General features: G+C 58.6%; 52 protein-coding genes and 1 tRNA gene (2 of these 53 cut by a window edge). 24 read left to right on the top strand and 29 right to left on the bottom strand.

All coding sequences use genetic code 11. The annotated features are described in order from the left end of the window. Both ACR0IV_RS16255 and ACR0IV_RS16250 read left to right on the top strand, forming a co-directional pair. Positions 1-891 carry the 3' portion of a gluzincin family metallopeptidase gene (locus ACR0IV_RS16255; protein WP_480660195.1) on the top strand. It extends 420 nt beyond the left edge of the window, so only the last 891 of its 1,311 coding nucleotides appear in the window; the start codon falls outside the window, past its left edge; its stop codon occupies positions 889-891. 137 nt (positions 892-1,028) lie between these two features. Continuing rightward, a complete protein-coding gene (locus ACR0IV_RS16250) occupies positions 1,029-1,946 on the top strand; it encodes a pentapeptide repeat-containing protein (RefSeq protein WP_480471422.1) in 918 nt (305 codons plus the stop codon). 52 nt (positions 1,947-1,998) lie between these two features. Here the strand turns inward: ACR0IV_RS16250 and ACR0IV_RS16245 are convergent, their stop codons facing one another. The 4 genes from ACR0IV_RS16245 to ACR0IV_RS16230 all read right to left on the bottom strand — a co-directional run bounded on the left by ACR0IV_RS16245 (position 1,999) and on the right by ACR0IV_RS16230 (position 5,689). Continuing rightward, positions 1,999-3,720, bottom strand: coding sequence for an adenylate/guanylate cyclase domain-containing protein (locus ACR0IV_RS16245; protein WP_480660194.1), 1,722 nt, complete (start codon positions 3,718-3,720; stop codon positions 1,999-2,001). A gap of 126 nt (positions 3,721-3,846) precedes the next feature. Continuing rightward, the gene (locus tag ACR0IV_RS16240) at positions 3,847-4,509 is read right to left on the bottom strand and encodes a GNAT family N-acetyltransferase (protein ID WP_480471420.1); all 663 of its coding nucleotides are present in this window, start codon (positions 4,507-4,509) and stop codon (positions 3,847-3,849) included. Between the two features lie 122 nt (positions 4,510-4,631). Beyond that, the gene (locus tag ACR0IV_RS16235; protein WP_480660193.1) at positions 4,632-4,931 is read right to left on the bottom strand and encodes a lipid-A-disaccharide synthase N-terminal domain-containing protein; all 300 of its coding nucleotides are present in this window, start codon (positions 4,929-4,931) and stop codon (positions 4,632-4,634) included. Continuing rightward, entirely contained in the window at positions 4,928-5,689 is a 762-nt protein-coding gene (locus ACR0IV_RS16230) for a glycosyltransferase family 2 protein (RefSeq protein ID WP_480660192.1), read from the bottom strand. Before ACR0IV_RS16230 ends, ACR0IV_RS16235 begins: the two co-directional genes overlap by 4 nt. A gap of 117 nt (positions 5,690-5,806) precedes the next feature. Here ACR0IV_RS16230 and ACR0IV_RS16225 point away from each other — a divergent pair, with 117 nt between their 5' ends. The 7 genes from ACR0IV_RS16225 to ACR0IV_RS16195 all read left to right on the top strand — a co-directional run bounded on the left by ACR0IV_RS16225 (position 5,807) and on the right by ACR0IV_RS16195 (position 14,767). Then, positions 5,807-7,294 carry an ArnT family glycosyltransferase gene (locus ACR0IV_RS16225; protein ID WP_480660191.1) on the top strand — a complete coding sequence of 496 codons (1,488 nt, stop codon included), beginning with the start codon at positions 5,807-5,809 and terminating at the stop codon, positions 7,292-7,294. Positions 7,295-7,520: 226 nt separating this feature from the next. Next, complete coding sequence (locus tag ACR0IV_RS16220) at positions 7,521-8,576, top strand: LacI family DNA-binding transcriptional regulator (protein WP_480660190.1); 1,056 nt, start codon at positions 7,521-7,523, stop codon at positions 8,574-8,576. A 29-nt stretch (positions 8,577-8,605) separates the two neighbouring features. Beyond that, positions 8,606-9,961, top strand: a complete 1,356-nt coding sequence (locus tag ACR0IV_RS16215; protein WP_480471415.1) for an ABC transporter substrate-binding protein — start codon at positions 8,606-8,608, stop codon at positions 9,959-9,961. A gap of 57 nt (positions 9,962-10,018) precedes the next feature. After that, the gene (locus ACR0IV_RS16210; RefSeq protein ID WP_480660189.1) at positions 10,019-11,251 is read left to right on the top strand and encodes a carbohydrate ABC transporter permease; all 1,233 of its coding nucleotides are present in this window, start codon (positions 10,019-10,021) and stop codon (positions 11,249-11,251) included. Further along, positions 11,251-12,459 (top strand): carbohydrate ABC transporter permease, encoded by a 1,209-nt coding sequence (locus tag ACR0IV_RS16205; RefSeq protein WP_480660188.1) that lies wholly within the window; start codon positions 11,251-11,253, stop codon positions 12,457-12,459. The genes ACR0IV_RS16210 and ACR0IV_RS16205 overlap by 1 nt, the downstream gene beginning before the upstream one ends. Before the next feature lie 5 nt (positions 12,460-12,464). Further along, positions 12,465-13,712 (top strand): MGH1-like glycoside hydrolase domain-containing protein, encoded by a 1,248-nt coding sequence (locus ACR0IV_RS16200; protein WP_480660187.1) that lies wholly within the window; start codon positions 12,465-12,467, stop codon positions 13,710-13,712. Further along, positions 13,712-14,767 carry an ABC transporter ATP-binding protein gene (locus ACR0IV_RS16195; RefSeq protein WP_480471411.1) on the top strand — a complete coding sequence of 352 codons (1,056 nt, stop codon included), beginning with the start codon at positions 13,712-13,714 and terminating at the stop codon, positions 14,765-14,767. The genes ACR0IV_RS16200 and ACR0IV_RS16195 overlap by 1 nt, the downstream gene beginning before the upstream one ends. Positions 14,768-15,185: 418 nt before the next feature. Here ACR0IV_RS16195 and ACR0IV_RS16190 read toward each other — a convergent pair whose 3' ends face one another. Continuing rightward, positions 15,186-16,688 carry an ArnT family glycosyltransferase gene (locus ACR0IV_RS16190; RefSeq protein ID WP_480660186.1) on the bottom strand — a complete coding sequence of 501 codons (1,503 nt, stop codon included), beginning with the start codon at positions 16,686-16,688 and terminating at the stop codon, positions 15,186-15,188. A 140-nt stretch (positions 16,689-16,828) separates the two neighbouring features. Beyond that, a tRNA-Arg gene (locus ACR0IV_RS16185) sits at positions 16,829-16,905 on the bottom strand. A 38-nt stretch (positions 16,906-16,943) separates the two neighbouring features. Between ACR0IV_RS16185 and ACR0IV_RS16180 the strand changes: the two genes are divergently transcribed. Beyond that, on the top strand, positions 16,944-18,044 hold the full coding sequence (locus ACR0IV_RS16180; RefSeq protein WP_480471410.1) for a LacI family DNA-binding transcriptional regulator: 1,101 nt from the start codon (positions 16,944-16,946) through the stop codon (positions 18,042-18,044). Between the two features lie 6 nt (positions 18,045-18,050). Next, a complete protein-coding gene (locus ACR0IV_RS16175) occupies positions 18,051-19,262 on the top strand; it encodes a winged helix-turn-helix domain-containing protein (protein ID WP_480660185.1) in 1,212 nt (403 codons plus the stop codon). Between the two features lie 7 nt (positions 19,263-19,269). Here the strand turns inward: ACR0IV_RS16175 and ACR0IV_RS16170 are convergent, their stop codons facing one another. Next, positions 19,270-20,160, bottom strand: coding sequence for a helix-turn-helix transcriptional regulator (locus ACR0IV_RS16170; protein WP_480660184.1), 891 nt, complete (start codon positions 20,158-20,160; stop codon positions 19,270-19,272). 163 nt (positions 20,161-20,323) lie between these two features. Then, positions 20,324-20,758 (bottom strand): homoprotocatechuate degradation operon regulator HpaR, encoded by a 435-nt coding sequence (gene hpaR, locus ACR0IV_RS16165; protein WP_480471407.1) that lies wholly within the window; start codon positions 20,756-20,758, stop codon positions 20,324-20,326. Positions 20,759-20,894: 136 nt separating this feature from the next. Between hpaR and ACR0IV_RS16160 the strand changes: the two genes are divergently transcribed. After that, positions 20,895-22,304 (top strand): pyridoxal phosphate-dependent decarboxylase family protein, encoded by a 1,410-nt coding sequence (locus ACR0IV_RS16160; protein ID WP_480660183.1) that lies wholly within the window; start codon positions 20,895-20,897, stop codon positions 22,302-22,304. On the opposite strand, the gene ACR0IV_RS16155 is transcribed toward ACR0IV_RS16160, so the two are convergent. Beyond that, on the bottom strand, positions 22,301-23,443 hold the full coding sequence (locus tag ACR0IV_RS16155; RefSeq protein ID WP_480660182.1) for a DUF3095 domain-containing protein: 1,143 nt from the start codon (positions 23,441-23,443) through the stop codon (positions 22,301-22,303). The two genes, ACR0IV_RS16160 and ACR0IV_RS16155, sit on opposite strands and share 4 nt — an antisense overlap. A 145-nt stretch (positions 23,444-23,588) precedes the next feature. Between ACR0IV_RS16155 and ACR0IV_RS16150 the strand changes: the two genes are divergently transcribed. The 4 genes from ACR0IV_RS16150 to ACR0IV_RS16135 all read left to right on the top strand — a co-directional run bounded on the left by ACR0IV_RS16150 (position 23,589) and on the right by ACR0IV_RS16135 (position 28,708). After that, the gene (locus ACR0IV_RS16150) at positions 23,589-24,761 is read left to right on the top strand and encodes an MFS transporter (RefSeq protein WP_480660203.1); all 1,173 of its coding nucleotides are present in this window, start codon (positions 23,589-23,591) and stop codon (positions 24,759-24,761) included. Between the two features lie 15 nt (positions 24,762-24,776). Beyond that, positions 24,777-25,811 (top strand): glycosyltransferase family 4 protein, encoded by a 1,035-nt coding sequence (locus ACR0IV_RS16145; RefSeq protein ID WP_480660181.1) that lies wholly within the window; start codon positions 24,777-24,779, stop codon positions 25,809-25,811. A gap of 113 nt (positions 25,812-25,924) precedes the next feature. After that, positions 25,925-26,947 carry an aspartate-semialdehyde dehydrogenase gene (locus ACR0IV_RS16140; protein ID WP_170399241.1) on the top strand — a complete coding sequence of 341 codons (1,023 nt, stop codon included), beginning with the start codon at positions 25,925-25,927 and terminating at the stop codon, positions 26,945-26,947. A gap of 132 nt (positions 26,948-27,079) precedes the next feature. Then, on the top strand, positions 27,080-28,708 hold the full coding sequence (locus tag ACR0IV_RS16135; RefSeq protein ID WP_480660180.1) for a DUF4139 domain-containing protein: 1,629 nt from the start codon (positions 27,080-27,082) through the stop codon (positions 28,706-28,708). Between the two features lie 62 nt (positions 28,709-28,770). On the opposite strand, the gene ACR0IV_RS16130 is transcribed toward ACR0IV_RS16135, so the two are convergent. The 3 genes from ACR0IV_RS16130 to ACR0IV_RS16120 form a co-directional block, all read right to left on the bottom strand. Beyond that, a complete protein-coding gene (locus tag ACR0IV_RS16130) occupies positions 28,771-29,889 on the bottom strand; it encodes a DUF1996 domain-containing protein (protein ID WP_480660179.1) in 1,119 nt (372 codons plus the stop codon). A gap of 213 nt (positions 29,890-30,102) precedes the next feature. Further along, complete coding sequence (locus tag ACR0IV_RS16125) at positions 30,103-30,639, bottom strand: SRPBCC family protein (RefSeq protein ID WP_480660178.1); 537 nt, start codon at positions 30,637-30,639, stop codon at positions 30,103-30,105. A 94-nt stretch (positions 30,640-30,733) separates the two neighbouring features. Then, positions 30,734-31,384, bottom strand: a complete 651-nt coding sequence (locus ACR0IV_RS16120; RefSeq protein WP_480660177.1) for a carbonic anhydrase — start codon at positions 31,382-31,384, stop codon at positions 30,734-30,736. Positions 31,385-31,526: 142 nt separating this feature from the next. On the opposite strand from ACR0IV_RS16120, the gene ACR0IV_RS16115 reads away from it, so the two are divergent. The 3 genes from ACR0IV_RS16115 (at position 31,527) to ACR0IV_RS16105 (ending at position 34,096) form a co-directional block, all read left to right on the top strand. Then, a complete protein-coding gene (locus tag ACR0IV_RS16115; protein ID WP_480660202.1) occupies positions 31,527-31,916 on the top strand; it encodes a hypothetical protein in 390 nt (129 codons plus the stop codon). Positions 31,917-31,979: 63 nt separating this feature from the next. Beyond that, positions 31,980-33,362 carry a leucyl aminopeptidase family protein gene (locus ACR0IV_RS16110; protein WP_480660176.1) on the top strand — a complete coding sequence of 461 codons (1,383 nt, stop codon included), beginning with the start codon at positions 31,980-31,982 and terminating at the stop codon, positions 33,360-33,362. Next, on the top strand, positions 33,359-34,096 hold the full coding sequence (locus tag ACR0IV_RS16105) for a C40 family peptidase (RefSeq protein WP_480660175.1): 738 nt from the start codon (positions 33,359-33,361) through the stop codon (positions 34,094-34,096). The genes ACR0IV_RS16110 and ACR0IV_RS16105 overlap by 4 nt, the downstream gene beginning before the upstream one ends. On the opposite strand, the gene ACR0IV_RS16100 is transcribed toward ACR0IV_RS16105, so the two are convergent. The 10 genes from ACR0IV_RS16100 to ACR0IV_RS16055 form a co-directional block, all read right to left on the bottom strand. Further along, positions 34,093-34,443 carry a DUF2794 domain-containing protein gene (locus ACR0IV_RS16100; RefSeq protein WP_480471394.1) on the bottom strand — a complete coding sequence of 117 codons (351 nt, stop codon included), beginning with the start codon at positions 34,441-34,443 and terminating at the stop codon, positions 34,093-34,095. The two genes, ACR0IV_RS16105 and ACR0IV_RS16100, sit on opposite strands and share 4 nt — an antisense overlap. Before the next feature lie 80 nt (positions 34,444-34,523). Further along, positions 34,524-36,188 (bottom strand): ABC transporter permease, encoded by a 1,665-nt coding sequence (locus tag ACR0IV_RS16095; RefSeq protein WP_480660174.1) that lies wholly within the window; start codon positions 36,186-36,188, stop codon positions 34,524-34,526. A 93-nt stretch (positions 36,189-36,281) separates the two neighbouring features. Next, positions 36,282-37,499, bottom strand: a complete 1,218-nt coding sequence (locus tag ACR0IV_RS16090; RefSeq protein ID WP_480471392.1) for a phenylacetate--CoA ligase family protein — start codon at positions 37,497-37,499, stop codon at positions 36,282-36,284. A gap of 19 nt (positions 37,500-37,518) precedes the next feature. Then, entirely contained in the window at positions 37,519-38,352 is an 834-nt protein-coding gene (locus ACR0IV_RS16085) for an ABC transporter ATP-binding protein (protein WP_480471391.1), read from the bottom strand. Positions 38,353-38,460: 108 nt separating this feature from the next. Next, complete coding sequence (locus ACR0IV_RS16080) at positions 38,461-39,744, bottom strand: ABC transporter substrate-binding protein (RefSeq protein ID WP_480471390.1); 1,284 nt, start codon at positions 39,742-39,744, stop codon at positions 38,461-38,463. Between the two features lie 74 nt (positions 39,745-39,818). Then, the gene (locus ACR0IV_RS16075) at positions 39,819-40,895 is read right to left on the bottom strand and encodes a branched-chain amino acid ABC transporter permease (protein WP_480471389.1); all 1,077 of its coding nucleotides are present in this window, start codon (positions 40,893-40,895) and stop codon (positions 39,819-39,821) included. A 3-nt stretch (positions 40,896-40,898) separates the two neighbouring features. Next, positions 40,899-41,156, bottom strand: a complete 258-nt coding sequence (locus tag ACR0IV_RS16070) for a hypothetical protein (protein WP_480471388.1) — start codon at positions 41,154-41,156, stop codon at positions 40,899-40,901. 2 nt (positions 41,157-41,158) lie between these two features. After that, on the bottom strand, positions 41,159-42,145 hold the full coding sequence (locus ACR0IV_RS16065) for a branched-chain amino acid ABC transporter permease (RefSeq protein WP_480660173.1): 987 nt from the start codon (positions 42,143-42,145) through the stop codon (positions 41,159-41,161). Positions 42,146-42,223: 78 nt separating this feature from the next. Beyond that, positions 42,224-43,042, bottom strand: coding sequence for an ABC transporter ATP-binding protein (locus tag ACR0IV_RS16060; RefSeq protein ID WP_170694891.1), 819 nt, complete (start codon positions 43,040-43,042; stop codon positions 42,224-42,226). 79 nt (positions 43,043-43,121) lie between these two features. Next, positions 43,122-45,065, bottom strand: a complete 1,944-nt coding sequence (locus ACR0IV_RS16055) for an AMP-binding protein (RefSeq protein WP_480660201.1) — start codon at positions 45,063-45,065, stop codon at positions 43,122-43,124. A gap of 443 nt (positions 45,066-45,508) precedes the next feature. On the opposite strand from ACR0IV_RS16055, the gene ACR0IV_RS16050 reads away from it, so the two are divergent. Beyond that, positions 45,509-46,177, top strand: coding sequence for a class I SAM-dependent methyltransferase (locus ACR0IV_RS16050; protein WP_480660172.1), 669 nt, complete (start codon positions 45,509-45,511; stop codon positions 46,175-46,177). Continuing rightward, positions 46,174-47,094 (top strand): hypothetical protein, encoded by a 921-nt coding sequence (locus tag ACR0IV_RS16045; RefSeq protein WP_480660171.1) that lies wholly within the window; start codon positions 46,174-46,176, stop codon positions 47,092-47,094. The genes ACR0IV_RS16050 and ACR0IV_RS16045 overlap by 4 nt, the downstream gene beginning before the upstream one ends. Positions 47,095-47,229: 135 nt before the next feature. Here the strand turns inward: ACR0IV_RS16045 and mutT are convergent, their stop codons facing one another. The 3 genes from mutT to ACR0IV_RS16030 are packed head-to-tail and all read right to left on the bottom strand — an operon-like array spanning position 47,230 to position 49,707. Next, a complete protein-coding gene (gene mutT, locus ACR0IV_RS16040) occupies positions 47,230-47,628 on the bottom strand; it encodes an 8-oxo-dGTP diphosphatase MutT (protein ID WP_170334201.1) in 399 nt (132 codons plus the stop codon). Beyond that, positions 47,625-48,851, bottom strand: coding sequence for a bifunctional glutamate N-acetyltransferase/amino-acid acetyltransferase ArgJ (gene argJ / locus ACR0IV_RS16035; protein ID WP_480660170.1), 1,227 nt, complete (start codon positions 48,849-48,851; stop codon positions 47,625-47,627). Before argJ ends, mutT begins: the two co-directional genes overlap by 4 nt. Positions 48,852-48,858: 7 nt before the next feature. Beyond that, the gene (locus tag ACR0IV_RS16030) at positions 48,859-49,707 is read right to left on the bottom strand and encodes a peptidylprolyl isomerase (RefSeq protein ID WP_480660169.1); all 849 of its coding nucleotides are present in this window, start codon (positions 49,705-49,707) and stop codon (positions 48,859-48,861) included. Positions 49,708-49,883: 176 nt separating this feature from the next. Here ACR0IV_RS16030 and secA point away from each other — a divergent pair, with 176 nt between their 5' ends. The 3 genes from secA (at position 49,884) to ACR0IV_RS16015 (ending at position 55,195) form a co-directional block, all read left to right on the top strand. Next, complete coding sequence (gene secA, locus ACR0IV_RS16025; RefSeq protein ID WP_480660168.1) at positions 49,884-52,601, top strand: preprotein translocase subunit SecA; 2,718 nt, start codon at positions 49,884-49,886, stop codon at positions 52,599-52,601. Between the two features lie 100 nt (positions 52,602-52,701). Further along, positions 52,702-53,622: a hypothetical protein gene (locus tag ACR0IV_RS16020; protein WP_480471381.1), complete on the top strand. Its 921-nt coding sequence runs from the start codon at positions 52,702-52,704 to the stop codon at positions 53,620-53,622. Positions 53,623-53,647: 25 nt separating this feature from the next. Further along, a complete protein-coding gene (locus ACR0IV_RS16015) occupies positions 53,648-55,195 on the top strand; it encodes a phosphate ABC transporter substrate-binding/OmpA family protein (protein ID WP_480660167.1) in 1,548 nt (515 codons plus the stop codon). 3 nt (positions 55,196-55,198) lie between these two features. On the opposite strand, the gene radC is transcribed toward ACR0IV_RS16015, so the two are convergent. The 4 genes in view from radC to tenA are tightly spaced (at most 35 nt apart) and all read right to left on the bottom strand, a layout consistent with a single transcriptional unit that may run on beyond the window. Then, positions 55,199-55,954 carry a RadC family protein gene (gene radC, locus ACR0IV_RS16010; RefSeq protein WP_480471379.1) on the bottom strand — a complete coding sequence of 252 codons (756 nt, stop codon included), beginning with the start codon at positions 55,952-55,954 and terminating at the stop codon, positions 55,199-55,201. Positions 55,955-55,989: 35 nt separating this feature from the next. After that, positions 55,990-56,724: an ABC transporter permease gene (locus ACR0IV_RS16005; RefSeq protein WP_480471378.1), complete on the bottom strand. Its 735-nt coding sequence runs from the start codon at positions 56,722-56,724 to the stop codon at positions 55,990-55,992. Continuing rightward, a complete protein-coding gene (locus ACR0IV_RS16000; RefSeq protein ID WP_480660166.1) occupies positions 56,721-57,449 on the bottom strand; it encodes an ABC transporter ATP-binding protein in 729 nt (242 codons plus the stop codon). The genes ACR0IV_RS16005 and ACR0IV_RS16000 overlap by 4 nt, the downstream gene beginning before the upstream one ends. Next, positions 57,446-57,671 carry the 3' portion of a thiaminase II gene (gene tenA / locus ACR0IV_RS15995; protein ID WP_480660165.1) on the bottom strand. It continues 449 nt past the right edge of the window, so the window shows 226 of its 675 coding nt (coding positions 450-675); its start codon lies beyond the right edge, outside the window; it ends in the stop codon at positions 57,446-57,448. The genes ACR0IV_RS16000 and tenA overlap by 4 nt, the downstream gene beginning before the upstream one ends.

Here is a 57,671-nt window from a genome sequence, read left to right as displayed (position 1 = left end):
GAGCGGCTGGAACTGTCGCTGCTGCCCAGCCTCGACAACGCGCATATCGGCTGGGGGTTTCTGGAAACCGGCGGCACCCGCGAACATGGGGACGAATACCGCCCCTACAGTCTGAACTTCGACGTGGTGGCGCATGAAATCGGCCATGCCATCATCTACAGCGTCATTGGCCTGCCCTCGGAAGACGACGCAACGGGCGAGTATTACGGGTTCCATGAATCGGCGGCGGATATGGTGGCGCTGCTGGCGTCGCTTCATTTCGGCTCGGTCGTGGATGAGGTGCTGAAGAACACGCGCGGCAATCTCTATACCTATAACCGGCTCAGCCGCTTTGCCGAGCTGTCGCAGAACGCGCAGATTCGCATCGCGGCCAATGACCGGACGCTGTCCGAGTTTTCGCATGGGTGGTCCAGTGAACACGCGCTGTCGGAGCCGCTGACCGGTGCGATGTTCGATATTCTGGTCGATATCTACCACGAACGGCTGGTCGCCCATGACGTGATCGATTCGGAAATGGAGGAGCTTTCGGACGAGCTGGAGGGCACCGATGAATACAACGCGATCATGCAGGACCTGTTCGACGAACATTACGCTGCCGATCCCGAAGGCTTCCGCGTCGCTCTGATCGAGGCGCGGGATTTGCTGGGGTCCTACCTTGCCGACGCCTGGGAAATGCTGGATGCCGATATGCTGAGCTATTTCGGGGTCGAGCGCGCGCTGGTCGTTGTCGATCAGGAGATTACCGGCGGCGCTTTCCGCCAGATTATCGAGGGCAATTTCCGCATGCGTGACATCGGGCTGACACGGCCCGGCCCACGTCTGACCAAGCCGGATGGGTCCAGCCACGCCGCGTCCGTTCGCACGTTGTCACCCGAGATTAAAGAACCTTAAAGTCTTTGTTTTTGCCCCGGTTTTATGGCAGGTTGTGCGCACGGGGTGATAATTTGACAATCGACGTGCAGTGAAATGCGCAAACTGGGACAGGCGCGGCCCGAGGCCCCGTCGACCCCCGATAGGGAGAAAGTGATATGTCTGAGTCGTTACTCAGTTTTTCCGAGGTATTACTGTTCGGACGAGAATTAAGTGATCTTAAACTGAGACAGAAGTCAGTCCGGCTCGCAATTGAGGTGGCGACGGGTTACGATTTTACACAGGAGATCACCAAAATTGATGGTGTGGCTGTGCGGGAAGATGACCGGATCCTTGTGCAGGCTGGAGACAGTGCAAACGACGAGTCAGGGATCTACAAGATCTACAAGGACAAGAACGACGGGAACAAACTGAAACTCGGTAAGCGCAAGAAAGTCCCGTTTGAATCATTTGTCTACATTCGCCGGGGTCGCGTTTTCAAACACACGTTCTGGCAGCAGACTGCTGACAGGCATAGCGAGCAGCTATTCATCGAACAAGATGATCGCAGAAGGGGTCGTGGCGTCAACAACTTCATCGGGGACCAGTTCGGAGGCGATGCCCGGCTGGCCCGGATCTATGGCTTCGCATATGATGGCACCTACTACGAGATGCCCGAACCGACGATCTTCCTGGTCCATGGCGAAGGCGACAGCGCCACCGGCGGCAACTTGCCTTACGGCTTCAAGCTTGAAGACCCCGGGAAAGACACGACGCGGCAGGCCGCACGTGCGCCGCTTGATCCATCCAAATCCGGCGTTGCAGCGGCGGATTACCAGATGGCGAATGATATCCGCGTCTGGAACTATGATCAGGCCGATTACACCATCCGTATGGATATCGCAGCCGGTCAGATCGAAGAGGTCCTGCTGGACGTCTATTTCGAATACGACGCCCCGATGATGGCCGGAGCCAAGGTGAGTGGCGCGAAGGTCAGCGGTGCCAAGGTCTCTGGCGCCAAAGTCAGTGGCGCCAAGGTGAGCGGTGCCAAAGTCAGCGGTGCCAAGGTCAGCGGCGCAAAGGCACGCGGCGAATAACAGCTGATCTATCCGTGAATGGGGCGCGTCGATCACGCGCCCTTTTTCTTGCTCAGAACCCGGCCTTCTTGAGGCCTTCGAGGAAGTGCTGCGTGTCGTCTTCCAGCAGGTCCGGCTGAACCTTGGCCCAGCGCGCCAGGGAAAAGTTGGGATGCGCCGCCCGGTGCTTGTCAGCAATCTGGCGCGCCATATCCATATCGCCCTTATGCGCATAACTCGCAGCCAGAACCCGTTGCCCTTCGGTCGGGTTGTTCATCTTGTTGACCGCAGAAATCACATCGTCATAGCGTTTGAGATTGTAGTAGGCCCCGCCCAGATGCCAGAGGTACTGATCCGGGAAATAGGGGTTCAGGCGCATCGCTTGCTGAAGATGTTCGATCGCTGTCTCATTATCCCCTGAATGTGCCAACGCATCGGCATAATCCGAATGCATGTCGGCATCATTGGGGTTCAGCGACAGCGCGCGTTTGTAGGATTCAAGCGCGGTCGCATGTTCCTTGCGATAAAGCTGCACATAGCCCAGTTCGCCAAAGCCTCGCGCATCGGTCGGGTCCAGTTCGACCGCACGCAAAGCCAGAGACAGGGCTTTGTCGAGCGCGCCGCCCGGATCTTCGGTCCAGGAATAGCGCCAGTCGATATTGAGCGTCCGCGACAGGGCGGCTGCCGCGCGGGCATACCCTCCGTCCCGTTCGAGTGCCGATTCATAACAATGCTGCGCCTTGCGGTTATCGTTGCGCGTGTATTTGAAGATGTGATGCTGGCCCTGCAGAACCGAGCCATAGGCCCGAAGGTCTGACGGAATGGCCTGCACCATGCGCTGCTTTTCATGCGATTCAATCATCACCGCCATGGCCGCGACGATGCATTCCGTGACGTCGTCCAGAATGTCGAAAATATCGTCGAGCTTGCGGTCGAACCGTTCGCCCCAGATGGTCCGTTCGGTATTGGCGTCCAGCAACTCGGCAGTGACGCGGATGCGGCTGGAGGAACGGCGGACGCTGCCGCGTGCCACATAGCGCACGTTCAACCGGCGCGCGGCCTCGTGCGGGGACATCGACTGCGTCTTGAAGAAAAAGGACGAGTTGCGGGCAATGACGAACAGGTTCCGGAACTTCGACAGGTTCATGATGATGTCATCGGTCAGCCCTTCGGCGACCCAGCTGTCATCCTCATCCCCACCCTGGCTGGCAAAGGGGAGCACGGCAACTGAAGGGATATCGGGCCGCTCCAGCAATTCAAGATGCATATCGGGCCGCAGGGTCGCGGCCATGGTCGCGCCCTCGACTTCGCTGCGGACGCAATAGGTCGCCACCGGCGACATGATGTTCTTGAGCTGCTTGGGCCCAAGGAATTCGTAGCCATAACGCAGGCGATTGCGGATCTGCTCATAGACTGCGGCGCTGACATAGACCCGTTCCGGTTCCGCAATTTCCTGTAGGCGAGCGGCGATGTTGACGTTGTCGCCATGGATGCCGCGATCATCCTGCAGAACCTCGCCCATATGGACACCGGCGCGGAACTTGATCTGTTCATGTGCCATCCGCGCCTGATTGTGCTGCGCGGCAATCCGATGCAGTTCCACGCTGAACTCAACCGCGCTGGTGGCGGTTTCAAATAACGCCAGAATGCCATCGCCGCGCACTTCGATCACCCGGCCCTGATACTGCTGGCAAATCGTCTCAAGCTGTGACAGCAGAGATTTCAACGCGTTATACGTATCCATCTCGTTCTCACTCATCAGACGGGAATAGCCCACAACGTCGGCAAAAAGCACCGCGCCGAGCTTCTGTCTGAGTGAGGGGTCTGAACCGGTTGTATTCACTGGCAATACTCGAATGTCGTGTCGCGTCGAATCCGACGAGTGTACTCTAGCAAAATCTGCCTCGATACAGGCGTTATTTCAGTCATCGCAATCCGCCCGGGGTGGCCAGCTCCAATCGGCCGAGCCGAAACTGACCACAGTATCGGAATGCAATTCCTGCGCCAGAACCTGCCGCCGTGTGGTCCAGTCCTGCTGCAACATACCAACAACCACCATGTCGTGGAACTGTCCGTCTGCGAACCACGCCTGTCGCATGGTGCCTTCGATCTGACATCCGACCTGACTGATCAGATCGCGGCTGCTGTGATTATCGGCCCGGTAATACGAGGTGATCCGGTTGAGCCCCAGCTGCCGGAACGCAAAATCCAGCAGCAGCGCAATCGCCCGGACAGCAACACCATGGCGGCGCACAGATTTGTCGATGAAAATCGGGATCACGGCATCGCGGTTGACCGGTGAAATCGCTTCGAGCCCGATCATACCCACCGCGTCACCGCCTTCGGATTCGATGATGAACCAGCACTTCCTGCAATCGGGCGCGGAGCTGAGCGCCTCTTCCCAAATCTGTTCGGTTTGCATCAGATTCAGCGGAACGCGTGACGTCCGGTCAAACAGTGCAAGGTCGTGTACATCCTGAAACCAGCGCGCAGCCGTTTCCATATCCGACTTCTCGAGCGGACGCAGCCGGAACAACCGGGGTGTAGCATCGGGCAAAGGCAAAGCCTCCGAATACAAATACAAAAATCTATCCGCGCGATACTAGCACAGATGATTCAAAAACGAGAAATAACTTGTTCACACAAGGATTCAGATAAGCCGAGACCCGCTGAGCGGGCCGGTTTCTCAACAACGTGCGCGAGGTCCTAGCGGTTTTCAGCCCGGATCAGGAAAATGTTGCGTAGATAGATCGACAAGCCCATAGACTGGCCGAGAATAAAGACGGGATCACGGCGATAGATCGCATAGCTGAGCAGGATCAGCCCGCCGCCGATGGACAGATACCAGAAAGCCATAGGGATGACCGATTTCTTGGCCCGTTCCGAGGTGATCCACTGAACGATGAACCGGGCGCTGAACATCAGCTGGCCCGCAAGACCGATGAAAACCCACAACGCTTCGGTCGGGCTATCGACATGCAGGATTTCGAGGATGGTTTCAATCACGAGCGACCCGCCTCTTTTGCCGAGACCGATTTGGCGCGGCGCATCAGCCAGACGACGCCGAACAGATCCCAGATGCCGACCATCGCGCGGCCGAAATTGGTATATTTGGATTGCCCCGACAGACGCTGCTGATGTGCGACATCAACCAGAGCGACCTGCCAGCCATAGGCTTTGAAAAGCGCAGGTAGATAGCGGTGCATGTGATCGAAATAGGGCAGGTTCAGAAACGCCTGCCTGCGGAAGGCCTTGAACCCGCATCCGGTATCGCGAGTGCCGTCCTTCAGCATCCATCCCCGCAGCGCATTCGCCGCGCGCGAGGCCAGCTTTTTCGAAACGGTGTCCTTCCGCCCCAGCCGCTGCCCGGCCACAAGACCGATCTGCCCGCTGTCATCCGCCAACAGCGGAGACCAGATCTTTGGCAGTTCCTCAGGCGGGTTCTGGCCGTCACCGTCAAGCGTACAGCAAATCTCGGCCCGCGCGGCCTGGACACCGGAATGAACGGCGGCGCTTTGTCCTCCGGCAGGTTTGTGCTGCAGGATGCGCAGATAGGGGCAGGATTGCTGGAACGTCTTCAGCGCCTCATAAGTGCCGTCGGTCGAGCCGTCATCGACCGCGATGATCTCAAACGCCGGTAAATCCGCAGCCGCGGCACAGATGCCTTGCAGCAGATCAGCCGCGGCACCTTGCTCATTATGCATGGGGATGACAACCGACACGGCGGGTCGGTTATCGGACTGAGGCTGAGTATCGCTGGGCATGACGAATTTGTGTTCTTGAATCAGACACCAAGGCTTGTGATTGATCAGGAGCGTAAATTCAAGTAGCCAGCCAGCCGAAAAGCAGGTTTCAGCACAACTGATCGAAAGGTGGGCGTGGTGAACGTCAAATCGACCGAACGCCTTCTGGCGCATGACTGGGCGCCTTACATCGCGACGGGTATCGTCATCGCGATTCTGTGGTGCTGGTACATGATCGGGCTGGGACAGGACGGGCTGTCGAAGATCGATGAGTTCTTCACCTATGACCGCAGCCTCGGCTTTGCCCGCAACGGCGATTGGTTCACGGTCTTTTCACAGAACGAACCCAGCCTGAAGAAACCTCCGCTGCAATACTGGATGACGGCGGCGATGATCGAGATGGGCCTGTCACATATGACAGCACTGCACCTGCCTTCGATGCTGTTTGCGCTGGGCACGTTGATCGCGACCGCTTGGCTCGCACGGGTCATGGTGCCGGATCATCCCTGGCTGATGCTGCCTGCGGTGCTGCTGGTCTCCAGCTCTCAGAATTTCTGGGGTCACGCCACTTCGGCCATGCTGGACAATGGCGCGATGTTCTTCTCGACCCTTGGCGTCGCCATCATGCTGGCCGCTTTTGAGCGTCCGCGCCTGTGGCCCTGGTTCGCCGTTACGGTGTTTCTGTCCGGGATGCAGAAAAGCCCGACACCGCTGGCCTTTTTGGCGATCGCTTTGCTGACCTTGATCCTGACGCAGCGTTGGCAGGACCGTCCCACAAGTGAGATCTGGAAAAACCGGACATTCCTGTGGAGCATGGCGGCCTGTCTGCTGCTAGCTTTCTTCTGGCCACTGTTTCAATATCTGCGCTTTGGCTTTGGGGCCGAGTTTCAAGGCAGTGTGCGTACCGAGATGCTGGATCGTTTTGCACCCAGCGTTTCCGACCGCAGTCTGAAGAAACTCTCGGAGATCATTCTGGGCAACGCGCCGGGATTGCGGCTGGTGGGGTTGATCGGGCTGTTCTTCCTGCCCTTCAAGTTTGGACGCCCCCGCCTGCTGGCCGTAACCGGGATAGCCGTGGTTTTCTTCCTGGGCATGTGGATGGCATCGGGAAAGGTCTATGACCGCTATACGCTGCTGATCCTGCCAATGCTGATGGTTGGCGCTGCGGGCGGTATCATGCTGATCTCGAAACGGCTTTGGGTGCGCGTGCTGCTGATCGCTGTGCTTTGTTTGTCCGAAAAAGGTCCGCTGAAACGATCCGTCGACTATAGCCACCCCACCACGGCTGAGCAGTTCGGCATTGACCTGCAGGACTTGCTTGAGCCGCTGCAATCCATGGTTCAGCTCGGCGAAACACTGGTGGTATGCGGCTTTGACAACCGGCACCGTCTGCCACTGGGGGCGGCCTCGGTCTATGCGTCACCCGATCAGCGTTTCGTTTATATCAGGCGCCCTGATCTGCGCGGTTATCTGGATCGGTTTGGCTATGTTTCCGGCCCGTTGCGCGGTGTTTGCCGCGCGAAAGAGCTTGATCAAATTGCCGATGACCTGACCGGTCTTGCTCGGCAGCCTGTTGACGGGACAAAATTTGTCTATTGGACAGCGGACAGCTTGATCAACCAATAGGACCTTGATCGTAATGGCTGTATCGCCTCGGGGCTTTGCAACCCTAGACTGGGCCTTCGATTCTTCCAGGCATTCCTGAACATCGCCTCTGGCAGCGTTGGGTATATTTTATTTTTTCGTTGCCGAAACCGGTTTCGGTACGAATTAATAGGGAATGATAACGAATCCAACACTGCAAAGGCGTCAGTCTTCACCGCATCGCCTCTCGTCCCCCAAAAGGGTAAAGTTGGACGAATTGGCAAAGCATCTCGGGCTTTCCAAAAGCACCGTGTCGCGCGCCTTGAACGGGTATCCAGATATTTCTGAGGGCACGCGAAAGCGCGTTGAAGTCACAGCGCGTAAGATGGGGTATCGTCCGCTCAGCCATGCGCAGGCCATCCGAACCGGGCGGGTGCGCGCCATTGCAATGGTGATCAACAGCGAAGAGCCTGACCGGCATAATCCTTTTCTTCAGGACTTTCTGGCCGGCGCGTGCGAAGCGGCGAGCGCGTTAGATTGGACAATGACAATTTCCACGGCGAAGTCCGAGAAAGACATGCTTGAAGTCCTGGGGCGGCTTGTCGAAGAACGCAAGGCTGATGGGTTCATCCTGCCCCGGACCGAGGTCGACGACCCGCGCGTGAAATACCTCAGAGAGCTGGGAGTTCCGTTTATCCTTTATGGACGTACCGGATACGGGCAAGCGGGCGCGCAGCATGACACATCCTGGTTCGATATCTCCGGCGAAACGGCGATACGGGATGCGGTTGATCGACTCGTCCGTATTGGCCATACGCGCATTGGCTATGTCGGCAGCGATCCGAAATTCAACTACAGCCATCTGCGCCGCGACGGGTATCTCGAAGGCCTCAAGGCCGCAGGTCTGCCCGCCGATCCTGAGCTGATCCGGGAAGGCGCGCGCACGCGCGAAGAAGGTGCTGTTGAGGCGCGCGCGCTTTTGACATTGGGTCGCCCGCCAACAGCGATCGTGTTTGCAACGGATCTGGCCGCGCTGGGGTGTTATCCGGTCTGCACAGAACTGGGCCTTGAGATCGGGCGCGACGTTTCAATCCTGGGATATGACGGCATACCCGAATGCCAATATGTCAGCCCCGGGCTGACTACCTTCAGCGTGGACTCTCAGCGTGCCGGTGAACGCCTTGCAACCATGTTGATCCGCCAGACTCGCGGTGAAGCACCCGCTGATCTGCGCGAGCTGAGCGAGGCCGTGCTGATTGAGCGCGAATCCGACGGGCCACCGCGGCTGACCCCCGAGGAGCTGGCCCGGAAAATCCAACTTTAGAACGTTCATAACCGGGGAGGAGACCGACTATGAAAATTGCACCTGCAGCATCGCGAATGATGCTTGGAACATCGCTTGCGCTGATACTGACGGCGGTGTCGGCACATGCGGATACGATCCGCTTCTGGACCACCGAAGAACAGCCCGAGCGGCTGGCCAAGCAACAGGAAATGGCCGATCAGTTCAAGGCTGAAACCGGCACCACGGTCGAGGTGATCCCAGTCACCGAAACTGATCTGGGTACCCGCGCCACCGCCGCCTTTGCCGCTGGAGATCTGCCGGATGTGGTCTACCACCCGCTGCAATACGCCCTGCCATGGGCCGAGGCCGGCATTCTGGACACCGAAGCCGCGACCGAAGTGATCGAAGAGCTGGGCGCTGACACATTCGCCCCCGGCGCGCTTGGCATGGCGGCGTTCAACGGTGAAACCGCATCGGTGCCGGTCGATGGTTGGACCCAGATGGTTGTGTATCGCAAGGACCTGTTTGATGAGGCCGGACTTGAGGCCCCGAATTCCTTCGCTAATGTCCTTGCCGCGCTGGAGCAGTTGCACAACCCGCCCGAGTTGTATGGCTTTGTCGCCGCCACCAAGGTGGACGAAAACTTCATGAGCCAGGTGCTGGAGCATGTGTTCCTCGCCAATGGCGTGACGCCGGTGGGTGCGGATGGTTTCCAGCCACTGGATGAGGCCAAAACGACCGAGGTTCTGGATTTCTACAAGGCAATCTCGAAAGCCTCGCCTCCGGGTGAGCTGTTCTGGAAGCAGTCGCGCGAACTGTATTTCGATGGCAAGGCCGCGATGATCATCTGGTCTCCGTTCATTCTGGATGAACTGGCCGGTCTGCGTGACAGCGCCCCGCCCACCATCAACGATGATCCGACCTCGCGCGATCTTGCGTCGAAAACCGGTATCGTGACCAACTTCGCTGGCCCGTCCAATCCGGATGGCGCGGCTTGGGGTGACGTTCGTTACTTTGGCATCACCAACGACGCGGATACCGACGCGGCGATGGAGTTTGTGAAATACGCCATGGATCAGGGCTATACCCAGACGCTGGCCATCGCGCCCGAGGGTAAGTTCCCGGTCCGTCGCGGCAATGCTGACAACCCAACCGCCTTCTCCGAAGCCTGGGCCGAATTGCCCGTCGGTGTCGATCGCAAGGCGCCGTTGGGCGAGCTGTACGATCAGGCGATGATCGACGAGATCGTTGGTGGTCTGGACGTGGCGCAGCGCTGGGGCGTCGCCGAGGGTCAGCTGGCGTTGGCGTCCAAAATGATCAATAGCCAGGCCATCAACCGGGTCGTGCGTCAGTATATCGATGATGAAATTGATGCAGCCGCTGCGGTGGCCGCGATGAACGACGAACTCGCCAAGGTTCAGTAACCTTGTGACATCTGCAGCGGCGAATGCGCCGCTGCACCCAACCCTTCGAGGTATCCCATGACTTCGGCCACCCCACCGACAGGAACCGGGGCGTTAGCCAAACGCGAGGCGCGTCTGGCCTGGACGCTGCTGGCTCCGACCGTGATCAGTGTATCGCTTGTGGTGATCCTGCCCCTGCTGGCGATCATCTGGATCAGCTTCAAACCGTTCACCCTGTCTGACCTGCGCCCGCCTGCACCGGTCGTTCGTGAAAGTCTGCGCGGATCCGGCGACGATCTGCGGATCGAATACCGTCTGCGCAACTCAAGCCAGGAGATCGCCGTTGGCGGCGTCACCCTGACCGATGTTCTGCCAGACGGCGTAACGGCGCGCGAGGTGACAAGCCCCTGCGTTCTGGACGGGCAAAACCTGTTCTGTGATTTTGGAACTCTGGAAGGCGGGCAGCGCGAACGTATCCGCATCCCCGTTACAGTGGACGGTGATCCAGACGCGTTTGAGGACCTGATCGAAGGCTCCGAACCCGACCTGACCGGCAGCGGGCCCAGCGTGCTTACCAACTTTGAATTCAGCCTGGAAAACTTCGCCCGTGTCTTTGACGGTGACGAGTTCTGGGGCGTTCTATGGGTCACGTTGTTCTACACCGTTGTCGGCACCATCGGGGCTTTGGTGATGGGCCTGTTTGCAGCCTTGTTGCTGAACAAAAGCTTCAAAGGACAAGGGTTCATACGCGGCCTCTATCTGTTCCCCTATGTGGCGCCAGTCATCGCTGTGGCCTTCACATGGGTCACCTTGTTCGACCCGTTCTCAGGTTCTGCCAACGCATTGTTGGTGCAGATGGGACTAAGCAGTGAACCGATCAACTTCTTCGGGGAACGCCCTTTGGCGCTGATCATGGTGACAGTGTTCGAGATCTGGCGCTATTTCCCGCTGTCCTTCCTGTTCATTCTGGCGCGGATGCAATCCATCGACTCTAGCATGTATGAAGCAGCGGATATGGATGGAGCCTCACCATTCCAGAAGTTCTGGCTGCTGAGCATCCCGCAACTGCTGGGCATCCTGTCGGTACTATTCCTGCTGCGCTTCATCTGGACGTTCAACAAGTTCGACGACATCTTCCTGCTGACCGGCGGCAACGCGGGTACCCGCACGCTGACGGTGAATGTCTATGAACAGGCCTTTGCGATTTCAAACATCGGCGCAGGCGCGGCGGTGGCTGTAGTAATCCTGCTCTGCCTGATCGCATTCAGCTTCGTCTTCTTCCGCTTCATCAGCCGTGAGGAGGGTTTGTGATGCGCAAAGGGTATATAACCGCGCCGTTGTTGGGCGCGCTCTGGCTGGTGGTGATCGCCACAACTGTCGCCATCACCATGTCATTTTCAACCGGGGCAGCGTTCCGACCTCAGGTCCTGCTCTGCCTGATCTGGGGGGCTCTGGCCGGTCTGATCTATGTCCGCTTCCCGGCGCAGCGCGCACCGGCTCGTCTGGGTATATCCGCACTGTTGGGCCTGTCTTGCCTGACCGGGTTCGGGCCGGTTCTGATCGGCTCGGACACCTCGTTGCAGGCGGTTTTGGTCACTGTGGTGGCGATGGCGGTTGTGATGCACCTGTCCATGGCAGCAATCCTGCAAGAGACGCCGTTCGGAGAACTCACGCGTCATGAATACGAAGCGGCGGTGATCCGGTTCTGCACGGGTTTCGGATATATCTTCTTCACCGCGATTGTGATCATCCCGTTCTATGTGATGGTAATGACCAGCCTGAAATCGCAGCAGGCCCTGTTGCAGAACCCGCTGGATTTCTCGGTCGATCTATCGCAAGGCACCGCGCTGTTTCGCAGCTATACCGAGCTGTTTCGGGATTTCAACTTCGGCACCTATCTGTGGACCTCGCTCTACGTCTCAGTCTTGACGGTGTTCATCACCTTGCTGTTCAGCGTCCCCGGTGCCTATGCGGTGGCACGGTTCCGGTTCAAAGGGCAAAAGGCGTTCTCACGCTCGATCCTGCTGATCTACATGGTGCCAATGATTGTTCTGGCACTGCCGATCTATATCGCATTCTCACTGACCGGGCTGCGCAACTCAATCCTTGGCATCGTCATGATCTACCCGGTCACCACGATCCCGGTCGCGCTGTATATGCTGCAAGGTTATTTCCGTGGCCTGCCGACGGAGGTGGAAGAGGCCGGTCTGATGGATGGGCTGTCGCGGCTGGCGGTGATCTGGAAAATTACCCTGCCACTTAGCCTACCTGCGCTGGCATCGGTCTCGCTCTACGTCTTCATGATCGCGTGGAATGAATTCCTGCTGGCCTTCATGCTGCTGGACGACCCGTCAAAATTCACCCTGACCCGAGGCGTCACGATGTTGAATTCCTCGGAAATTCCCCGACAGCACCTAATGGCCGGTGCGGTGATCGCCACCGTTCCGATCATGGCGCTGTTCCTGGGGCTTGAACGTTTCATGACCAAGGGCCTGACTGCGGGGTCCGTCAAAGGATGACTGAGATGAACCAACACACCAACCCCGACCGCGAGGCGCGCAACATCCTGATTGCCAATGATCGTGGCGGATACACCATCCCAACCGAAGGGCTTTACCCTTACCAATGGAACTGGGACAGCGCGATCGCGGCCCTTGGCTTTGCCGAGTTCGACATCAACCGTGCCTGGACCGAGATCGAGACGCTGTTCACAGGCCAGTGGGATGACGGCATGGTGCCGCATATCCTGTTTCACCAGCAGGATGATGGCTATTTCCCCGGTCCCGATGTCTGGGGCGGCCATGGGCCGATCCCGTCCTCTGGCATCATTCAGCCCCCGGTGGCTGCAACTGTGGCGCGGAAGATCTGGGAAAAAGATAGCGATGCAGGCACGGACCGCGTTCGCGCGCTCTTCCCATCTCTGCTGGCGTGGCATCGCTGGATCATGAGATGGCGACTCGACGAACACGGCGCGGTTTGCACCACACATCCGTGGGAAGCTGGCCGGGATAACGCGCCAGACTGGGACAAGGCGATGGAAGGCGTCGACCCCACAGGCGTTGGAGACTATCAGCGGCGTGACACAAGCCACGTCAACAGCGCCGATCGACCGACCAAGTACGACTATGATCGGTATATCAAACTGGTTCAGATCGGGTGCCAGGTCGGCTGGGATCAGCAGAAACTGCTGGGCCTGAACCCATTCCGGGTCGCCGATCCCACTATGACGTTCATCACCCTGCGCGCCGCGCGCGATCTGCTCGTGATCAGCGAAAGGCTTGGTATTGCGGCGGATGGGCTAAGCGATGACATTCAGAAGCTCAACGCCGGCGCTCGGTCGTTGTGGAACGAAACGCTGAACTCGTTCGACTCGCGCGATGCGCTGACTGGTGAATGGGCAGGAAGCGTCTCTAACGCGTCGTATCTTTGCTGGTATGCGGGCCTTGATTCACTGCAAATGCTGGAACGGTTGCAGGCGGTGCTTGCGAATGTGCCATATCCAGTTCCCAGCTATGACCCGGCGATGCCCAACTTCGACCAGCGCAGATATTGGAGAGGCCCCACATGGGGTTTCATGAACATGCTGATTGGGTTCGGACTGGCTGACATGGGGCACCTGTCAGAAGCCGAAGCACTACGTCTGAAAACCGCGCAGTTGATCTCAACGAACGGCTTTGCGGAATATTACGAACCACTCACCGGTAGCCCCGCCGGAGGAAATTCATTCACCTGGACTGCGGCTGTCTGGCTGCACTGGGCAGGGAGGAACTAATGGGCAGCATCGAACTAAAATCAGTCGAAAAATGGTTCGGCACGGCTCAGGTCATCAAAGGTGTCGACCTTAAGATCGAAGAGGGCGAGTTCATTGTCTTCGTGGGCCCGTCCGGCTGCGGAAAATCCACGCTACTGCGCATGATTGGCGGGCTTGAAGACATCTCGCGTGGCTCGCTTTTGATTAATGACAGCGACGTTACGGACCATCCGCCATCCAAGCGGGGGCTGACAATGGTCTTTCAATCCTACGCGCTTTATCCGCACCTTACGGTCGCTGAAAACATGGGCTTCTCGCTCAAGGTGGCCGGAGTCCCGAAGGCTGAGATCGCTGAGCAGGTCAACAAAGCTGCCGAAGTACTGAAGCTGGGGCCCTTCCTGGAACGTCGACCCAAGGACTTGTCCGGCGGTCAGCGTCAACGCGTCGCCATTGGCCGGTCCATCGTACGTGATCCGACGGCGTTTCTGTTCGACGAGCCTCTCTCAAACCTCGACGCAGCCCTTCGGGTCGAAATGCGGTATGAGATTGCAAAGCTCCATCAAAACCTGAAGCGGACGATGATCTATGTGACGCACGATCAGGTCGAAGCGATGACCTTGGCTGATCGCATCGTCGTGCTGGAATACGGTAAAATCGCGCAAGTCGGCACCCCGCGAGAGCTTTATGAACGCCCGGCCAATCTGTTTGTGGCGCAGTTCATCGGCAGTCCGAAAATGAACATACTACCCTGCACTGCTCAAGACGGTAGCTACACTCTGGACCGTGGCAGAGGTGGCAGTTTTTCTGGGTCTGGAATTGCCAACAGGCTTGGCATCCGACCCGAACACATCGAAGTGGTCGCGGCCGGAGACGGCCAAAGCGATGGCGTCATAGAAGTGATCGAATACCTCGGGGCAGACACTTTCCTGATCGTGGATTGCGGTACGGAAGAGAAAGTGACCGTTCGCCTGAACGGGGACACAGACCTCAAACCGGGGGCAAATATTGGCCTGCAATTCCCGACTGATATGTTGCACTTCTTCGACGAAAACGGCGACGCGCTGAGTCTGGAATAAATTCGGCCACGCGTCTGCTCGTAAAGTTCGGGTTGTTCTATGACGGGGTTACACTTCCGTTTAGACCAAAAGCTGTGAGCTACCCACCAGGAGGGGGTAGGTCTTTCCAATTGAGCCGCCAGATAGCTCGTTTTTGTGAGGCGGTTTACAACTCAGTTTCAACGTCCAAAGGACCAGTAAGTAATGCGAGTTCCAACCACATCGATTTTGTTCATCGCGGCATTGGGGAAAGAGAGCCGCCGTCGAGAGCTATTATCTGCGCTCTTAGCTACGGTTCAGCAATAGCTTAGGCCCGCTGCGCGGGCTCTGCCCAAGCGAAGGAATTGAATCGCCTTTCGGATGACCTGACCGGCCTTGCCCGGCAACTGATTCACAGCATGAAGTTCGAGTATGGAACAATTGACGGATTGTCCGGGATCTAATCCTGCGAGTCCCGATGCCCAGATGCCGTCCAATACACAAACCCTTCGACCGGCGATGGGGTTGCATCTAGTTCGACCAAATCGGGGGCAAGCTTCGAAAGTTCCTTGGTACTGCAGAACCCGCGCAGAGCGCGCGACGAGAGTCCGTTCTTCTCCAGGCGGAATGCCAGCTCCATCCGTGACAGATAAACAAACCGCTCCCCGTTCGATGCATAAACGGACACGGCACCCGGAGGAATCCTTGGGTGTGTGCGGTCGAATGCGCAGATAACCAGAGCCTCATGCGGTTGCAGCGCCTGACCGATCGGCGTCAAGATGTCCGACATTGGCATCCCAAAGCGATTTGCAGCCAAACCTGACTGGATCTTTGAGCGGTCTTTGAGCGGCCCTCCGGCTGCGATTATCAGCATCAACAGCGCGCCTATTCCCACCCAACGTAAACGGCCAAGCGACAAGGCAAACCCTGCCGCTCCGACCATCAGCAGCGGAAGAATAAGAAGCGTGTAGCGCGCAAAAACCCGTCCGGACGCGGCCCACATCATGACCACGAACAGAATGGCGATGCCAGTCGCAGCAAACAATCTGGGACGTTGCAGGGTGAATGGCAGCGCGCACAGGCCCACGAACCCTGCTATGCGCAGCCACGCTTCATCGCCCAGGATCAACTGAAACATCCCGCTTAAGCCCCGGTCAGAAAACGATGGTGCGAACCGGTCGATCATTTGCTTTTTGACGCTACCGTCCAGCGACCCATCAAGGACAAATCGGACCTCTTGCAGAATCGGCCAAGCGAACGCCAGAAACGTCGAGAAAAGTATGGTTTTGCGGAACCTTACATCACGCCAGATTTCCCTGGGCGGCGTCGTCTGCCATTTGCTCGTGAGCGCCAGAGCGAGCAGAGCCAGCAGCAGGAAGGCCAGTGGTGTAGGGCTTTTCTGCAGCGCTGCCAGAACTGTCGCCACACCAAAATATGGCCAGTATTTCGGCCTCTCAAAAGCAGCGAACATCGTGGCAAAGCCCAGAGTAGTAAAAAAGACCGCCCCCGTGTCCAACATCGCCGAATTTGCGTGGCGCCAAAACGCCATCGAGCTTGCCAATAGCAAAACCGACAGAGGTATCGCCCACGGAAGTTCTTGCAACATAGTCCGTGCCAGAAACGCAGTGGCGAGCAGAGCGCCCAGGGCAAAGACCATTGATGGTATTCTAAGCGCTGAAAGATCTGGCACTCCGAACTCTATCAACAATCCCGATATCCAGTATTGCATCGGGGGCTTTTTAAGGCTCGGCTCATTATTGGAATAGACCGCAAACCAGTCATCGTTTCGCGCAAAACCAGTGCTTCGATCATAGGTGTAGAATTCATCAAAATGCGAAAGCTGACCGACCCCCAAGTCGACCAGATACCAGGACCAAACAATAGAAACGACAACAGCAGCAACGACATAGGGTAAGAATCGTGGCGATTTGAAACGTGAATAAATTGTGTTTTGGGAGTGCATTGATGATCAATTTGTGCTGCGAAACAAAAGTTATGCAGAGGTTCAAAGGGTGCGGAACCTGTACGTTACAAAACGAGTGATATCAATCCGCTCTTGTTGAAGGTCATGTCGTATCAAACTGCGAGCGCTTCAGGTTAGTCTGGCGACCCCGGCAGGATTCGAACCTGCAACCTGCCCCTTAGGAGGGGGCTGCTCTATCCAGTTGAGCCACGGGGCCGCGCGACGTTTTCTGTAGCGGGGTTTTTTTGGATTGTCATGGGCTTTGCACAAGTGTTGAACAGATTGCCCTGTTCACGCTACCATCGGCGAAACAACAATGCAGGTATCCCGGTGACAACAGAAACTAAACGCCCGCTTACCCTTCGTGATGTGTCAGAAGCGTCCGGAGTGTCTGAAATGACGGTCAGCCGGGTGCTGCGCAATCGAGGGGATGTCTCGGACGCCACCAGAACCCGTGTTCTGGCCGCCGCGAAAGAGCTTGGGTATGTGCCCAACAAGATCGCAGGCGCGCTGGCGTCCAGCCGGGTGAATCTGGTGGCGGTGATCATCCCGTCTCTGTCCAACATGGTCTTCCCAGAGGTGCTGACTGGTATCAATCAGGTGCTGGAGGATACGGAGCTGCAGCCGGTGGTCGGCGTCACCGACTATCTGCCTGAGAAGGAAGAGAAAGTGCTGTACGAGATGCTCTCGTGGCGGCCTTCGGGCGTGATCATTGCCGGGCTGGAGCACACCGAAGCCGCGCGCGCCATGCTGGATTCGGCCGGCATTCCGGTGGTCGAGATCATGGACACCGATGGCAAGCCCGTAGACGCGATGGTGGGGATTTCGCATCGACGCGCCGGGCGCGAAATGGCGCAGGCGATCCTGAAGGCCGGATATGAGCATATCGGCTTTATGGGCACCAAGATGCCTCTGGACCACCGCGCCCGGAAACGGTTCGAGGGTTTCACCGAGGTTCTGGGCAAGCACGGGGTCGAGATCGAAGATCGCGAGTTCTACTCGGGTGGCTCGGCGTTGGCCAAGGGGCGCGAGATGACGCAAGCCATGCTGGAACGCTCACCCGAATTGGATTTTCTGTATTATTCCAACGACATGATCGGCGCAGGCGGGCTGCTGTATCTGCTGGATCAGGGGATAGATGTTCCTGGTCAGATCGGCCTTGCCGGTTTCAACAATGTGGAGCTGTTGCAGGGTCTGCCGCGCAAGCTGGCCACTATGGATGCCTGCCGGACCGAGATCGGGCGTACCGCTGCCCAGATCATCGCGGCAAAGCTGGCTGATCCGGAGGCAGAGGTCGAAACCCGCGTCACCCTGACCCCCAAGATCAGCTATGGTGATACGCTGAAACGGCGCTAAGACGTCATGGCGCTGCAACGACTGGACAATCGGGCGGCGCGTGCCCTGTTCATGGACCGCCATGCGCTGCTGGAGCAACCCGCAGGCGGCTCCAAGGGCGAGGATTTGTTGCAACTGATCCATCGGTTAGGGTTCGTTCAGTTGGATAGCATCAACACCGTCGCCCGCGCCCATGACATGATCCTATATGCGCGCAGACCCAGCTATCGCGCGCGTCACCTCAAGCGGCTTTATGAACGCGACCGGGCGTTGTTCGAGCATTGGACACATGACGCCGCGGTGATTCCGATGGAGTTTTATCGTCATTGGCATCTGAGATTTCTTCGCGATGCCGACATGCTGAATGCGCGTTGGAAGAACTGGCGGCGCGACGGGTTTGAGCAGAAGTTCGAAACGGTCCTGCAACATATCCGCGATCATGGCCCGGTTGGGTCCTCTGATGTTGGAAAGGACGAGAAAAAGGGCTCGGGCGGTTGGTGGGACTGGCATCCGTCCAAGACCGCGCTGGAATATCTTTGGCGGTCGGGCGCACTGACGGTTGTGGGCCGGGACGGGTTTCAGAAACGCTATGACCTGACCGAGCGCGTGATCGACACTCATCTCTGCCCCGGAGGCTCATGCGATGCCGAAGCCACGGTGGATTGGTTGTGCAACGCAGCACTCGACCGATTGGGATTCGCGACATCCGGTGAGCTGGCAGCCTTTTGGGATACGGTCAGCGCCGCCGAGGCCAAAACATGGTGTGAACAGGCTCTAACACAGGGTCATATCGAGGAAATAGCTATCACTTGCGCAGACGGGAATGCGCGGAAGGTTTTTGCACGCCCCGGCCTTTGCGATGAAGCCGCTGCTTTGGAGCCTGCCCCTGGTCGGATCCGGGTGCTCAGCCCGTTTGATCCAATGTTGCGCGACCGGAACCGCGCCGAGCGGCTATTCGGTTTTCATTACCGGATCGAGGTTTTCGTACCCGAGCCCAAACGCGTCTACGGTTATTACGTATTTCCGTTGCTGGAGGGCGACCGGCTGATTGGGCGGGTCGACATGAAGGCGCAGCGGGATCGGGACCTGCTGCATGTCCGGGCAGTGTGGCCCGAGCGCAAGCTGCGCTGGTCAGATGCGCGCACCCGACGGCTGCAGGCCGAGCTGGACCGGGTACGCCGATTTGCAGCGCTCGGGGATGTGGAATTTGCGGAGAACTGGCTGAAAGACCCTAAATAGGGTCTATTTAGTCCAGAAAACCCTGCTGCTTGATCAATTGTTGAAGTTCCGACAGCGAAACCTCAACCGATCGGCCCGAGGTATCCATCTGAGCATCCGCACGACCATAAAGCGCCTCACGGCTGGCCAGGATACACTTCAACTGTTCCATCGCTTCCGGGTTTCCTGCCATGGGGCGTTCATCGCCCTGCGCACGTACCCGATCCATATGCTCGGACGGTGAGGTGCGCAGCCAGACCGTATGAAACCGATTGAGCAGGTTCGTATAGGTCGCGGGTTCGGACACGATCCCTCCGGCCACTGCCAGAACCAGCCTGTCATATGAGTTGATCACCCTGTCCAGCGCCTGCGCTTCGAGGTTGCGATACCCATCCTGACCGAAAAAGGCCATGACCTCGGGCAAAGGCATGCCTGCCATCTCTTCGATCCTGGTCGTCAACTCGACAAAGGGCAGGTCGAGTTCAGCCCCCAACAACGCACCCAAAGTCGACTTTCCAGCCCCTCGCAACCCGATCAGGCAGATCCGTTGCGCCTGTGCGTTCCAGTCTGGTTGCGGGCGCAAGGCCTTCATTACGACTTCTTTGACGTCGTCGCTGGCTTCGCGATACAGCTCGGTCATCTGCAACGCGTCCGAATCCCAAGGATCATCCTCTCCGACCAGCCATTCGACCTTGTAGTCCAGGGCCTTGGCAACGCGCTGCAACAATCCGATTGAGATATTGCCCTCGCCCGCTTCAAGCTGCGCAAGATAGCGGGGCGAAACTTCGGAGCTTTCGGACAGAACCCGGCGCGGAATGCCACGCATCTGCCGCGCGCGCCTGACACGAGCGCCGACGCGGGCGCTCAGATCCTGAGGGGCGGTCTCATTTGCCGCATTTGGCGGCGTGGAGGCATCCATTCCGGTCAAACCGTTTGTGTAATATAATGCACAGGCTACGACGCGATATCCAAACGGGCAACGATTTTGGTGAATTCATCGGCCCATGAGCAAATTTTATCAGAGAACTACATCCGAGTTTAATCCCGAAAACACTTGAATAGAGCCTTTTTACGAGCCCTGACTATGGGTCCAGATCATACAACTCGCCCAGCAGGTCCAGCAGCATCTCGTGCCGGTCCTCACCCAAAAGCTTGCGCATATGCGCCGCCTGTTCGAGGATTGCGGTCAGATTGGCCTGGATGATCGCCAGCCCTTCATCGCTGATTTCAACAATCTGGCGGCGGCGATCCTTAAGATCCTGGCGCCTGACGATCAGCTTCTTATCTTCCAGCTTCTTCAGAATCCGGGTCAGGCTGGGCAACAACAGACAAGCCCGCTCCGCGATCAGAGTAGGCTCTTGCGGGCCTTCTTCCTGCAAGACGCGCAGCACGCGCCATTGCTGTTCCGTCACGCCTGCATGGGCCAGAACGCCACGTATGGGCCCCATCACCTTTTCCCGCGCACGAAGCAGCGCAATCGGCAAAGAACGGGAAGTCAGGGGTAAGTCGTCAGCCATAGGGAATTTTGGCGCAATTTCAGATATTTCGCAAGGGATCGCCGACTATGACCGATCATGTGGTCTAGACTTTACTTAACTTGTTTAATATATGGGCCTTGAAACGCTGACAGAAGAACATCTGAAGGGGATCATGATGAAGTGGAATGAATTCTCCGACTGGGGCAAGAAGGTCGCTGAATGGACACAGGATTATCACCTGACGGTCGGAGACAAGCCCGTGCGTGCCCGGACCGAGCCCGGCGATATCCTGAACGCTCTGCCTGCTCATCCGCCCGAGAACGGTGAGCCGGTCGAGGATATCTTTCGCGATTTCGAAGATATCGTGATGCCCGGCATCACCCATTGGCAACATCCCCGGTTCTTCGCCTACTTCAACTCGAACGCCTCGGCCCCGTCGGTTCTGGCCGAGTTCTTGGCCAGCGCCATCGCGCCGCAATGCATGCTGTGGCAGACCTCGCCCGCCGCGACCGAGATGGAAACGCGGATGATGGAATGGCTGCGCGACGCGCTGGATCTGCCCCAGGAGTTTTCCGGGGTGATACAGGATTCGGCCTCTTCCGCGACACTGGCCGCGGTGCTGACCATGCGCGAAAAAGCGATGGACTGGCGGGGCAATCACACGGGTCTGTTCGGTCACAAACCGCTGCGGATCTATTGTTCTTCCGAAGTGCACACCTCGGTCGACCGGGCGCTGTGGATTGCGGGTATTGGTCAGGACAATCTGGTGCGCATCCCGGTTCAGGGAGATTGGCGCGGCATGGATCCCGAGGCGTTGGATGCAATGATTCAGTCTGATTTAGAGTCTGGATTTCAGCCAACAGGCGTCATTCTGTCCGTGGGCGGCACTAGTATCGGGGGCACCGACCCGGTCGAGCGTTGCCTGAAGGTGGCGCAGAAACATGGGCTTTATTCCCATGTCGATGCGGCCTGGGCAGGCTCGGCGATGATTTGCCCTGAATACCGCCATTACTGGGAGGGCGTCGAACAGGCCGACAGTATCGTGTTCAATCCGCACAAGTGGTTGGGTGTTCAGTTCGATTGCTGCGCGCATTTCCTGAAAAACCCCGATGATCTGGTGCGCACATTGGCAATCAGCCCTGAATTCCTGAAAACCCATGGCAAGGACGGGATCATCAACTATTCGGAATGGTCCGTGCCACTGGGCCGACGGTTTCGGGCGCTGAAGCTGTGGTTCGTCATTCGGACCTATGGGCTGGAAGGGCTGCGCGCACGGCTGCGCAATCACGTCAACTGGTCTGTGGCGCTGCATGACCGGCTGGCAGCAGAACCGGATTTTCGGATCGTGACGCCGCCGATGTGGTCACTGTGGACCTTCCAATATGCACCACAAGGGGCAACCGATCTGGACGATCTGAACCTGCGACTGGTGAATGCAATCAATGATGACGGGCGGATCTACCTGACCCAGACCCGTGTGGACGGCGATCTGGTCATCCGCTTTCAGGCCGGCCAGTTCGAAACCACCGAGCAGGACGTGATGATGGCCTATGACGTCATCACCGAGGTCGCGCGCGGGCTTTAAGCCCGCATGTCGGCTGCGGCCTGGGCATAGCCGCCCGAGGCTCCGTCAACGAAATGAACATGATCGTCGCGCATGGCCGAGGGCACAAAGCAGGTCATCATCGCCTCTTGCTGGGCATGCAGACCGTATCGGATTTTGCCCTGCGCTTGCGCGTCTTCCAGCATCCGGGTGATCTGCTCCAACGTGGCCGGGTCACAATCCAGCGTCATCTTCAGCCCGTCATCGAACTTGCGGAAATCGGCGTTGCGGCTCACCATCTCTTTGTAGTGGTTGGGTTCGAACTGCCCCAATCGCATGCCAGTTTTGAACAGCAGCCCGATCATCATATTCCCAATCGTCAGCCGTATCTTCTGCAACAACAAATTGCGCCCGGCGCGTGAGACATGGGCATCGATATCGACACCGGGCGGAGGGAAACTCATTGGTGGTCCCTTGGGGGGAACCGGGTGTCCGGCGCGCTCCAACCCTTCGGCGAGGGATAAAACGGATTGGGTGAGGGCGGCGAAATCTGCCTCATTAGACTCTAATGTGGGTTGAATAACGACTGAAACGATCTGCCCATGCCGCGCCGGGCTATTGGACCATCGGCAGGACAGGCCGGTCAGGTCAGGCGAGGCATCTGGCCCCGCTGGTTGAATGGCGAAGTGCCCGGATTTCATCTGTGCCTCGGCCCAGGCCAGACCACCGCCCGAGAACATCGCATAATCGACACCGGTCGAGGGTGCATAGCGGGCCACGCGCAGATCGCGCCCAGCGGTGCGAAGATCGGCAACAGCGACCAGCGCCGTACGCAGTGTGATGGCGAATTCAGCCTCAGCCCAGCTTTGCAATGCTGCCAGTGTTTCCCGCGCAGTTTCGGCATCCTCGCCCGGCACGGCAAACCCGGCCCCATCGCCCCCGAAGACGTATGGAAAGACACGACCGTCCAGTGCATTGATCATGCCTGAAATCACCGCGGCCCCAACCATGTTGACGGTCTTGTACCGGCCCCGCGCGATCTCGCCGGTCGAATCCACGATGTCGGCAACGCCCAGAAACCAGGTGTCGGGCACCGGTGTGAACCGCGCGGGATCGCTGAGGCTCAGGAAACTTTCTGAAATGGGAACTGAATCATAAAATACAGGGTCTGAGGGGGCCATGGCGCTCTCTGAAAATCTTAAAGCTGATCTGAACATAGCCCAAAAGTGAAGAATGTCCGCCCCTGATGGGACGTCGCGCGTGCTTGTGCAGGCCAGCATGACGTGCCAAGCATCGCTGCAAAGCATTCAGGCGAAGGGGCAGCAGATGCAGGCAGGATTGATCGTTTTGTGTCTGGCTTATGTCCTGAGCCAGTTTTTTCGCGCATTCCTCGCCGTCCTGACCACCGATCTGGGCCATGATATCGGGGCCACGCCCGAGGACCTCGCCTTTGCCTCAGGCCTTTGGTTTCTGATTTTCGCCGCGATGCAGATACCCGTCGGCTGGGCGCTGGATCGTGTCGGCCCAAGGCGCAGTTCCGCGGCGTTGCTGCTGATCGGCGGCGCAGGCGGGGCTGGCTTGTTCGCGGTTGCGACCACCCCGTTCCACGTGGCACTTGCCATGGCGCTGATCGGGGTTGGATGTTCGCCTGTCCTGATGGCGTCCTACTACATCTTCGCCCGAGAGTTTCCGCCCGCCAAATTCGCCACCCTCGCCGCTGTGATGCTGGGGGTGGGGTCTGTCGGCAATCTTGTGGCCTCTTACCCGACCGCATTGGCCGTCGAGCTGATGGGCTGGCGCGCCACACTGGCAGGGCTCGCGATCATCTCAGGTGTGGTGGCTGCGGGGATCTGGCTGACAGTGCATGACCCCAAAAAGGTCGAAACCGAGCAAAAAGGATCGGTTCTGGACCTGCTGAAAGAACCTGCGCTGTGGACCATTCTGCCGCTCATGCTTGTGGCCTATGCGCCCTCGGGGGCGACCCGAGGGCTCTGGGCCGGTCCGTATCTGAATGATGTGTTCGGGCTGAGTACTTCTCAGATCGGGACGGCAACCCTGATCATGGGGGCCGCGATGATTGCGGGCACTTTTGCCTATGGACCGCTGGACCGTATCCTGGGCACCCGGAAATGGGTGATTCTGGGCGGGAACCTGATGGGAGCCACGGCGCTGGGTCTGCTGTGCCTGTGGATCGACCGCGGAGTATGGACCTCCGTTCTGCTACTCGCCGTGATTGGCTTTATGGGCGCCAGCTTTCCGGTGATCATGGCCCACGGCCGGGCCTTTGTGCCACCGCATCTGGTCGGGCGGGGCGTCACGCTGCTGAACCTTTTTGGCGTTGGCGGCGTTGGTCTGGCGCAATTTGCCACCGGGCGCATCCATGCGGCCAGCGCCGGGATCAGCCCCTCAGCACCTTATACGGCGATCTTCGGCTTTTTCGCGGTCACCCTTGCCATTGGCTGCGTGATCTATCTATTCAGTCGGGACAGCGTGGACTGAAACCGGAGACCGCACGTGCAGGACATTGAGGTGATTGCACCCAATCTGAAGCATTCCCTGTCGGGCGTGACAACGACGGTGATCCGACTGCTGCCAATCCAGCAGAAAATGATCGGCATCCGTGCCACCGGTCCCGGCCTGCCGCCAGATTTGCCCCATATCAGACTCTGGAAACTGTTGTTTCTACCCAATCGCAAACGGGTTTGGCATGCGCGCCGGAATACCGAGATGCTGATGGGCCTGTTTCTGCGCACTGTGCTTCGGCGCAACTACAAACTGCTATTTACCTCAGCCGCGCAACGTGATCATTCCGGGTTCACCAAGCGGCTGATTTCGAAAATGGACGCGTTGATCGCGACGACGCCTCAGGCCGCTTCCTTTCTGGAGCATCCCGCTACTGTCATCATGCATGGCGTCAACACCGAGCTGTTTCACCCAGCCGAGGACAAAAGCGCCCTGCGCCAAAAACTTGGCCTGCCAGACGGGCTGCTGATCGGGTGTTTTGGCCGTATCCGCCCTCAGAAAGGGGTCGACTTGTTGGTCGATGCCACCCTGAAGGTGCTGCCTAATCACCCCGATGCGCATGTGATCTTCACCGGGCGTACCACCAACGAATTTGAGGCGTTTCAGGCTGAGCAGGAGCAAAAGCTGCAGGACGCCGGGCTGGGCGACCGCGTTCATTTTCTGGGTGAGCGCCCTTGGGATGAGATTGTCGAGACCTATCGCGCGCTCGATCTGTTCGTTGCGCCCGCACGGCACGAAGGGTTCGGCCTTACTCCGCTTGAAGCGATGGCCTCGGGCGTGCCCGCCATAGCCAGTCACGGGGTCGGAGCGTTCAGTGCGCAAATCAAGGATGGTGAGACCGGAAGACTGGTCGAGAAAGACAATGCCCCTGCACTGGCCGACGCGCTGGAGGATATGGTGCAGGACCGCGCAGCGCTGGCTTCCGCCGGGCAAGTCGCCCGCGCCCATGTCGAACAGAATTTTCGAATCGAAGGCGAAGCGCAGGCGATTGTCGAGGTTTATCGATCGTTGCTGAAACAACCCTGAACGGTACTGAACTGTGTCAAATCGGTGTGACGGGGTGAAATAAGCCGAAACCCCTCTTTTTTCTTTGCCGCAACGCGGCTATGAACGCGCGTCCTTAACTTTGGAGACATGAAATGGGCTATCGCGTCGTAGTCGTCGGCGCCACGGGCAACGTGGGCCGCGAAATGCTGAACATCCTGGCAGAACGCCAGTTCCCCGTCGATGAACTTGCTGCTCTGGCAAGCCGTCGTTCGCTGGGTACTGAGGTGACATTTGGCGACAAGACGCTCACTACCAAAGATCTGGACACATTCGATTTCACTGGTTGGGACATGGCGCTATTTGCTGTGGGTTCCGAGGCCACAAAGGTTTACGCCCCTAAGGCGGCAGCGGCTGGCTGCGTGGTGATCGATAACAGCTCGCTCTATCGCTATGACCCGGACATTCCGCTGATCGTGCCGGAATGTAACCCCGAGGCGATCCACGACTATAAAAACAAAAACATCATCGCCAACCCCAACTGCTCGACCGCGCAGATGGTCGTCGCGCTGAAGCCTCTGCATGACCGTGCGAAGATCAAGCGCGTGGTTGTGTCGACCTATCAGTCGGTGTCGGGCGCCGGTAAGGAAGGCATGGATGAGCTTTGGGATCAGACCAAGGCCATCTACAACCCGACCACCGAGGTTGAACCGAAGAAATTCCAGAAGCAGATTGCCTTCAACGTCATTCCGCAGATCGACGTCTTCATGGAAGACGGCTCGACCAAGGAAGAGTGGAAGATGGTTGTCGAGACCAAAAAGATCGTCGATCCGTCGATCAAGGTCACCGCAACCTGCGTTCGCGTTCCGGTATTCGTCGGCCACTCCGAGGCGGTGAATATCGAGTTCGAAGAGTTCCTCGACGAAGACGAAGCCCGCGACATCCTGCGCGAAGCACCGGGCATCATGGTAATCGACAAGCGTGAAGCCGGTGGTTACGTCTCGCCCATCGAATGCGCGGGCGATTTCGCCACCTTCATCAGCCGTATCCGTCAGGATTCGACCATCGAGAACGGCCTGAACCTGTGGTGCGTGTCCGACAACCTGCGCAAAGGTGCGGCTTTGAACGCGGTACAGATCGCCGAACTGCTGGGGCGCGAAGTTCTGAAAAAGGGCTGAGCCGTTTCAACAACTTGAATGCAAAGAGGTCGTATCGAAAGATGCGGCCTCTTTTATTTATTGAGGCTTGTCAGAGGCTAAATTGCCTGCAACCCTTGCGGGAAGATGACACCGTTTCTTTTGCGAGATTTCATGCGACAGCTTCTATATCTTTTGGCCCTCGCCCCAACTCTTGCTCAGGCCGACACCTTTGCAATCGACACCAAGGTCAGTGAGGTCACTGTTTACCCTGAAGGGGCAGAGGTGATCCGAACCGGGTTGCTGGATATTCCGGCCGGGCGTCACCGATTGGTCTTGTTGGGGGTCCCGGCCAACGATACCGACACTCAGCTTGCGACGATGCAGGTCCATGCTGAGGGTCTGACGCAGACCGCGCTGGTGGTGCGCGGAGATGATGTACCGTGGCACGATTACGCAAGCGACGATATCAAACAGGCCGAGCAGCGCATCGAGGATATCAAAGACAAGATTGTTGAAGTACAGGATCGTGCTGATGCGGCGTTGCTAAAGGCTGATGCCGCGCGGCACAAAATTGCGTTCCTGGCCAATCTGGGCAGCAACGAAGGGTTGGCCGGATCAGATGCCAACAGCCTGCGCGAGATCGCCCGCATGGTCGGTGACGAAGGACTGTCTGCTGAAGAAACCGTTCAGTCCGCCGAAATCGAAGCACGGACAATCCGCAAAGAGCTGGATGATCTGAAGCTCGAACTTGAAGCCGCCCAAGATGATCTGGCCGCTTTGATTCCCGAAACCGACGAGCGCCTGTTTCTGGCCGTCGATGTGATTGCAGACAGTGCCATCAACAGCACTGTATCGGTGTCTTATCTGGACTTTTATTCGGCCAACTGGGTGCCGGGTTACGAGTTCGACCTGACAACCGGCGACGCGCCCGAAGTCACAATCAACCGCCAAATTCGCGTCAATCAAAGCACCGGAGAGAACTGGAAGGACATCACCTTGCATGTCTCGACGCTGCAGCCGGTGGGGCAAAACAGCGCCTCGCCGCTTTATCCGCAGCGCAGATCGATCCGGGAAGAACCAAAGGCCCAGGACAGATTTGCAAGCCTGGCAGAAGGCGTGGTTGAAGCGCCCATGGTCGTCGAAGAGACCTCTCAATGGGTCCCAAGCGCTGCGTCGGTGCAGGGCACCGGGATTACCTATACGCTGCCGGAACCGGTCTCGATCGCCAGTGATCACGAACTGGCCGAGTTCGAGCTGGACAGTCTGACACAATCCGCCGAGGTCTATGCCCTCGCGATACCGTTGCGGGATAAAACAGCCTTTCGTACGGCCCGCTTCACAAACCCTTACAAGCAGAACCTGCTCACGGCACCCTTGGCGCGGTGGCGTGTGAATGGCGTATTGGTGGCCACTGAATATTCTCCTGAAATTGGACCGTCCGAGCAAGTGGAGATGGGTTTTGGCCCGCTCTATGGCGTGACCGTTGATCGCCGAATTCTGGATCGCAGCAGCGGTGACACCGGCCTGATTTCCCGCTCGAACCAGCGCGTGGAACGGGCACAGATCACTGTAGAAAACCTGACAGATCGCGCCTGGCCTTTGCGGCTTGTTGATCGCGTGCCTTATTCCGAACAGGAAGATCTTGAGATCAGCTGGACCGCAAATCCCCGACCGACCGAAGAAAACGTCGACGACAAGCGCGGTATTCTTGCGTGGGATATGGATCTGGCGCCGGGTCAGCCCGAAATCATTCTGCTGGATCAGGAAATCAACTGGCCTGAAGGGATGGTGCTGGACTGATTATCCCTGCCCCGTCAGACCGGGCTGCTGCGGCATTGGAACCGACTATAATGATGATTGATCTAGTGCTGCATTAGCATCGGAGGCAATCCCCCAAGTGCCACAGGTGTCGCAGAGACCCCGTCTGCAACCTTGAAAAAATCATAGACCCGGCTGCCGTCCGGGGCGAAGAACTGATCTTGCCATTGCGCCTGCAGTCCAGGGCCACATTCCCTGAATCCATCGCGGACACAATCCGCCATGATCTGCGCGGATTCTTCTGTCCATCCGGCAACATAATCAGCATGCGCGGACATGCCCTTGGGCACATTGTGCATTTGGTCAGATGAGAAAGACCAGCCCGAGTCGAATGGCACGCCAGCCCAGTTCACATTCTGAGTCAGCTGCGGGATCGTATAAGGATGCGAGAGCGGGCAATCGCCGTGTGAATAGGCCATGTGGTCAGTTCCGCCCGGACTGGACAGAACCGGGTCCCCATTTTCATCAACGGCGATACAGTCGGGGAAGATCACCTCGAGCGTGAGCCCATCAGTCGGGGAAATTCGGATGGATGCTGTCCATCGTTCCTCGTCAATCTTGCTGATAGCGATCCCGCCCGAGCCCTCTACATCTGCATTGGTCAAAATCTCAAGGCCCGCCGGAATTGGTTTGATTTTACTCCGATCATTCACCCAGCTTTTATAGTAGTTGTTGATCAGGGTCGGCAGCACAACTTCTCCGTCTTCGTTATAGAGCGCCGGTATCCAATAGGCCGATCGGTTGGTGATCCCCCCGTCGCAGGTCGTTCGCCCTGAATTGGCGATTTGATCACCGGTCGAATGAGCGTCGACCTCTGTGTTTCCAAAGAACATATGCAGATGCGCTGCCCCTTCCTGACCCGGAAAGACAACCGGATCGTGATAGGAATAATGCGACGGGACGCAGAAGAAGCGAAAACCGTGGTGGTCCAGAACATCATTGCCACCTTGCGGTGCCGACATAGAGCTTTTCTCGGTTCCGCGCGTCACCACATAGTTGAATTCTGGCGCGACGTGCTGTGCGTGCGCCGATTGTGCTGTGCCATCAATTACAACACCGAATGTCGAGACCAGACACCACGTCAGCACCGATCGCCCTCCGCGCGATTGAGCCGGGGTGCCCGGGTACCGGAAGCAAGCCGTCTGAGAAATCCGTTGTGTCATCTGCGCTTCTTCTTTCACCTATCCGAGTGCTAGGTCGAAGTGGTGCGGCGTCGAATTGATTTAACCAACACCTGATCCAGCTGTCAAAAGCCTGAGCGCAGATGTGATCAAGCAGATGCTTCCAACCGTCGGATACTTGGCAAGCGGTCCGAAGACCGGATGCGACAGGTTCATACCTTCGTCTTACGTAGTGGGCGCGTTATCCTCAATCAATCAGCTCTGCCCTTCGACCAGCGCCTTCAGGTTATCCAAGCCGCGCTCATAGTCGCTACCGACCCAGTGATCCATCATCAACCCCATCCAGCGAGTCATCGGGTTCATACCCAAATCGGAGGTGAACCCCCAGGTAACCTCGGTTCCCGCCCCTTCGGGCTGCAGCACAAATGACGCCGAGGCCGTGCCCATCGGCCCGAAATCGAGCGAAGTTCTGACCTTCTGGTTTTCGACACTTTCGACGATTTCCTGCGACCCGGAGCCAACCTGCGGATGCTCCGAGCTCCAGTTCAGGGTGTTACCAACCCCGGTTTCGGGCCCGCTGTAGGTCAGCTTTGTTTCAGGGTCGCGTGACAGCCACGGAGACCATTTCTCGGTCTCCTGCATCGAATTCACATAAGGAAAGATCGCTTCGGGTGGGGCATCTATCGTGATGCTGCGCGACACTTCGGCCTTGCCGGGCAGCAGGTAAGCCACCCCGGCGAGGGCCACAACAATCACGATCAGAGTGACGATAATACGTTTCAGCAATCGCATGAGTATGATCCAATTCGTAAAGCTACGTTAGGATCATATCAAAAAATGGCGGTAGATCAGAGGGCTGATCTACCTTGCCCTGCACTTTGCCCGCTCAAACGGTAACGAACTGCTTCTCATGCGGATCGTAACATTCCAGCCCGCCTTCACCGATATCGGTCCACAATCCATGCAAGCTGAGCGCGCCTTCTTCAACGGCCGAGGACACGAAAGGGAAGGTCATCAGGTTCTCGAGCGAGGCCACTACCGCATGGCGTTCAAACTGACGTGCCTGATCGGCGCTGTCTTCGATATCGGCAACCAGATCGAATTTCGGCTTCAGGATTTCCATCCAACGCCCCACAAAGCTTTCCTTGGCTTCCAGCTGTGGTGCCTGCCCCTTGCACATGTCGATGCAGCCCTGCACCCCACCGCACTGCGAATGCCCCAGCACAATGAGATGCGCCACTTTCAACGCGGTGACCGCATATTCGATGGCCGCGCTGGTGCCGTGGTGATCGCCATCCGGCAGGTAGGGCGGCACAAGGTTTGCGATATTGCGGTGGATGAAGAAATCGCCCTGATCCGCCCCGAACATCGAAGTGACATGCACCCGGCTGTCACAACAGGAAATCACCATCGCCCGCGGACGCTGACCTTCGGTCGCGAGCCGTCGGTACCAAACCTGATTTTCCGAGTAGGTTGTCGCTTTCCAACCATGATACCGTTTGACCAGATAGCTCGGCAAAGGTTTGGCAAGTTTCATTCTGATATTCCTGTGGTCTGACTGTTCTGCTCTCTAACCCAAATTCGCACAAAATTCGAGACATTATCCCGATACAGCGCAACGATTTGCAAAGGTATGTGATGACAGGGTGACCCTATGCCGTGGGGGCATGAAATTTGGGGTGAATGTGGTGGAAAAGATAATCACGCTTGAACAGAAGGAATCCGTGCGCCTGGACCCGGACCGGCTGAGCAGCCTGTATCATCAGCTGGGTGACGCCAACGCGCTGGACGTGCTGTGCCGCACGGTCGAGGAGCTGGCGGTGCGCCTGTCGAATTGCCAACGCTTCTGGCGGCAGCGGGATTGGGCGGCATTACGCAAATGCGCAAGGTCACTGGTGGCAATCGCGGATCAGATCGGGATGACCGCGCTGGCCCGCGTCGCGGGCGATGTTGCGTATGCAGTCGATACCGGCGATGTGGTGGCCACAGGGGCGACGCTAGGGCGTCTGATCCGGGTCGGCGAACGCTCGCTGACTGCGGTCTGGGATCAGCAGGACCTTTCCGTCTGAGGGGGGTTGCGGGCGGATCGCAGGCGGCTAGTCTGGGCGCAACAAGATCCAGTCGAGATACCTATGACCCTTTGCTTTGCCCCGCCTTCCGATCCTGCGCTTCCGCTTTATGTACTCGACCAGTCCGAGCTTGACGGATGGCTATCGGATCAACCTGGCCCGGTGCAGAATTGGGTGGCGGCGAATGGCTTTTCCGCTGCTTTGGGGCAGACCTTGTTGATCCCGGGACCAGAGGGCGCACCAGAGGTTGCACTGGCGGGCTACGGCAACGCAGCCAAGCGGGCGCGCAAGCGCTTCCCGCTGGCAGCAACGGCCGAGGCTTTGCCCGAAGGCACCTATCGCATCGCATCCGGTGTACCCGCCGACGTGCTGGAGGCCGAATGTTTCGGCTGGCTGATGACCGGCTATGTCTTTGACCGATACGCCCCGAGCAGCCCGGCCAAGGCCAAACTGGTCGCGCCTGAAGGCATCGATACAGCGCGGATCGAAACCCTGGCCAATGCCGAGCTTCTGATCCGACATCTGGTGAATACGCCAGCCTCGGATATGGGGCCTGAGCAGTTGCAGATTGCGGCAGAAGTTCTTGCCGAGGAATGTGGCGCGCGCTGCTCGGTCATCACGGGCGATGCTCTGCTGGAGCAGGATTTCCCGATGATCCACACGGTCGGTCGCGCCGCCGCACAAGCGCCGCGCCTGATCGAGCTGAACTGGGGCAGCAGCGGGCCAAAGCTGACGCTGGTCGGCAAAGGGGTTTGTTTCGACACTGGTGGACTGAATCTGAAGCCCGGCGCCTCCATGGGCTTGATGAAAAAGGATATGGGCGGTGCCGCCAATGTGTTGGGGCTGGCGCAGATGATCATAAAGCTGGGGCTGGATGTGCAACTGCGCGTGCTGATCCCAGCGGTTGAAAACGCGGTTGCGGGCAACGCCTTCCGGCCCGGAGATATCCTGACCGCGCGCAACGGGTTGACGGTCGAGATCAACAACACTGATGCCGAAGGGCGACTGGTGCTGGCCGATGCTCTGGCACTGGCCGAGGAGGGAGAGCCTGATCTGGTGATCTCGATGGCAACGCTGACAGGCGCGGCGCGGGTGGCCGTGGGGGCCGATCTGGCCCCGTTTTACACCGATGATGATGGGGCCGCAGAGGCTCTGGCGCGGGCAGGCCGTGCCGCTGCTGATCCGGTCTGGCGAATGCCGTTTCATGAACCCTACGAGGTGTTGATCGAACCGGGAATTGCCGATCTGGACAATGCGCCATCTGGCGGGTTTGCAGGCTCGATCACCGCGGCGCTGTTCCTGCGTCGTTTTGTGGGTAACAGCCGGTACATGCATTTCGACATCTATGCATGGCAACGCAGCAAGGAACCGGGGCGCAGCAAAGGCGGATTGGGACAAGGCCCCCGCGCCCTGCTGACCGCTCTGCCTGAGATTCTCGATCTATGAGCGAAGCCCGCATTATCCAACCGGTCGTCGATCTGCTGCGCCAGCCCGAAGGGCCACGCGACCGGCAACTGTTGTTTGGAGACACCGTATCCGTCGTCGAAGAGCAGGACGGTTGGAGCAGGATCATATCGGCAAAGGACGGCTACCCCGGCTGGGTAGCGACAGACACTCTAGGCCCGATTGAACCACAGACGCATTGGATCGTTGCCGCCGCGACCCATGCCTATGCCGCGCCGGATATGAAAAGCCCCGATCAGATATCGCTGAGTTTTGGAAGCAAAATCAGGGTTTTGTCAGAACAGGATGGATTTCTGGAAACGGCGCTGGGGTTTATCCCCAAGGCTCACGCGGTGCCCGCCTATTCCCGCCTTACCGATCCGGTCGCTGCCGCGCAGCTGTTTCTGGGCACGCCATATCTATGGGGTGGCAACAGCCGGTTCGGGCTGGATTGTTCAGGTCTGGTGCAAGCCGCACTTCTGGCCTGCGGCATTCCCTGTCCCGGAGACAGCGGCGATCAGGTACATGCCGTTGGTGAACCCGTGCCCGAAGGCACCCCCCCAAAACGCGGAGATCTGTTGTTCTGGAAAGGCCATGTCGCATGGGTCGCCGCCGAGAACCTTCTGCTGCATGCCAACGCCTATCACATGGCCGTTGCGCTGGAACCGATGGATCAGGCGATTGCCCGCATTGCACAACAGGGCGATGGGCCAGTCACGGCGCATAAAAGGCTCTAATCCGGGTCAACAGCCCGGATCAGTTTGCGCTCCAGCACCCGCAGAACGGCACGCAGATCATGTCCGCGCTTCAGGATGCGCCCGTCCATACCAACCACCGAATACATCCCCTGCCGCAGCCGAAGGCGGGGGTGTTTCTCGACCCGGTAGATCGGATGCTCGGCCGTCCGGCGAAAGATTGAAAACACCGCCGTATCGCGCAGGTTCGAAATCCCGTAGTCGCGCCATTCTCCGGCGGCGACCATTCGGCCATAGACTGACAGGATTTGAGACATCTCGCGCCGGTCAAACGCGACCGGCATCTGGGCAGAACCGGACCCGAACCGGCTGGGAGGCTGCATGTTCATGCCACAAGCCTTGCCGGAAATTGCATTTGAATCAAGCCCGGCGCAAAACGGGTGTTGTATTTTTGAAGCGTCGTGTGCGGTTACCGACGCCCGACCTGACGGCAAATCAGGATCACCGGCAGCAGCCCGACGGCCAGAATGACCAGCGACGGCACCGCCGCGCCCTCAAGCCGTTCGTCCGAGGCCAATCGATACGCCTGAACCGCCAGCGTGTCGAAATTGAAGGGCCGCATGATCAGGGTTGCGGGCAGCTCTTTCATCACGTCGACGAAAACGATCAGCAGCGCGGTTAGCAGCGACGGCGTCAGGATCGGCAGATGCACCCGGCGCAGGGTACCCAGAGGACTCTGTCCCAGCGACCGCGCGGCAGCGTCCATATTGGCGTGCACCGTGCTCTGGCCGCCTTCATAAGCGCTGAGCGCGGCGGCCAGAAAGCGCACCATATAAGCGGCAATAAGTAACCATATGGACCCGGTGACCAGCAGCCCTGTCGAAATATCAAAGGTTTGGCGCATCCACGCATCCAGCGCGTTGTCAAATCCGGCAAAGGGCACAATCAGCCCCACCGCAATCACCCCGCCCGGCACCGCATAACCCAGCCGCGCTACGTAAGCAGCCGAAGCCGCCCCGCGCCCCGGGCGCAGACGTTGGAAGAACCCCACCGAAATCGCCGCGCAAACCGTGATCACCGCTGCAGTGCCGGCCAGCGTCAGTGAGTTTTGTATGAATCCGATATAGCGGCGCGAAAGCAGGTTCTGCTCGGATTCCAGCCCCATCTGCACAAGGATCACTACGGGCAGAAGGAACCCGAACAAGACCGGGATCGCACAGAGCAAAAACGCCGTGAGCGATTGCCAGCCCTTCAGCTGTGCCGCTGGCAGCACCGCATGACGTTTGCCCGCCTGATAATATTTGGCCTTACCCCGTTGCGTACGCTCAGCCACGGCCATGACCAGTGCAAAGCCCAGCAGACACAGGGCAAGCTGCGCCGCAGCGGCGCGGTCGGCCATGGAAAACCAGCTGGTATAGATGCCGGTGGCAAAGGTCTGCACACCGAAATAAGCGACGGTGCCGAAATCGGCGATGGTCTCCATCACCGCCAGCAACACACCCCCGGCAATCGCGGGGCGTGCCATCGGCAGCGAGACGCGCCAGAAGGCATGCCACGGGCCATTGCCCAGCGCCCGAGCCGCCAGAAAGGCCGTGGCGCTTTGCTGCAGGAAGGCAGCGCGGGCCAGCAAGTAGACGTAAGGGTATAGCACGAGGATCAGCATTACTGCTGCACCCTCGGTCGAGCGGATTTCGGGGAACCAATAATCGCGCGGGCCCCAACCGGTGACCTCGCGTAGCGTGGTTTGTACGATTCCGGGGTGATCCAGAATGAAGGTGTAAGCATAGGCCAGCACATAGGCCGGAAACGCCAGCGGCAGGACCAGGGCGATCTCCAACACGCGCACGCCAGGGAAGCGGGTCATCGTAACCAACCAGGCAGCGCCGACGCCAATCGAGAACGTCCCCGCCGCGACCAGCACCACGAGGATCGCTGTGGTCAGGGCGTAGCCGGGCAAAACAGTCTCTAACAAATGGGATATCGTGTCAGTGCCGCCGGTCACCGCCGCCAGAACAACGGCCACCATCGGCAACAGGCACGCTGCGGCAACTGCGTACGCAATACCGCCTACCAATCGCGTGCCCAAGGCTCCGCGATTGTGCGTTCCGTGTTCTGAATATTCGACTTCGGCCATAGCGTCTGACTGAGAATCCCGCAGGGTCTGCCTTTAATCGACCAAAACGCTAAGAAACACCAGTGGGCGGACCAACAAATCTGCGGCAGATCGCTATTCGTAGACGCGCTGATCCTCGATCACCAACCCGTCCTTGGGCAGAGAGCCGGGGGCCACGACTTCGATCGCGCCTTTCAGTTTCAGCACCTCGACCACCGATTTGGCATAGGCCCCATCATTCTCGCAGGGACTTTCGATCTGGACGGTCATGGTATCCATCTCGCCTTGGCGGGCGGCGATAACGCGGGCCTTGACGATCTCATCATGCTTGTCGACCAGCGCCGCAACCTGCTCGGGGCGGACAAACATGCCCTTGATCTTGGTGGTCTGATCGGCCCGACCCATCCAGCCCTTGATCCGCAAGTTTGTACGTCCGCAAGGGGATTCTCCGGGCATGATCGCCGATAGATCGCCCGTGGCAAAGCGGATCAACGGGTAGTCGGGGTTGAGCGTCGTCACCACCACCTCACCAACCTCTCCGGGTGCGACCGGCGTACCGGTGCCGGGGGTGACGATCTCAACAATCACATGTTCGTCGATGATCATGCCTTCCATGGCGGGGCTTTCATAGGCGATGTTGCCCAGATCAGCTGTCGCATAGCATTGCAGACAGGCAATGCCCCGATCCGCATATTCCTGACGCAGAGATGGGAACAGCGCACCGCCACCCACAGCAGCCTTCGAGAATTGCAAAGCAACCCCCATCTCATCAGCCTTGTCGAGGATGATCTTCAAATAGTCCGGCGTGCCCGCGTAAGCGGTGCAACCGATGTCGCGCGCTGCAGTCACCTGCAGCTCTGTCTGTCCGGTTCCTGCGGGCAGCACGGCAGCTCCAACGGCTTGTGCGCCGCTTTCAAAGATCATCCCGGCAGGTGTCAGGTGATAACCAAAGCAGTTCTGAACGATATCGCCCGGGCCAACCCCGGCGGCATTCAGGAACCGGCCCATCCGCCACCAGTCATGATCGGTGCTGCCCGGTTCATAAATCGGGCCCGGCGACTGAAACACATGCTGGAAATGACGCGCGGGTTTGACGGTAAAACCACCAAACGGGGGGCGGGAGCCCTGCGCCTGTATTAAATCCGACTTGCGCAGCACCGGCAGACTGGCCAGTGCCTCGGCGCTGGTCACGGCGTTCGCGTCGATCCCGGCAAGGATATCCGCATAGCCGGGGGCCGATTTTGCGCGCGCGATCTGTTCAGGCAAAGCGCGCGCGTGATCGGCGTTGCGTTCATCGGCGGATCGGGTTTCAAGCTTGTCGAAATAGGTCATCGAAATATCCTCCACCCGCTTACAGCCATCTCTTGCGGCGGCGGTATGAGCGCACATCGCGAAAGCTTTTGCGGCCTTCATCCGACATGCCGAGGTAGAATTCCTTCACATCCGGGTTTTCGCGCAGTTCCGCTGCGGGGCCGTCCATCACCACGCGACCGGATTCCAGAATATAGCCGTAATGCGCAAATCTTAGAGCCACATTTGTGTTCTGCTCGGCCAGCAGGAAGGACACGCCTTCTTTCTCGTTCAGGTCCTTCACGATGCCGAAAATTTCTTCAACCAGCTGTGGGGCCAGACCCATCGAAGGTTCATCCAGCAGGATGGTCTCGGGGCGCGACATCAGCGCCCGGCCCATCGCCACCATCTGCTGCTCTCCACCCGAAGTATAACCGGCCTGGCTGCGGCGGCGTTCCTTGAGGCGCGGGAAGTAATTGTAAACCAATTCTAGATCCTGCTGGATCGCAGCCGAGCCATCCTTGCGGGTATAAGCGCCGGTCAGCAGATTTTCCTCGACCGTGAGGTGTTCAAAACAATGGCGGCCCTCCATCACCTGAATGACGCCCTTTTCCACCAGATCGGCGGGATCACTTTCGTGAACGCTCTCGCCGCGGTACTTGATCGAACCTTTGGTGACCTCTCCGCGTTCTGAATGCAGCAGGTTCGATACCGCCTTCAACGTCGTAGTCTTGCCCGCGCCATTGCCGCCCAGCAAGGCCGTGATGCCGCCTTTGGGCACAGTCAGGCTGACGCCTTTCAGCACGAGGATCACATGGTTGTAGATCACCTCGATATTGTTGACCTCAAGCAGGGTTTCCGCCTGCACGTCGGTGGTTTGTGCCGCATCCAGCATCAGCGCGTGTCCTCATGCCTGCCCCTCAGGGGCGGTTCGTGAGGAGCGGCAGGCAACCCGCCGCTCCGATTGTCTATGCGCCCCAGATCGTTCGGGGCGCAGCGTTGTTTATTCGCAGCGTGCCGAAATGTTGTTTTCAGTCGCGTAAGCGCCCGAGTCTTCTTCGATCAGCGCGTTGATGACCTCGACATCGGTTGGCTTGAAGTCCTGAACCGGGTTCCAGGTGCCGGCTGCTGCATCCCACTGGACGACGCCGACCAGTCCGGGGCCACCGTGGTTTTCACAGGAAACCGAGAACTCGGGTCCGAAACCGGCCATGCCCAGACCTTCCATCTTGGCATTGGTGATCTCCAGCGCTTCCATGCCATCGCGCATCATCGATGCGTCGATGTCTGCAGTGCCGTGCATGTCCTGTGCGGTCTTTACCGCTTCGGCCGCCAGCATCGCAGCATAGAGACCGCGGTTGTACTGAACCGTGCCTAGCTGATCACCCGAGCCTGCAGCTTTGCCCGCGTCCACAACATATTTCTGCAGATCGTCATAGACCGGATAGTCTTTGCCGAGACCGGTGAAGGTCAGCGCCTTATAGCCGGTGGCTTTGTCGCCTGCAGGCTCAACGTCGAATTCCGCGCCAGACCACCAGACACCGATGAAGTTCTCCATCGGGAAGCGGATGTTGGCAGCTTCCTGAACCGCAACCTGGTTCATGACGCCCCAGCCCCACATGATCACATAGTCGGGCTTTTCACGGCGGATCTGCAGCCACTGCGACTTCTGCTCCTGACCGGGATGGTCAACGGGCAGCAAAGTCAGCTCATAGCCATGCTTTTCGGCCAGTGTTTCCAGCGTGCGGATCGGCTCTTTGCCGTAGGCCGAGTTGTGATAGACCAGCGCGATTTTCTTGCCGCTCAGGTCACCACCGTTTTCATCAAGCAGATAGTTGATCGAACCCGATGCACCGTTCCAATAGTTGGCCGGATAGTTGAACACATGGCTGAACACTTTGCCGTTCGCGGCAGAGGTCCGACCATAACCCATCGTGTGCAGCGGGATGCCATCTGCTGTCACTTTGGGGATCAGCTGATAGGTGATACCGGTCGACAGCGGCTGATAGACCAGAGCACCTTCGCCCTTGGTCGATTCATAGCATTCCACACCTTTTTCAGTGTTATAGCCGGTTTCACATTCGATCACCTTGGCCGGAACACCTCCGATGCCGCCATCGCGTTCGTTCAGCAGGGTGAAATAGTCGGCGTAACCGTCTGCAAACGGGATACCGCCTGCCGCGTAAGGGCCAGTCCGGTAGCTGAGCGACGGGAACACAAGGTCGGCCATGACCGGGCCTGCGGCCATCACGGCGCCCAGCGCCAGGGTTGCCAGTTTCTTGTTCATCGGGTGTCTCCTCCCTTGATTGATCCGATGTTGGGTTTCGGGTTTCACACCCGTCTTTTCGTTGGGCAGACCCCTTAGTGCGGGAACGGCCAGAGTCTGAGTTTTTCTTTCGCCACACGCCACAGCTGCGCCAGCCCGTGCGGTTCGAGGATCAGGAACATGATGATCAGCGCGCCCACGATCACGAGGTTGAGATGCGCGACGATATCCGTGGGCCAGCCCAGCAGATCGACGCCGAGCAGCTTCAGTACAACCGGCAGCAGAACCAGAAAGGCTGCCCCGGCGAAGGACCCGAAAATCGAGCCTAGCCCGCCAATAATGACCATGAACAGCACCAGGAATGACTTCTGGATACCGAACACCTCGCCCACTTCGACCGCGCCCAGATAGACCGCAAAGAACAGTGCACCCGAGATACCGACAAAGAACGAACTGACGGCAAAGGCGGTCAGCTTGGCCTTGAGCGGGTTCACCCCGATGATCTCGGCCGCGATGTCCATGTCGCGGATCGCCATCCAGGTCCGGCCCGTGGTACCGCGCGTCAGATTGCGGGCAATGATGGCGCAGACCGTCAGGAAGATCAGGCAGAACAGATAGGTGGCCCAGGCCGGCGCGTTCGGGCCAGTGATGATAATGCCGAACACATCCCGCTCGGGCGCGTTGATCTGACCCGAGGCCGAGTAGTTGTAGAACCACGGCACCCGGTTGAAGAGCCACACAAGGAAGAACTGCGCCGCCAGTGTGGCCACCGCCAGATAGAACCCTTTGATCCGCAGTGACGGCAGGCCGAACAACACGCCAACCAGCGCCGTGACACCTCCGGCAAGGATCACATGGATGAACATGCTGACATCCGGAAAGGCCGTCATCAGCTTGTAGCAGGCATAGGCCCCCACAGCCATGAACCCACCGGTCCCCAGCGAGACCTGCCCGCAATAACCAACCAGAATGTTCAGTCCGATCGCCGCAATGGCGTAGATCAGGAAGGGCAGAAGCAAAGCATTCGCCCAGTAGTCATTGATGATGAACGGAATGATCCCGAACGCCACCGCCAGCACGACATAATACCGATACCGGTCAAACTTGATCGGGAAAGTCTGGCTGTCGGCGATGTAAGAGGTTTTGAAATCCCCGGCCTCACGATAAAACATATCTTACTTTCCCCATTCTTCCTGCGCCCGATTACGGGCAGCGGAGTCCAATTGGTTGGTGCCTTTGGCATATCCGGTTGCCTCAGAGGCGCGCACCAGTTTCATGTAAGCCAGAACACCCATGACCAGCCCGGCAAAGGCCAGGATCGCGGCGATCACCAGCTGACCTTCACTCAGGTCATCGGAGGTCAGAGCGATATATCCAAAGGCCCAGAACCCTGCCCATGCGATCACGTTGATGATAGCGATCAGCTTGGTCATCGCTACACCCTCTCGATGATCTTTTCGCCGAACAAACCCTGCGGCCGGAACACCAGAAAGATCAACGCCAGAACATAGGCAAACCAGTTCTCGGTCGCACCACCCAGCGCGGGGCCGAGTGCAAACTCGAACAGCTTCTCGCCTACGCCGATGATCAGCCCGCCGACGATGGCTCCGGGGATCGAGGTGAACCCGCCCAGCATTAGCACCGGCAAAGCCTTGAGCGCGATCAGAGACAGCGAGAACTGCACACCCGATTTGGTGCCCCACATGATGCCCGCGACCAGCGCCACAAACCCGGCCACCGACCAGACCATGACCCAGATGAAGTTCAGCGAGATCCCCACCGACAGCGCCGCCTGATGGTCATCCGCCACCGCGCGCATCGCTCGGCCCTGCTTGGTGTACTGGCTGAACGCGACCAGAGCCGCCACTAGAAGTGCAGCGATGATCGTCGCCACGATGTCCAGATTGTCGATAAAGAAGCCGTAATCAAAGATGTTGAAGGTCGTCTCATCGATCCACAGGTTAATGCCCTGCGGCAAGCCTACATCCAGCGTCTTGATCTCGGATCCCCACATCAGGTCAGCCACACCCTCTAGGAAATAGGCCAGACCGATGGTTGCCATGAACAGGATGATCGGTTCCTGCCCGACCAGATGGCGCATCACGAACCGCTGCACCGCCCAGGCCAGCAACACCATCACGGCCATGGTCAGGATAATCGCCAGCAAAGCGGGCACATTCCAACCAAAGTTATAGACATGCGTGCCGAAGGTCGCATTGATCAGATGCGCAAAGGGCACCTGACCATTCATGATCCCAACCAGCGTCATCGCTGCGAACAGGGCCATAACCCCTTGGGCGTAATTGAAAATGCCGGATGCCTTGTAGATAAGCACAAACCCCAGCGCGACCAGAGCGTAGAGGACCCCGGCCATCAGACCGTTGAGGATGACCTCCATCGCAAATACGAGTTGTTCAGGCATCAGAGGGTCCTCCGATCAAATGTTGTCGGGTACAGGGCAGGAGAAAATTCGGCGAATTTTCTTGGCGCGGCTCGAAGGTCAGTCATGGCTGACCCCCAGATAGGCGTCGATGACCTCTTGGTTGTTGCGTACCTCGTCCGGCGTGCCATCACCAATTTTCTTGCCATAATCCATCACGACCACTCGGTCGCTCAGGTCCATTACAACGCCCATGTCATGTTCGATCAGGGCAATCGTTGTGCCAAACTCATCATTCACGTCGAGGATAAAGCGGCTCATGTCCTCTTTCTCTTCAACGTTCATCCCGGCCATCGGTTCGTCCAGCAACAGCAGCTTGGGCTCTGCCGCCAGTGCACGTGCCAGTTCGACGCGTTTCTTCAAACCATAGGGCAAGCGCGACACAGGTGTCTTGCGAATGTGTTGAATTTCAAGAAAATCGATGATCTTCTCGACGGCCTCGCGGTTCTCGGTCTCTTCCGCTTCGGCCTTACCCTTCCACCAAGCTTGCTGAAAAATGTTGGTCTTCATGTAACCCAAGCGCCCGGTCATGACGTTGTCCAGAACGCTCATGCCTTCGAACAGAGCGATGTTTTGAAACGTCCGCGCGATCCCCTGCTGCGCCACCTCAAAAGGCCGCATCGGCGGGCGCTTGGATCCGTGAAACCAAACCTCACCCTCTTGCGGGACATAAAACCCCGAGATCACGTTCAGCATCGAGGACTTGCCCGCCCCGTTCGGCCCAATGATCGCCCGGATTTCGCCTTCGCGAATGTCGAACGAGATATCCTTGATCGCCACAACACCGCCGAAACGCAGCGTGATGTTCTTCATCTCCATCACCACGCCGCCGATCTTGCGGCCGTCTTCGGTGACATATCCTTCGGAATTATCCAGCATCAGCCTCTCCCAGACTTACGCAAAAACGGGACGGCGGGCGGGGCGATGACCGCAGGTCGAGCGGCGCGCGACAGGCCCCTCATTCCGCTGCCACCTTGTGCTGCGCGACCGGCACCACTGGCGCGTCGACAATCTCCAGCGTTGCAGAAATCGAACCCTTGCGACCATCCTCATAGGTCACTTCGGTGGTAGTCGACACACTCTCGGACCCGTCATAAAGCGCTGCGATGATGTCGTGGAACTTCTCCTCGACAAAGCCACGGCGCACCTTGCGGGTCCGGGTCATCTCACCATCATCCGCATCCAGTTCCTTGTGCAGAACCACAAAGCGATGCACCTGACAGCCCGACAGCATCTCATCCGCCGCGACCGACTTGTTCACTTCTTCGACGTGGCTTCGAATCGTCTCTAACACACGGGGATGTCCCGCCAGTTCCTGATAAGAGGCATAGGCCACGTTGTTACGCTCCGCCCAGTTTCCTACCGCCGTCAGGTCAATATTGATGAAAGCCACGCAACGGTCCTTGCCATTGCCGAACAGCACGACCTCAAGAATATCGGGATAGAACTTCAGTTTGTTCTCGACATATTTCGGCGCGAACATCGACCCGTCGGCCATTTTGCCCACGTCCTTTGCGCGGTCGATGATCCGCAAATGGCCCGAGGTTTCCTCGATGAATCCGGCATCCCCGGTGGCCACCCAGCCTTCGGCATCTTTGGTCGAAGCCGTGGAATCCGGGTTGTTGTAATACTCCACAAACACACCCGGCGAGCGATAGTGAATCTCGCCGCTGTCATCGATCTTCAGCTCAACCGCAGGGGCCGGTACGCCAACCGTATCCGCGCGCACCTCGCCATCGGGTTGCTGTGTGATGAACACGGTCGCTTCGGTCTGGCCATAAAGCTGCTTCAGGTTGATCCCCAAAGAACGATAGAAATCAAAGATTTCCGGCCCAATCGCCTCGCCCGCCGTATAACCCACACGGAAACGGCCATAGCCCAACGTATCCTTGAGCGGCCCATAAACCAGCATATTGCCCAGCGCGTATTTCATCTTGTCGCCAAACCCGACGGGCTTCCCGTCCAGCAACTGGCCGCCAACCTTCTTGGCGTGCGCCATGAAGTGGTGGAACATGCGCTGCTTCAGCTTGCCCGCATCCTCCATCCGGATCATCACATTGGTCAGCTGGGTTTCGAACACGCGCGGCGGAGCGAAGAAATAGGTCGGCCCGATCTCGCGCAGGTCAGTCATCATCGTGTCGGCGCTTTCTGGGCAGTTCACGCAGAAGCCGCACCAATAGGCCTGACCGATGGAGAAGATGAAGTCGCCCACCCAAGCCATCGGCAGATAGGACAGGATGTCCTCATTCCGGCTCAGGTGGTCGAATTCAGCAGAATTCTTGGCGCTTTCAATGACATTCCGGTTCGACAGCACAACACCCTTGGGCTTGCCCGTTGTTCCGCTGGTATAGAGCATCACGCAGGTATCGTCATAGGTGATCGCCGCGATGCGCTTGTCCAGCTCGGCATCAAACCGCGCGTGACCAGCATTGCCCTCGGCCATGATGTCCTCAAGCGCGTTCATCTGGGAGTGGTCATACTTCCGCATCCCGCGCTTGTCGGTGTAGAGTATGTGTTTGACTTGATGGAGATTTTCCTGAATCTCGATGACCTTGTCGACCTGCTCCTGATCACCGCAGACGACATATTTTGCGCCACAATGTTCCAGCACATAGGCCATCTCTTCGGCGACCGAGTCCTGGTACAGCGGTACCGGAACCGCACCCACCATCTGCGCCGCCACCATCGACCAGTAGTGCGCCGGACGGTTGCGGCCTATGACGGCGATATGGTCGCCAGGTTCAACACCGATTTCCAGAAACCCCAACGCAATAGCGCGGATTTCTTTCGCGGCCTCGGCCCAGCTCCAGCATTGCCAGATGCCGAATTCTTTTTCACGGTAGGCCGGGGCATCCCCGAACTGCATGACATTGCGGTGTAACAGCGCCGGAAGAGACTGCATCCCTTCAGCGCCCGACTGCGTCTGAGCCAATCTTTTTCTCCTCCCCACCCGACCCCTCCTCCGGGCCGGAAATGGCGGCTCCGGGATAGTGCCCGAACGCCAATGCCCCGATTAGGGACAGGCGGAGGATCAGCGTCAAGTTTTGCCTGATGTTTTCTCAATTCTTACGAATTGTAACAGCGTCAGAGGGGTGATCTTCCGAGTTGTACAAGATGTACAAAATGAAAAACCGGGACAAGTCACGCTGCAACCGACGACAATAGATACAGTTGGACGAAACAGACGGCATACCCAAAGAAAGACTCCAATGCGAGTTGAGTTGGTTTGCAAGCCACAGTGTTTCGCCCCTGGCAATTGCGAATGAAGAAGCAATTGCAGTCGTGCCGGAGCTCTGACAAAACTCTCGCAGTGTCGTTCAACTGCCGCATGAAAGAATACCCTTAATGACCGAAAACTCACTTGGGCTGGTCCCGCCTGAAGATCGACACGCATTCTGGAACAGCTTTTATACCCGCTCAGCAGAGTCGTGGGAGCTGTCGCTGCCGTCACAGTTTGCCGCGTTTGTGGCCAATGAAATTGATCGGAAAGCACACGTCATTGATATCGGGTGCGGAAATGCACGTGATAGTTTTTTCTTTTCACGTCATGGATTTAAAGTAACCGGATTGGATGCATCAGAGGCCGCCGTCGAGTCAGCGCAGAAACACGCAGGATTGCAGGGCGGAGATGGCCTCGAGTTTGTCAGAACCAATCTTAAGGATGGACGGGTTCGACAGGTGCTGTCTGAGCGGCGCGCCGAAACCGTGTGCGTTTACGCGCGTTTCTTTTTGCACGCGATTACAGACGACGAGGAAGATGCGCTGATTGATGCGCTCCATAACGGATGTGAACCCGGAGATATTGTTGCATTCGAATACCGGACATTGGCAGATCGAAACACCGAAAAAGTCGCCGCTCCGCATTTCCGGCGCTACCTGAGCGCGGCTGAACTGGATGAAAAAATGGAACGGTGCCAGTTCATGAAATGCTACGGAATCGAAGGTATCGGTTTTGCCAAATACAAGTCAGAAGACGCAATCGTGGCTCGAGCAATCTATGAAAAACAGCCATGAATGAAGCAAAGGTCCTGAGGCGCGTCGCAGCACTGCGCACCAAAGTGTTTGAGCATGCTTCAACCCGAACCGCACTGCCGCGACCACGCAGAACGCGTCTGGCGTTGGAATCGCTGGCAGATCATGTTCGGAGGTTGGGAAATCCGACACTGCATGACGATTGGGAGGAAACCTATATTCTGTTTTCCTGCCATACGCGGATCAGGCCTGCACGAATACATGGTCGGCTAAAGCAGATGGAAATACGTTATGCAAAAAAGGGTCAGGAGGCCCGATTCACGGCCTTTTTTGCACTTATCAGACAAACTCTGCATCCAGATTTCATCACACCGCATGGCTACAACAGAACATTCGGTGAAATGGCGGATAATGACATATTCTCGAAACTCGACGCTGAGCTGGCACCCGTAGTTCAGCTGGGAAAACCGATAATACTCTATGCCGGGGCATTGTTGGGGCATATCCGGGAAGGCCGGCTGATCGCGCATGACGATGATGTCGATTTTGCCGTGCATCTAGGCGAGTGCACGCTTGAAGGCGTTTCTGAAAAATGGTCGCAATACCAAAAGGTCTTGTTGGATAGCGACTGTCTGGACATCTCTTCTTCAGCTGGGAACTCGATCATATTCAAGGTGAAGAACAGCTTGGGTATCGATATCGACCTGTTTCCGGCATGGACAGAAAACGGACGCTTCAGCGTCTATCCCTACGCGCTCAACGACCTGCCGGAGAGTGCGATATTCCCGCTAAAGCCATTGAATGAAGGGGTTATCATGCTGCCCCAAGACGCACCCGCCTTACTGGCACAAAGCTATGGTGAAAACTGGCGCGTGCCCGATCCTCTTTTTCATTTCGACTGGCCTGCCGCACGCCGTAGATTTGCGCCCCTGTTGCAGCGGGATGTCGACCCCGGGTGACGAGACCACTTGTCAGCGTCGTCCTACGATTGCCTTTCGCATGGAACCATAACGGCCAAGACGCAAGCGGCGCTGGCTTCGCAATTTGATACGCAGACGCCGTGCTTAATCCTGATCTGGCAGGAAGGTGAGGCCTTACAACCAATCCCGCAATATCGGAATAAGCGGCACGTCCGCCGCTGGCATTGGATAGTTCCGCAGATCATTTGCACGCACCCATTTCAGCGCCTGACCTTCTTTCGACTGCGGGATGCCCTCCCATTTGCGACAGGCGAACAGCGGCATCAGCAGATGGAAATCGTCATAGCTGTGGCTGGCGAAGGTCAGGGGGGCGAGGCAGGAGGCCCAGGTGTCGATACCCAGTTCCTCGTGCAATTCGCGGATCAGGGCGGCCTCGGGGGTTTCGCCGGGTTCGATCTTACCGCCGGGGAACTCCCAGAGACCGGCCATGGATTTACCCTCGGGGCGTTGGGCCAGCAGAACGCGGCCCTCGATGTCGATCAGAGCCACCGCAGACACTAATACTGTCTTCATGAACGGTAGTCCGCGTTGATCTCGATGTAGCCGTGGGTCAGGTCGCAGGTCCAGACTGTGGATTTGCCCTCGCCAAGTCCCAGATCGACGGCGATCACAAGGTCCTGGCCCTTCATATAAGCGGCGGCGGCGTCTTCGCGGTAATCGGGGCTGACCCAACCCTTTTCGGCGACGAGGATATCTCCGAAGGAAATGCTTAGGCGGTCGCGGTCGGCAGCGGCGCCGGATTTGCCGATGGCCATGACGATGCGGCCCCAGTTCGGGTCCTCGCCCGCGATGGCGGTTTTGACCAGAGGGGAGTTGGCGATAGCCAGCCCGTGGGTTTTGGCGTCGGCATCCGTGGCGGCCCCGGTCACACGAATTTCTACGAATTTCGTGGCGCCTTCACCGTCGCGCACCACCTGCTGCGCAAGGTCCAGCATCACCGTTTCCAAAGCCTGCTCAAACGCGGCATTGCCAGTAGCATCGACGCCCGACGCGCCGGTCGCGCACAGAAGCAAGCTGTCAGAGGTCGAGGTGTCGCTGTCGACAGTGATGCAGTTGAAGGTGCGGTCGGTCTGTGCGCTCAGCATCACTTGCAGGGCGGATTGTTCGACCTGAGCATCGGTGAAGATATAGACCAGCATCGTCGCCATATCGGGCGCGATCATGCCAGAGCCCTTCGCAATCCCCGCAATAGAGACTGTTTTACCGCCAATCTCGACCTGAGCGGACGCCCCTTTTGGGAAGGTATCGGTGGTCATGATCGCCTGTGCCGCGTCCTCGATCGCGTGGCGGCTGAGGCCTGCTTTCAGCGTCTCAAGCTGCGCAACGATGCGGTCGTGAGGAAGCGGTTCGCCGATCACTCCGGTAGAGGAGGTAAAGACCCGCTCCGCCGCGACACCCGTTGCTTTGGCGACCGCTTCGGTCACCTCGGCCACCGAGGTCTGGCCGTAGTGGCCGGTAAAGGCGTTGGCATTGCCTGAGTTCACCAGGATCGCCGTTGGCCCGTCAGATGGCCCGCCGATCTTGTCCTGACAATCCAGAACCGGTGCTGCGCGGGTAGCGGAGCGGGTGAAAACCCCGGCCACCGAGGTGCCCGGATCGAGCACCGCCAGCATCACATCAGTACGGCCCTGATAGCGCACGCCTGCCTCGACCGTGGCAAAACGCACGCCGTCGATGGCGGGCAGTTCGGGAAAGCCCGCCGGAGCCAGCGGAGAGACCTTGGTAATCGTCGCCACGGGAAGCTTACTCCTGAACCAGTTCAAGCTGACGCACGATCTCGGGGCCGGCACCGTCGAGCGCGGGGCGTTCGATCTGAGCGCTCTGGGTCAGCTCGTCGATCTTGGCCTGAATGGCCTCTTGCCGGATGGTCTGGGCCAGATCACCGCGCACTGCGTCAAGCGCGGGGGCCTCCGATTTGCGCTTGTCGTTCAATGCCACCACGTGCCAGCCGAACTGCGTCTGTACCGGGTCCGAGACCTGACCTTTTTCCAACGCAACAACCGCGTTTTCGAATTCAGGCACCATCTGGCCTTTGCCGAACCATCCCAGCGAACCGCCATTGGGGCCCGAGGGACCCGTGGATTTCTCTTTCGCCAGTTCGGCGAAATCGGCCCCGTCATCGAGTTGCGTCTTGATCTCGTTCGCCTCTTCCTCGGTCTCGACAAGGATGTGGCTGGCGTTGAACTCATCTTCGCCTACAAACTCGGCGAATTGCGCGTCATAGGCAGACTGGATCGCTTCGTCCGTCACTTCGGCGGCGGTGATCGCCTCGACCGTCTGCACCGCGCGCAGCGAACGGGTTTCATTTTCCAGCCGCAAGGCGTTCAGGGTGTTTAGCTCGCCCTGCTCTTGGCTCAGCAAGTGCTGCTGGATCAGTTGTTCAAGGATGAAGTCATACAGAACGTCGTCTTCCAGCTGCTGATACTGCGCGGGCAGAGCCGATGCAGTAGCGATGACGTGACCCAATGTGATTTCGTCGTCATTGACACGTGCCACAACAGTCGACGCATCCGGTGCGGTCTGGGCGGCCAGCGGCAGAGCTATCACGGCAGCAAGCGCCAGCGATGGCAGAAAAGTGAGGCCTTTGGGCATGGAATCATCCTATTTCTTTGCCGCGACAGGGCGCAGCGTTGACACTTCAGAACCTGCCGCTTACATCGCTTTGAAGCCTTGGACAGGGCCGCCTTTCACCCCCCGTATCTATGGGTTGCGCGCAAGGTGGGCAAGCCTGTCGCAACCACGATAAGAACAGATCCGCTGGAGTGAACATGCTGGGACTCGGAACGCTCGCCAAAAAGGTGTTCGGAACACCGAACGACCGCAAGATCAAGGCGACCCGCCCCCTGATCGAAAAGATCAACGCGCTGGAACCCGAGTTTGAGAAACTATCCGACGAAGGCCTGATCGAAAAGACCGCCGAGCTGCGCCAACGCGCGCTGGATGGAGAGAGTCTGGACGCCCTTTTGCCCGAGGCTTTTGCCAACGTGCGCGAAGGGGCCAAGCGGGCATTGGGTCTGCGGGCGTTTGACGTGCAGCTGATGGGCGGTGCCTTCCTGCATCAGGGCAATATTTCGGAGATGAAAACAGGTGAGGGCAAGACGCTTGTCGCCACCTTCCCCGCCTATCTGAACGCGCTGACCGGCAAGGGCGTGCATGTGGTCACGGTGAACGAATACCTGGCCAAGCGTGACTCGGAATGGATGGGCAAGGTGTTTGCCGCCGTGGGCATGACCACCGGTGTGATCTGGTCGGGTCAACCCGATGCGGAAAAGATGGCCGCGTATAAATGCGACATCACCTATGCCACCAATAACGAGCTGGGCTTCGACTATCTGCGCGACAACATGAAGGCGGATCTGGAGCAGGTTTATCAGAAGCACCACAATTTCGCGATTGTCGACGAGGTGGATTCGATCCTGATTGATGAGGCACGAACGCCGCTGATCATCTCAGGCCCGTCGCAGGACCGGTCGGATCTGTACACCGCCATTGATGCGTTGATCCCGTCGCTGAGTGACGATCATTTCACGCTGGACGAGAAGTCTCGCAACGTGACCTTCACCGATGAGGGCAACGAGTTTCTTGAGCAGCAGCTGATCGCTGCGGGTCTGATCCCCGAGGGGCATTCGCTGTACGATCCGGAAAGCACGACCGTGGTGCACCACGTCAATCAGGGCCTGCGCGCCCATAAGCTGTTCCAGCGCGACAAGGATTACATTGTTCGCGATGGCAACGTGGTGCTGATCGATGAATTCACCGGCCGCATGATGCCGGGCCGCCGCCTGTCCGAAGGTCTGCACCAGGCCATCGAGGCCAAGGAAGGCGTGCAAATCCAGCCCGAGAACGTGACGCTGGCCAGCGTGACCTTCCAGAACTATTTCCGCCTGTATGACAAGCTGGGCGGCATGACTGGTACGGCCCTGACCGAGGCCGAGGAATTTGCCGAAATCTATGGTCTGGGTGTGGTCGAAGTGCCGACCAACAAACCCATTGCGCGTCTTGACGAAGACGATCAGGTCTATCGCACCGCCGGTGAGAAATACGGCGCGATGATTGAGGAAACCAAGAAGGCTCAGGAAACGGGCCAGCCGGTCTTGCTAGGTACGACGTCTATCGAAAAGTCCGAAGTGCTGAGCCAGATGCTGCAGCAGGAAGGCATCGAGCACAACGTTCTGAACGCCCGCCAGCACGAGCAGGAAGCGCAGATCGTGGCCGATGCGGGCAGATTGGGCGCAGTGACCATCGCCACCAACATGGCCGGTCGCGGCACTGACATTCAGCTCGGTGGCAATGTCGAGATGAAGGTGCTGCAGGCGCTGGCCGAGAACCCCGAGGCCGACCCGGCCCAGCTGCGCGCAGCCGAAGAGGCCCGCCACGCGGAAGAAAAGGAAAAGGTTCTGACTGCCGGTGGTCTCTATGTGATGGCGTCCGAGCGTCACGAAAGCCGCCGCATCGACAACCAGCTGCGGGGTCGTTCGGGCCGTCAGGGTGACCCAGGCCGCACCGTGTTCTACCTGAGCCTCGAAGACGACCTGATGCGCATCTTCGGCTCGGAACGGTTGGACAAGGTTCTGACCACGCTGGGCATGAAAGAAGGCGAGGCGATCATTCACCCCTGGGTGAACAAATCGCTGGAACGGGCGCAGTCCAAGGTCGAAGGCCGTAACTTCGACATGCGCAAAAACGTTCTGAAATTCGACGACGTGATGAACGACCAGCGGAAGGTGGTGTTCAGCCAGCGCCGCGAGATCATGTCCTCGGATGACCTGTCGGAAATCGTCTCGGACATGCGCGAACAGGTGATCGACGATCTGATCGACGAATACATGCCACCGAAATCCTACGCCGATCAATGGGACACGGACGGGCTGCATGAGGCGATCAAGGACAAGCTGACCATCGACGCGCCGGTTCAGGACTGGGCCGCCGAGGAAGGCGTGGATGATGAACAGGTGCGCGAGCGTCTGATCAACGCCGCCGATGAGATGATGGCGCAGAAGGCGGCTGCCTTTGGCCCCGAGAACATGCGCAACATCGAAAAGCAGGTTTTGCTGCAGACCATCGACGGAAAATGGCGCGAGCATCTGCTGACGCTGGAGCATCTGCGCTCGGTCGTTGGCTTCCGGGGTTACGCCCAGCGCGATCCGCTGAACGAATACAAAAACGAAAGCTTCCAGCTGTTCGAAGGTATGCTCGACAGCCTGCGTGAGACGGTGACACAGCAATTGTCGCGCGTCCGCCCACTGACCGAAGAAGAGCAGAAAGAGATGCTGGCGCAGATGCAGGCACAGCAAGCGCAGGCACAACAGGCAGTGGATCAGGCGGCAGATCAGGCCGAAGCGGTTGCCGAAGCCGAAGCTTCGGGCGATGCACGACCGGGGTTTGTCGAAGATGATCCTTCAACCTGGGGTAACCCGTCGCGCAATGACAGATGCCCCTGTGGATCAGGCAAGAAATTCAAGCATTGTCATGGTAGACTGACCTAAGGTCACCTTCTATCCGACACAATGAGTCCGCCTCGCGGCCACATATTGGCCGTGATTGAGGGTCAAATTGCGACTCGCTCCTTCAACTGGGGAGGGTGTCTTGTTTGTAATAAAGAACTACGTGACCACGGGCGGAACCGTTGCCTGCGCCCTGGCTATCGGATACTTGATGCAGAGCGGATCCGCTCAGCACCCCGCGCCTGATGCGGGCTCGGAACGTGTTGCTTCGATCGCGCAGCAATCGGTGGGCCTGTCAGGGCTCGAAGCTGTTGTGCTGACCTCATCGACCCCGACCGCCGCACGTGAAAATGTATCACCCGACGCCCCTCTGACATCGCGTGTTCAGCCACGCTTCCCCTCGAACTGTGACCTGAGCGCGCGTGCAATGGCCGTACCCGGCGCGAATGTCCGTCTTCGGGTCAAAGCGCCTTGTCACATGGATCAACCGATCGAGATTCATCACAGCGGGCTGGTGTTTTCGACCCGCACGGATGCGCTTGGCCGGCTGGACCTGACGGTACCGGCGATGGCGGAATACGCCATTTTCCTGATTTCCTTCTCTGATCAGAAAGGCACCGTGGCCACGACCCATGTGCCCGAGATCAAGACCTATAACCGCGTTGCGCTGCAATGGGAGGGCGAGACCGACCTTCAACTGCATGCGCTCGAATTCGGTGCCAGCTATGGCGAAAACGGCCATGTCTGGTCCGGTTCCGAGGCCGGTGGCGCGGGTTCCGTGATCCATCTGGGCCAGGGCGATTCGGAGAAGGCGCACAGTATCGAAGTCTATTCATTCCCGACCAATACCGGGATCGAGGCCGGATCGATCGCGCTGTCGGTCGAAGCCGAAGTGACGGAAGCCAATTGCGGTGCAGACCTGCATGTGCAATCGCTGGAATGGCGCGCCGATCAGCGTCTGCGCTCGCGTGATCTGACGCTGGAAATACCCGGCTGTGACGCGACTGGTGATTTTCTGGTGTTGAATAATCTGTTCTCAGACCTGACAATCGCTGCAAAATAAACAGCTGGCAGGTCGACACTTCCTCATGACATTTTTTCGTGCGGCGATAGCTGCGCTTTTTGTCTTGCCCGGCGCAACGGGTGCAATCGCGCAGGACATCACCCTGACCTCACATGACGGCAAGGTTGAGGTGGTGGGCACTTTGCTGGGCTATGATGGCGAATTCTACCGAGTCGACACCCAGTTCGGAGAGCTGACGGTCGACGGCTCGGGTGTAACCTGCGACGGCCCCGCCTGCCCCAACCTGACCGATTTCGTGGCCGAGATTCGCCTGTCAGGCGCATCTGTCATGGCCGAGACGCTGCTGCCCGCGCTGATTCAGGGCTTTGCCACGCAAGAAGGGCTTGAGGTTGCGCATTCACAGGATGGAACCACCTATGCGCTGCACCAGCCGGATCGGCAGGCTCCGCTGGCCCGCTTGATCCTGCGCGCAACCGATACCGGACAGGGCTTTGTCGACCTGGTCGAAAACACCACGGATATCGTTTTGGCCCAACGCGAGATACGGGATACCGAGCAGGACCTGACACGTGCGGCAGGGCTGGGTGACCTGACCCATCCGCGCAGATCCCGCGTTCTGGCGCTGGACGCGATGGTGCCGGTTGTGTCTGCGGATAATCCGGTACAGCAGATCTCGGCCGCTGATCTGGCGCGTGTGTTTGCGGGTGAGATCACCAACTGGGCTGATCTGGGCGGGCCGGACGCGCCGATTGCACTGAACCTTACGGTGCCCGGATCGGGGCTGGCACAAGCGGTGGACGATCTGCTTATGAAGCCAGTAAATGCCACGCTGGCCGAGGCAATCACACGTCATCCCCGCAACAGCAATCTGGTGCGCGTGGTCTCGAGTGATCCATTCGCCATTGGCATTGCCAGCCTTGCCGAGACCGGTATTGCACGCGTGTTGCCGCTGGCCGGCGGATGTGGTCATGCCATCATGGCGACGCGCCAATCGGTAAAGACTGAAGATTATCCGCTGACCGCGCCGATGTTCCTGTATCTGCCGCAACACCGCCTGCCCAAACTCGCGCGGCAGTTTTTGTCCTATACGCAAAGCCCCGAGGCGCAGTTGGTGATCCGGCAGGCCGGATTTGTCGATCAGTCGCCCGAAGCCATCCGCCTTGGCCTGCAGGGTGACCGGCTGGCCAACGCCATCGCAACCGGCGGCACCGAGGTCGGTCTGGACGCGCTGCAACGCATGATCGAGGTCTTGCGCCCGATGACCCGGCTATCGCTGTCCTTCCGGTTCGAGCCGGGGTCATCCCGCCCTGATGCCCAGTCACGCTCGAACATTCTGCAATTGGCCCAGGCATTGGAAAGCGGCGCTCTGGACGTGCGCAAGCTGAGCTTTGTCGGGTTCAGTGACGGGGTGGGCGGTGCCGACGCAAATACGAGGATCGCCCTGCGGCGTGCCCAGACCGTTCGCAATTTGGTACTGGCAGCGGTTGAAACCAGCATGCCCGATAGTGTCGAGATCACGACCGAGGGCTTTGGCGAAGCCATGCCAATGGCCTGCGATGACACCGAATGGGGCCGCAAGGTAAACCGCCGGGTCGAGGTCTGGGTGCAGTAACCGTCACAGATACCCTTGCGAGCGGAAGCTCAGCTCGGTCGATTTTCCGATGATCAGATGATCATGCAGGGTTAGTCCCAGCGCCGAGCAGGCATCCTGTATCCGGTTGGTCATATCAATATCCGATTGCGAGGGCGTCGGATCGCCTGACGGATGATTGTGAACCAGGATCAAGGCCGAAGCATTGAGCTCCAGCGCGCGTTTGGCCACCTCGCGCGGGTAGACCGGAACGTGATCGACGGTGCCTTTGGCCTGTTCCTCATCCCCGATCAGCGCATTCTTGCGATCCAGATAAAACACGCGAAACTGCTCAATCTCGCGATGCGCCATCGTCGTGTGGCAATAGTCCAACAGGGCGTCCCAACCCGAGATCACGTGCTTCTGCATCACCCTTGCGCGGGCCATGCGATGCGCGCAGGCCTCAAGGATTTTCAGATCGGTGATCACGGTGTCCCCGACGCCCTTGATCTGGCGCAGCCGTTCTTCGGGCGCAGTCAGCACCCGGTTGAAATCGCCGAATGCATCCATCAGCAGCCGGGCCAGCGGTTTCACATCCTGCCGGGGGATGGACCGGAACAGGACCAGCTCCAACAGTTCATAATCCGGCATCGCGGACGAGCCGCCCGACATGAACCGTTCACGCAGCCGCTTGCGGTGGTCTTTGATGTAGGAGGGTAACCGACCACCGGGCAGCGGCTGCGCCGGCGCTTCGTCTGTGTCGAACAGCATGGGGGCTTCGGCAAAGGCGTCCTGTGTCATGGGCCTACCCTGACGCAGAATCAGTTTCCGAATGGTTAACGCATCTCGCCCGCCATGCGCGCCGTGGCGCGGCGGACAACCATGTGCAGCACAATCGAAAACACGCCCAATGTCAGCATCGCGGCAAACATCAGGTCGGTCTTTGCACGACCATTGGCCAGCAGCATCAGATAACCCAGCCCCTGCGAGGAGCCGACCCACTCGCCGATCACCGCCCCGATGGGCGCATAAACCGCCGCCAACCGCATCCCCGAGGCCAGCGACGGCAGGGCGGCAGGGATACGAATGTGCCAAAGAACCGACCGCTTGCTGGCCTGCATCGTTCGGGCCAGATCCAGATAGCCCGGCGGCGTCCGCATCAGCCCGTCAAAGAAAGATGAGGTGATCGGGAAATAAATGATCAGCACCGCCATCGCCACCTTCGACCAGAGGCCGTAGCCCAGCCACAGCGTCAGTAGCGGAGCCAGCGCAAAGACCGGCAGCGCCTGCGTGAACACCAGCATCGGCTGCACCAACACGCGCGCCGCCCGCGAATTGGCCAGCTGCAGCGCGGTGACCACACCCAAAAGTGTGCCACAGGCCAGACCGATCAGCACTTCGATCGCCGTGATCCAGGTGTGTTCGGCAATCAGCCAGCGGTTCTGCCACCAGGTCTCGGCAACGACGGCAGGTCCGGGCAGGATGAATTTGGGCAACCCGGTGATCGAGACGATGCCTTGCCAGATGGCAAGGGCAAACAGGGTCGCGGCGAGGGCAGAGAGGTACTTCATACCGCCCCCTCGCGCAGGAGCCGTAGCAAAGCACCTTGGGTTTCAAGCGTTTCAAGATCGTCCACATGGCGCGGAGCCGGGGCTTTCGGGGGGTCGCAGGGCGTCAGACCCTGCTGCGTCATCACGGTGATCGATTGACCCAGACGCGCGGCTTCTGCCGGGTCATGGGTGACAAGCAGAACGGTCCGGCCCTGCAGCACCTCGGCGGCCAGATCCTGCATATCAGCGCGGGTGCGGGCATCGAGTGCCGAGAATGGTTCGTCCAGCAACACGATGGGGCGGTCTTCCATCAGCGTGCGGGCAAGGGCCACGCGCTGACGCTGCCCGCCTGACAGCTCGGCGGGCTTCTTGGCCATATGATCTTGCAGGCGCATCCGCGCGATCAGGCGCTCGCGACGGTCCAGATCGATCGCCTCACCTCGCAGGCGCGCGCCCAGCGAGACATTCTGCGCCACAGTCGCCCAAGGCAGCAGCAGATCGTCCTGCGCCATATAGGCCACCCGATCCGGGACCGATTGCCCATCGCTGGCAGTGATCTGGCCCGAGAATTCGGCCCCGGTCTCCAGCCCCGCAATCAGCCGCAAGACGGTTGTTTTGCCCACGCCCGATCCGCCCAGCAGGCAGGTCCACGCCCCGGCCCCAAGGGTCAGGGTCAGCGGAGCGAACAGCGTCGCCCCGTCGATGGTGGCCGTGCCGCTGATGGACAGATCGGGCGTCGGGGTCATGGGGTCAGGCCCATCTGCCAGAAATTGACCTCAAGCTCGGTCGCGGTGCGGAAGGTCTGGCAGAGGCGTTCCCAGCGCGGTGAGGCCTCAAAATCTGCCCCAATACGCCTTGTTAGAGCATCATCCAGAAGCGCGCCGACCGCTTTGCACGCGCCCTGGTAGTCTTCACCGGCATAGGTGCTGATCCAGTCGCGATAGGTCTCTGACGTCGCCTCGACCGCC

The sequence above is a fragment of the Ruegeria sp. C2 genome (assembly GCF_056537765.1).
The sequence above is the reverse complement of the archived record's forward strand: the minus strand, read 5'-3'. Positions and strand labels throughout refer to the sequence as shown.

Excerpts from the sequence above, each read along its gene's own strand:
- ACR0IV_RS16030 (WP_480660169.1), bottom strand. The coding sequence starts at position 49,707 with ATGCCCAAAGGCCTCACTTTTCTGCCATCGCTGGCGCTTGCTGCCGTG.
- ACR0IV_RS16215 (WP_480471415.1), top strand. The coding sequence starts at position 8,606 with ATGAAAATTGCACCTGCAGCATCGCGAATGATGCTTGGAACATCGCTT.
- ACR0IV_RS16060 (WP_170694891.1), bottom strand. The coding sequence starts at position 43,042 with ATGCTGGATAATTCCGAAGGATATGTCACCGAAGACGGCCGCAAGATC.
- ACR0IV_RS16210 (WP_480660189.1), top strand. The coding sequence starts at position 10,019 with ATGACTTCGGCCACCCCACCGACAGGAACCGGGGCGTTAGCCAAACGC.
- ACR0IV_RS16100 (WP_480471394.1), bottom strand. The coding sequence starts at position 34,443 with ATGAACATGCAGCCTCCCAGCCGGTTCGGGTCCGGTTCTGCCCAGATG.
- ACR0IV_RS16180 (WP_480471410.1), top strand. The coding sequence starts at position 16,944 with ATGGGCTTTGCACAAGTGTTGAACAGATTGCCCTGTTCACGCTACCAT.
- ACR0IV_RS16000 (WP_480660166.1), bottom strand. The coding sequence starts at position 57,449 with ATGACCCCGACGCCCGATCTGTCCATCAGCGGCACGGCCACCATCGAC.
- ACR0IV_RS16170 (WP_480660184.1), bottom strand. The coding sequence starts at position 20,160 with ATGGATGCCTCCACGCCGCCAAATGCGGCAAATGAGACCGCCCCTCAG.
- mutT (WP_170334201.1), bottom strand. The coding sequence starts at position 47,628 with ATGAAGACAGTATTAGTGTCTGCGGTGGCTCTGATCGACATCGAGGGC.
- ACR0IV_RS16070 (WP_480471388.1), bottom strand. The coding sequence starts at position 41,156 with ATGACCAAGCTGATCGCTATCATCAACGTGATCGCATGGGCAGGGTTC.
- ACR0IV_RS16105 (WP_480660175.1), top strand. The coding sequence starts at position 33,359 with ATGAGCGAAGCCCGCATTATCCAACCGGTCGTCGATCTGCTGCGCCAG.
- ACR0IV_RS16135 (WP_480660180.1), top strand. The coding sequence starts at position 27,080 with ATGCGACAGCTTCTATATCTTTTGGCCCTCGCCCCAACTCTTGCTCAG.
- ACR0IV_RS16205 (WP_480660188.1), top strand. The coding sequence starts at position 11,251 with ATGCGCAAAGGGTATATAACCGCGCCGTTGTTGGGCGCGCTCTGGCTG.
- ACR0IV_RS16015 (WP_480660167.1), top strand. The coding sequence starts at position 53,648 with ATGACATTTTTTCGTGCGGCGATAGCTGCGCTTTTTGTCTTGCCCGGC.
- ACR0IV_RS16095 (WP_480660174.1), bottom strand. The coding sequence starts at position 36,188 with ATGGCCGAAGTCGAATATTCAGAACACGGAACGCACAATCGCGGAGCC.
- ACR0IV_RS16195 (WP_480471411.1), top strand. The coding sequence starts at position 13,712 with ATGGGCAGCATCGAACTAAAATCAGTCGAAAAATGGTTCGGCACGGCT.
- ACR0IV_RS16200 (WP_480660187.1), top strand. The coding sequence starts at position 12,465 with ATGAACCAACACACCAACCCCGACCGCGAGGCGCGCAACATCCTGATT.
- ACR0IV_RS16075 (WP_480471389.1), bottom strand. The coding sequence starts at position 40,895 with ATGTTTTATCGTGAGGCCGGGGATTTCAAAACCTCTTACATCGCCGAC.
- ACR0IV_RS16045 (WP_480660171.1), top strand. The coding sequence starts at position 46,174 with ATGAATGAAGCAAAGGTCCTGAGGCGCGTCGCAGCACTGCGCACCAAA.
- ACR0IV_RS16140 (WP_170399241.1), top strand. The coding sequence starts at position 25,925 with ATGGGCTATCGCGTCGTAGTCGTCGGCGCCACGGGCAACGTGGGCCGC.
- ACR0IV_RS16065 (WP_480660173.1), bottom strand. The coding sequence starts at position 42,145 with ATGCCTGAACAACTCGTATTTGCGATGGAGGTCATCCTCAACGGTCTG.
- secA (WP_480660168.1), top strand. The coding sequence starts at position 49,884 with ATGCTGGGACTCGGAACGCTCGCCAAAAAGGTGTTCGGAACACCGAAC.
- ACR0IV_RS16125 (WP_480660178.1), bottom strand. The coding sequence starts at position 30,639 with ATGCGATTGCTGAAACGTATTATCGTCACTCTGATCGTGATTGTTGTG.
- ACR0IV_RS16160 (WP_480660183.1), top strand. The coding sequence starts at position 20,895 with ATGAAGTGGAATGAATTCTCCGACTGGGGCAAGAAGGTCGCTGAATGG.
- ACR0IV_RS16110 (WP_480660176.1), top strand. The coding sequence starts at position 31,980 with ATGACCCTTTGCTTTGCCCCGCCTTCCGATCCTGCGCTTCCGCTTTAT.
- ACR0IV_RS16050 (WP_480660172.1), top strand. The coding sequence starts at position 45,509 with ATGACCGAAAACTCACTTGGGCTGGTCCCGCCTGAAGATCGACACGCA.
- ACR0IV_RS16130 (WP_480660179.1), bottom strand. The coding sequence starts at position 29,889 with ATGACACAACGGATTTCTCAGACGGCTTGCTTCCGGTACCCGGGCACC.
- ACR0IV_RS16230 (WP_480660192.1), bottom strand. The coding sequence starts at position 5,689 with ATGCCCAGCGATACTCAGCCTCAGTCCGATAACCGACCCGCCGTGTCG.
- ACR0IV_RS16085 (WP_480471391.1), bottom strand. The coding sequence starts at position 38,352 with ATGCTGGATGCGGCACAAACCACCGACGTGCAGGCGGAAACCCTGCTT.
- ACR0IV_RS16190 (WP_480660186.1), bottom strand. The coding sequence starts at position 16,688 with ATGCACTCCCAAAACACAATTTATTCACGTTTCAAATCGCCACGATTC.
- ACR0IV_RS16120 (WP_480660177.1), bottom strand. The coding sequence starts at position 31,384 with ATGAAACTTGCCAAACCTTTGCCGAGCTATCTGGTCAAACGGTATCAT.
- ACR0IV_RS16150 (WP_480660203.1), top strand. The coding sequence starts at position 23,589 with ATGCAGGCAGGATTGATCGTTTTGTGTCTGGCTTATGTCCTGAGCCAG.
- ACR0IV_RS16080 (WP_480471390.1), bottom strand. The coding sequence starts at position 39,744 with ATGAACAAGAAACTGGCAACCCTGGCGCTGGGCGCCGTGATGGCCGCA.
- ACR0IV_RS16090 (WP_480471392.1), bottom strand. The coding sequence starts at position 37,499 with ATGACCTATTTCGACAAGCTTGAAACCCGATCCGCCGATGAACGCAAC.
- ACR0IV_RS16155 (WP_480660182.1), bottom strand. The coding sequence starts at position 23,443 with ATGGCCCCCTCAGACCCTGTATTTTATGATTCAGTTCCCATTTCAGAA.
- ACR0IV_RS16250 (WP_480471422.1), top strand. The coding sequence starts at position 1,029 with ATGTCTGAGTCGTTACTCAGTTTTTCCGAGGTATTACTGTTCGGACGA.
- hpaR (WP_480471407.1), bottom strand. The coding sequence starts at position 20,758 with ATGGCTGACGACTTACCCCTGACTTCCCGTTCTTTGCCGATTGCGCTG.
- ACR0IV_RS16055 (WP_480660201.1), bottom strand. The coding sequence starts at position 45,065 with ATGCAGTCTCTTCCGGCGCTGTTACACCGCAATGTCATGCAGTTCGGG.
- ACR0IV_RS16175 (WP_480660185.1), top strand. The coding sequence starts at position 18,051 with ATGGCGCTGCAACGACTGGACAATCGGGCGGCGCGTGCCCTGTTCATG.
- ACR0IV_RS16005 (WP_480471378.1), bottom strand. The coding sequence starts at position 56,724 with ATGAAGTACCTCTCTGCCCTCGCCGCGACCCTGTTTGCCCTTGCCATC.
- radC (WP_480471379.1), bottom strand. The coding sequence starts at position 55,954 with ATGACACAGGACGCCTTTGCCGAAGCCCCCATGCTGTTCGACACAGAC.